55 protein-coding genes and 5 pseudogenes (2 of these 60 running past the window's edge) are annotated in these 57,671 nt (G+C 45.8%); 17 read left to right on the forward strand and 43 right to left on the reverse strand.

All coding sequences use genetic code 11. The features are described 5' to 3' along the window. Positions 1 to 349, reverse strand: partial view of an extracellular solute-binding protein gene (locus tag DQX05_RS07495; protein WP_119792296.1) — the start only. Its footprint begins 1,361 nt before the window's first position; only the first 349 of its 1,710 coding nucleotides appear in the window; the start codon lies at positions 347 to 349; the stop codon falls past the left edge of the window. A gap of 238 nt (positions 350 to 587) precedes the next feature. On the opposite strand from DQX05_RS07495, the gene DQX05_RS07500 reads away from it, so the two are divergent. Next, positions 588 to 2,120 carry a response regulator transcription factor gene (locus DQX05_RS07500; protein WP_182914660.1) on the forward strand — a complete coding sequence of 511 codons (1,533 nt, stop codon included), beginning with the start codon at positions 588 to 590 and terminating at the stop codon, positions 2,118 to 2,120. After that, on the forward strand, positions 2,117 to 3,814 hold the full coding sequence (locus tag DQX05_RS07505) for a sensor histidine kinase (protein ID WP_119792299.1): 1,698 nt from the start codon (positions 2,117 to 2,119) through the stop codon (positions 3,812 to 3,814). Before DQX05_RS07500 ends, DQX05_RS07505 begins: the two co-directional genes overlap by 4 nt. Positions 3,815 to 4,040: 226 nt before the next feature. On the opposite strand, the gene DQX05_RS07510 is transcribed toward DQX05_RS07505, so the two are convergent. The 12 genes and pseudogenes from DQX05_RS07510 to DQX05_RS07570 form a co-directional block, all read right to left on the reverse strand. After that, positions 4,041 to 5,480: a bifunctional 2-methylcitrate dehydratase/aconitate hydratase gene (locus DQX05_RS07510; protein WP_119792301.1), complete on the reverse strand. Its 1,440-nt coding sequence runs from the start codon at positions 5,478 to 5,480 to the stop codon at positions 4,041 to 4,043. A gap of 23 nt (positions 5,481 to 5,503) precedes the next feature. Next, entirely contained in the window at positions 5,504 to 6,628 is a 1,125-nt protein-coding gene (prpC, locus tag DQX05_RS07515; RefSeq protein WP_119792303.1) for a bifunctional 2-methylcitrate synthase/citrate synthase, read from the reverse strand. Beyond that, complete coding sequence (prpB, locus tag DQX05_RS07520) at positions 6,629 to 7,522, reverse strand: methylisocitrate lyase (protein WP_119792307.1); 894 nt, start codon at positions 7,520 to 7,522, stop codon at positions 6,629 to 6,631. 23 nt (positions 7,523 to 7,545) lie between these two features. After that, positions 7,546 to 7,815: a beta/alpha barrel domain-containing protein gene (locus DQX05_RS32815; protein ID WP_147385163.1), complete on the reverse strand. Its 270-nt coding sequence runs from the start codon at positions 7,813 to 7,815 to the stop codon at positions 7,546 to 7,548. Between the two features lie 138 nt (positions 7,816 to 7,953). Then, a pseudogene (locus DQX05_RS31835) lies at positions 7,954 to 8,360 on the reverse strand (cysteine synthase family protein); the annotation flags it as partial. Further along, positions 8,350 to 9,876 carry an argininosuccinate lyase gene (locus tag DQX05_RS07535; RefSeq protein WP_119792311.1) on the reverse strand — a complete coding sequence of 509 codons (1,527 nt, stop codon included), beginning with the start codon at positions 9,874 to 9,876 and terminating at the stop codon, positions 8,350 to 8,352. The pseudogene DQX05_RS31835 and the gene DQX05_RS07535, both read right to left, overlap by 11 nt. 803 nt (positions 9,877 to 10,679) lie before the next feature. Beyond that, positions 10,680 to 11,333, reverse strand: coding sequence for a hypothetical protein (locus DQX05_RS07545; protein ID WP_119792313.1), 654 nt, complete (start codon positions 11,331 to 11,333; stop codon positions 10,680 to 10,682). Positions 11,334 to 11,358: 25 nt separating this feature from the next. Continuing rightward, complete coding sequence (locus DQX05_RS07550; protein WP_119792425.1) at positions 11,359 to 11,985, reverse strand: aspartate/tyrosine/aromatic aminotransferase; 627 nt, start codon at positions 11,983 to 11,985, stop codon at positions 11,359 to 11,361. A gap of 5 nt (positions 11,986 to 11,990) precedes the next feature. Further along, positions 11,991 to 12,731, reverse strand: coding sequence for an ABC transporter ATP-binding protein (locus DQX05_RS07555; protein WP_119792314.1), 741 nt, complete (start codon positions 12,729 to 12,731; stop codon positions 11,991 to 11,993). 26 nt (positions 12,732 to 12,757) lie between these two features. Continuing rightward, positions 12,758 to 14,386: an ATP-binding cassette domain-containing protein gene (locus DQX05_RS07560; protein ID WP_119792316.1), complete on the reverse strand. Its 1,629-nt coding sequence runs from the start codon at positions 14,384 to 14,386 to the stop codon at positions 12,758 to 12,760. Then, a complete protein-coding gene (locus DQX05_RS07565; protein WP_119792318.1) occupies positions 14,386 to 15,375 on the reverse strand; it encodes an ABC transporter permease in 990 nt (329 codons plus the stop codon). Before DQX05_RS07565 ends, DQX05_RS07560 begins: the two co-directional genes overlap by 1 nt. Then, positions 15,359 to 16,975 carry an ABC transporter substrate-binding protein gene (locus DQX05_RS07570; protein ID WP_119792320.1) on the reverse strand — a complete coding sequence of 539 codons (1,617 nt, stop codon included), beginning with the start codon at positions 16,973 to 16,975 and terminating at the stop codon, positions 15,359 to 15,361. The genes DQX05_RS07565 and DQX05_RS07570 overlap by 17 nt, the downstream gene beginning before the upstream one ends. A gap of 260 nt (positions 16,976 to 17,235) precedes the next feature. Between DQX05_RS07570 and DQX05_RS07575 the strand changes: the two genes are divergently transcribed. Both DQX05_RS07575 and DQX05_RS07580 read left to right on the forward strand, forming a co-directional pair. Continuing rightward, positions 17,236 to 18,141, forward strand: coding sequence for a LysR family transcriptional regulator (locus DQX05_RS07575; RefSeq protein WP_119792321.1), 906 nt, complete (start codon positions 17,236 to 17,238; stop codon positions 18,139 to 18,141). Positions 18,142 to 18,187: 46 nt separating this feature from the next. Further along, on the forward strand, positions 18,188 to 18,712 hold the full coding sequence (locus DQX05_RS07580) for a hypothetical protein (RefSeq protein ID WP_119792323.1): 525 nt from the start codon (positions 18,188 to 18,190) through the stop codon (positions 18,710 to 18,712). Between the two features lie 358 nt (positions 18,713 to 19,070). Here the strand turns inward: DQX05_RS07580 and DQX05_RS07585 are convergent, their stop codons facing one another. The 7 genes and pseudogenes from DQX05_RS07585 to DQX05_RS07610 all read right to left on the reverse strand — a co-directional run bounded on the left by DQX05_RS07585 (position 19,071) and on the right by DQX05_RS07610 (position 22,936). Beyond that, entirely contained in the window at positions 19,071 to 19,370 is a 300-nt protein-coding gene (locus DQX05_RS07585) for a YciI family protein (protein WP_259391846.1), read from the reverse strand. Positions 19,371 to 19,568: 198 nt separating this feature from the next. Then, a complete protein-coding gene (locus tag DQX05_RS31840; protein WP_259391847.1) occupies positions 19,569 to 20,138 on the reverse strand; it encodes an alpha/beta hydrolase in 570 nt (189 codons plus the stop codon). Then, positions 20,135 to 20,773, reverse strand: coding sequence for an alpha/beta hydrolase (locus tag DQX05_RS31845; RefSeq protein WP_259391848.1), 639 nt, complete (start codon positions 20,771 to 20,773; stop codon positions 20,135 to 20,137). Before DQX05_RS31845 ends, DQX05_RS31840 begins: the two co-directional genes overlap by 4 nt. 234 nt (positions 20,774 to 21,007) lie before the next feature. Further along, a complete protein-coding gene (locus DQX05_RS07595; protein ID WP_119792327.1) occupies positions 21,008 to 21,463 on the reverse strand; it encodes a DUF3021 family protein in 456 nt (151 codons plus the stop codon). A gap of 12 nt (positions 21,464 to 21,475) precedes the next feature. After that, complete coding sequence (locus tag DQX05_RS07600) at positions 21,476 to 21,913, reverse strand: LytTR family DNA-binding domain-containing protein (RefSeq protein ID WP_119792329.1); 438 nt, start codon at positions 21,911 to 21,913, stop codon at positions 21,476 to 21,478. 178 nt (positions 21,914 to 22,091) lie between these two features. Beyond that, positions 22,092 to 22,369: pseudogene (locus tag DQX05_RS31850) on the reverse strand (ABC transporter permease); the annotation flags it as partial. Between the two features lie 6 nt (positions 22,370 to 22,375). After that, the gene (locus tag DQX05_RS07610; RefSeq protein WP_119792331.1) at positions 22,376 to 22,936 is read right to left on the reverse strand and encodes a DJ-1/PfpI family protein; all 561 of its coding nucleotides are present in this window, start codon (positions 22,934 to 22,936) and stop codon (positions 22,376 to 22,378) included. A gap of 155 nt (positions 22,937 to 23,091) precedes the next feature. Between DQX05_RS07610 and DQX05_RS07615 the strand changes: the two genes are divergently transcribed. Beyond that, a complete protein-coding gene (locus tag DQX05_RS07615; protein ID WP_119792333.1) occupies positions 23,092 to 23,502 on the forward strand; it encodes a winged helix-turn-helix transcriptional regulator in 411 nt (136 codons plus the stop codon). Between the two features lie 218 nt (positions 23,503 to 23,720). Here DQX05_RS07615 and DQX05_RS07625 read toward each other — a convergent pair whose 3' ends face one another. From DQX05_RS07625 to DQX05_RS07645, 5 genes are read right to left on the reverse strand one after another with little or no spacing between them, the layout of a single operon-like run. Beyond that, on the reverse strand, positions 23,721 to 24,893 hold the full coding sequence (locus DQX05_RS07625) for a cysteine desulfurase family protein (RefSeq protein WP_119792334.1): 1,173 nt from the start codon (positions 24,891 to 24,893) through the stop codon (positions 23,721 to 23,723). Positions 24,894 to 24,946: 53 nt separating this feature from the next. Further along, positions 24,947 to 26,764, reverse strand: a complete 1,818-nt coding sequence (locus tag DQX05_RS07630) for an ABC transporter ATP-binding protein (protein ID WP_119792336.1) — start codon at positions 26,762 to 26,764, stop codon at positions 24,947 to 24,949. 44 nt (positions 26,765 to 26,808) lie between these two features. Continuing rightward, a complete protein-coding gene (locus DQX05_RS07635; RefSeq protein ID WP_119792338.1) occupies positions 26,809 to 27,213 on the reverse strand; it encodes a hypothetical protein in 405 nt (134 codons plus the stop codon). Beyond that, entirely contained in the window at positions 27,210 to 27,689 is a 480-nt protein-coding gene (locus tag DQX05_RS07640; protein ID WP_119792340.1) for a TlpA family protein disulfide reductase, read from the reverse strand. Before DQX05_RS07640 ends, DQX05_RS07635 begins: the two co-directional genes overlap by 4 nt. Positions 27,690 to 27,722: 33 nt before the next feature. After that, positions 27,723 to 28,175 (reverse strand): TlpA family protein disulfide reductase, encoded by a 453-nt coding sequence (locus tag DQX05_RS07645; protein WP_147385164.1) that lies wholly within the window; start codon positions 28,173 to 28,175, stop codon positions 27,723 to 27,725. Positions 28,176 to 28,813: 638 nt separating this feature from the next. On the opposite strand from DQX05_RS07645, the gene DQX05_RS07650 reads away from it, so the two are divergent. Together DQX05_RS07650 and DQX05_RS07655 are read left to right on the forward strand one after the other, a co-directional pair. Beyond that, positions 28,814 to 29,566, forward strand: a complete 753-nt coding sequence (locus DQX05_RS07650; RefSeq protein ID WP_182914661.1) for a LytR/AlgR family response regulator transcription factor — start codon at positions 28,814 to 28,816, stop codon at positions 29,564 to 29,566. Further along, positions 29,502 to 30,836, forward strand: a complete 1,335-nt coding sequence (locus DQX05_RS07655; RefSeq protein WP_182914662.1) for a sensor histidine kinase — start codon at positions 29,502 to 29,504, stop codon at positions 30,834 to 30,836. Before DQX05_RS07650 ends, DQX05_RS07655 begins: the two co-directional genes overlap by 65 nt. Positions 30,837 to 31,412: 576 nt before the next feature. On the opposite strand, the gene DQX05_RS07665 is transcribed toward DQX05_RS07655, so the two are convergent. The 5 genes from DQX05_RS07665 to DQX05_RS07690 form a co-directional block, all read right to left on the reverse strand. After that, the gene (locus DQX05_RS07665) at positions 31,413 to 31,919 is read right to left on the reverse strand and encodes a DinB family protein (protein ID WP_119792347.1); all 507 of its coding nucleotides are present in this window, start codon (positions 31,917 to 31,919) and stop codon (positions 31,413 to 31,415) included. A 660-nt stretch (positions 31,920 to 32,579) separates the two neighbouring features. Further along, positions 32,580 to 33,311, reverse strand: coding sequence for a DUF695 domain-containing protein (locus DQX05_RS07670; protein WP_119792349.1), 732 nt, complete (start codon positions 33,309 to 33,311; stop codon positions 32,580 to 32,582). Positions 33,312 to 33,431: 120 nt separating this feature from the next. Then, the gene (locus DQX05_RS07675; RefSeq protein WP_119792351.1) at positions 33,432 to 33,806 is read right to left on the reverse strand and encodes a hypothetical protein; all 375 of its coding nucleotides are present in this window, start codon (positions 33,804 to 33,806) and stop codon (positions 33,432 to 33,434) included. Positions 33,807 to 34,004: 198 nt separating this feature from the next. After that, positions 34,005 to 34,871, reverse strand: a complete 867-nt coding sequence (locus DQX05_RS07680; RefSeq protein ID WP_119792352.1) for an alpha/beta hydrolase — start codon at positions 34,869 to 34,871, stop codon at positions 34,005 to 34,007. A gap of 349 nt (positions 34,872 to 35,220) precedes the next feature. After that, on the reverse strand, positions 35,221 to 35,535 hold the full coding sequence (locus DQX05_RS07690) for a GNAT family N-acetyltransferase (protein ID WP_310735650.1): 315 nt from the start codon (positions 35,533 to 35,535) through the stop codon (positions 35,221 to 35,223). 467 nt (positions 35,536 to 36,002) lie between these two features. Between DQX05_RS07690 and DQX05_RS07700 the strand changes: the two genes are divergently transcribed. Then, complete coding sequence (locus DQX05_RS07700; protein ID WP_182914663.1) at positions 36,003 to 36,713, forward strand: CAP domain-containing protein; 711 nt, start codon at positions 36,003 to 36,005, stop codon at positions 36,711 to 36,713. A 60-nt stretch (positions 36,714 to 36,773) separates the two neighbouring features. Here the strand turns inward: DQX05_RS07700 and DQX05_RS07705 are convergent. The 3 genes and pseudogenes from DQX05_RS07705 to DQX05_RS07715 form a co-directional block, all read right to left on the reverse strand. Next, a pseudogene (locus DQX05_RS07705) lies at positions 36,774 to 37,862 on the reverse strand (ABC transporter permease); the annotation flags it as partial. Beyond that, positions 37,855 to 38,208 (reverse strand): annotated as a pseudogene (locus DQX05_RS07710) (ABC transporter ATP-binding protein); the annotation flags it as partial. The pseudogenes DQX05_RS07710 and DQX05_RS07705, both read right to left, overlap by 8 nt. 212 nt (positions 38,209 to 38,420) lie before the next feature. Beyond that, positions 38,421 to 38,969 carry a histidine phosphatase family protein gene (locus tag DQX05_RS07715; protein WP_119792356.1) on the reverse strand — a complete coding sequence of 183 codons (549 nt, stop codon included), beginning with the start codon at positions 38,967 to 38,969 and terminating at the stop codon, positions 38,421 to 38,423. A gap of 188 nt (positions 38,970 to 39,157) precedes the next feature. Between DQX05_RS07715 and DQX05_RS07720 the strand changes: the two genes are divergently transcribed. The 6 genes from DQX05_RS07720 to DQX05_RS07745 all read left to right on the forward strand — a co-directional run bounded on the left by DQX05_RS07720 (position 39,158) and on the right by DQX05_RS07745 (position 42,772). Then, on the forward strand, positions 39,158 to 39,874 hold the full coding sequence (locus DQX05_RS07720) for a MerR family transcriptional regulator (protein WP_259391849.1): 717 nt from the start codon (positions 39,158 to 39,160) through the stop codon (positions 39,872 to 39,874). Positions 39,875 to 39,976: 102 nt separating this feature from the next. Next, positions 39,977 to 40,711 carry an ABC transporter ATP-binding protein gene (locus tag DQX05_RS07725; protein ID WP_119792358.1) on the forward strand — a complete coding sequence of 245 codons (735 nt, stop codon included), beginning with the start codon at positions 39,977 to 39,979 and terminating at the stop codon, positions 40,709 to 40,711. Continuing rightward, entirely contained in the window at positions 40,698 to 41,441 is a 744-nt protein-coding gene (locus DQX05_RS07730; protein WP_119792360.1) for an ABC transporter permease, read from the forward strand. Before DQX05_RS07725 ends, DQX05_RS07730 begins: the two co-directional genes overlap by 14 nt. Positions 41,442 to 42,026: 585 nt before the next feature. Then, complete coding sequence (locus DQX05_RS07735) at positions 42,027 to 42,419, forward strand: S-layer homology domain-containing protein (RefSeq protein WP_119792361.1); 393 nt, start codon at positions 42,027 to 42,029, stop codon at positions 42,417 to 42,419. Further along, on the forward strand, positions 42,394 to 42,522 hold the full coding sequence (locus DQX05_RS33055; protein ID WP_182914664.1) for an S-layer homology domain-containing protein: 129 nt from the start codon (positions 42,394 to 42,396) through the stop codon (positions 42,520 to 42,522). The genes DQX05_RS07735 and DQX05_RS33055 overlap by 26 nt, the downstream gene beginning before the upstream one ends. Before the next feature lie 10 nt (positions 42,523 to 42,532). Then, entirely contained in the window at positions 42,533 to 42,772 is a 240-nt protein-coding gene (locus DQX05_RS07745; protein WP_119792365.1) for a hypothetical protein, read from the forward strand. Between the two features lie 447 nt (positions 42,773 to 43,219). On the opposite strand, the gene DQX05_RS07755 is transcribed toward DQX05_RS07745, so the two are convergent. The 3 genes from DQX05_RS07755 to DQX05_RS07765 form a co-directional block, all read right to left on the reverse strand. Next, complete coding sequence (locus DQX05_RS07755; protein ID WP_119792369.1) at positions 43,220 to 43,864, reverse strand: hypothetical protein; 645 nt, start codon at positions 43,862 to 43,864, stop codon at positions 43,220 to 43,222. A 202-nt stretch (positions 43,865 to 44,066) separates the two neighbouring features. Beyond that, positions 44,067 to 44,300, reverse strand: a complete 234-nt coding sequence (locus tag DQX05_RS07760) for an aspartyl-phosphate phosphatase Spo0E family protein (RefSeq protein WP_119792370.1) — start codon at positions 44,298 to 44,300, stop codon at positions 44,067 to 44,069. Between the two features lie 301 nt (positions 44,301 to 44,601). Beyond that, positions 44,602 to 45,879, reverse strand: coding sequence for a helix-turn-helix domain-containing protein (locus DQX05_RS07765; RefSeq protein WP_119792372.1), 1,278 nt, complete (start codon positions 45,877 to 45,879; stop codon positions 44,602 to 44,604). Positions 45,880 to 46,753: 874 nt separating this feature from the next. Here DQX05_RS07765 and DQX05_RS07770 point away from each other — a divergent pair. Next, positions 46,754 to 46,978: a hypothetical protein gene (locus DQX05_RS07770; RefSeq protein WP_119792373.1), complete on the forward strand. Its 225-nt coding sequence runs from the start codon at positions 46,754 to 46,756 to the stop codon at positions 46,976 to 46,978. Between the two features lie 921 nt (positions 46,979 to 47,899). On the opposite strand, the gene DQX05_RS30250 is transcribed toward DQX05_RS07770, so the two are convergent. The 3 genes from DQX05_RS30250 to DQX05_RS07785 all read right to left on the reverse strand — a co-directional run bounded on the left by DQX05_RS30250 (position 47,900) and on the right by DQX05_RS07785 (position 50,059). Next, on the reverse strand, positions 47,900 to 48,493 hold the full coding sequence (locus DQX05_RS30250) for a hypothetical protein (protein ID WP_147385165.1): 594 nt from the start codon (positions 48,491 to 48,493) through the stop codon (positions 47,900 to 47,902). A 21-nt stretch (positions 48,494 to 48,514) separates the two neighbouring features. Further along, a complete protein-coding gene (locus DQX05_RS07780) occupies positions 48,515 to 49,216 on the reverse strand; it encodes an HAD family hydrolase (protein ID WP_119792377.1) in 702 nt (233 codons plus the stop codon). 630 nt (positions 49,217 to 49,846) lie between these two features. Then, on the reverse strand, positions 49,847 to 50,059 hold the full coding sequence (locus tag DQX05_RS07785) for a helix-turn-helix domain-containing protein (protein WP_119792379.1): 213 nt from the start codon (positions 50,057 to 50,059) through the stop codon (positions 49,847 to 49,849). A 171-nt stretch (positions 50,060 to 50,230) separates the two neighbouring features. Between DQX05_RS07785 and DQX05_RS31855 the strand changes: the two are divergent. Further along, positions 50,231 to 50,453 (forward strand): annotated as a pseudogene (locus DQX05_RS31855) (hypothetical protein). Between the two features lie 252 nt (positions 50,454 to 50,705). On the opposite strand, the gene DQX05_RS07795 reads toward DQX05_RS31855, so the two are convergent. From DQX05_RS07795 to DQX05_RS07805, 4 genes are all read right to left on the reverse strand, one after another. Beyond that, on the reverse strand, positions 50,706 to 51,305 hold the full coding sequence (locus DQX05_RS07795) for a hypothetical protein (RefSeq protein ID WP_119792380.1): 600 nt from the start codon (positions 51,303 to 51,305) through the stop codon (positions 50,706 to 50,708). 438 nt (positions 51,306 to 51,743) lie between these two features. After that, on the reverse strand, positions 51,744 to 52,718 hold the full coding sequence (locus DQX05_RS30255; protein WP_147385166.1) for an HNH endonuclease: 975 nt from the start codon (positions 52,716 to 52,718) through the stop codon (positions 51,744 to 51,746). 961 nt (positions 52,719 to 53,679) lie between these two features. Further along, positions 53,680 to 55,440: a dihydroxyacetone kinase subunit DhaK gene (gene dhaK / locus DQX05_RS07800; protein WP_119792382.1), complete on the reverse strand. Its 1,761-nt coding sequence runs from the start codon at positions 55,438 to 55,440 to the stop codon at positions 53,680 to 53,682. 2 nt (positions 55,441 to 55,442) lie between these two features. Beyond that, positions 55,443 to 56,573 (reverse strand): glycerol dehydrogenase, encoded by a 1,131-nt coding sequence (locus DQX05_RS07805; RefSeq protein ID WP_119792384.1) that lies wholly within the window; start codon positions 56,571 to 56,573, stop codon positions 55,443 to 55,445. A gap of 208 nt (positions 56,574 to 56,781) precedes the next feature. On the opposite strand from DQX05_RS07805, the gene DQX05_RS07810 reads away from it, so the two are divergent. Next, on the forward strand, positions 56,782 to 57,671 hold the 5' portion of the coding sequence (locus DQX05_RS07810; RefSeq protein WP_119792386.1) for a PocR ligand-binding domain-containing protein. It continues 127 nt past the right edge of the window; the window shows 890 of its 1,017 coding nt (coding positions 1-890); the start codon lies at positions 56,782 to 56,784; the stop codon falls past the right edge of the window.

Raw genomic sequence — 57,671 nt, forward strand, 5'->3', positions numbered from 1 at the left:
TCGATACTTTTTGCTGATAGTCTGTCCCGTCATTGGCCTCGAACGCAATCTCATTTTGGACATTCAGCTTGTTCTTGATATATCTTGTCCATACATTGTCGGTCGCATTGTCCTTCTCATAGGGCGTGCCTTTCAGCGAAGAGTAATTCCCTGCTACCTGACCCACCGTGTAGGTAACGGTTTCAGGATAAGGCGCAAAAGATGTCGTCTTGGCTTCCTTCCACGCCGGGTCATTCATATCTATAGCGGATTCCTCAGCAGGCTTGTCCGCTTTTTGACATCCAGCCATGGCAATAACCAATAGCAATGCTATCGCAAAGAAAAAACCGTGTCTCCGTTTTGTGATCATGACATAAGCTCCTTTACAGTGGTGTGAACGATTTCAAAACGCCGGCTTGCTTCAACATGGATATCCAACATGTCTTGCACGTCTCTAATTCTAATGCGTTTCCTTCGCGGCCGTATATATGAATTAATTGTGCTTTACGCGAATTTTTTACGAAGTTTCCTAATGAGCGCTCCGTCTATTTCATTCGTTTTGAAAAGGCTTATAATAAATGATGATAACGCTTGAAAAGAGGATGCACATGCTAACCATTTTAATCGCAGATGATCAACAGGAAGAACGAGAAGGCATCGCTTTTCTGATCGAAGAGCTTCAATTTCCTCTTAAAGTGGAGTTTGCGGAAAACGGCAAAAAGGCGCTCGAATTTCTGCGCCGCCAGTCTGCCGATATTTTGTTCACCGATGTGAAGATGCCGCTTAAGGATGGGCTGCAGCTTACCAGGCAGGCACTCCAGCTTCAACCGCAATTGAAGGTGATCATATTCAGCGGATTCGCGGAATTTGAATATGCGAAGACGGCCATCTCCCTTGGAGTGTCCGACTACCTTCTCAAGCCAATCCATGTGGATGCCTTTCAAGATACGATGCACAAAGTCATCCAAGACATAACCCAACAAAAGCAAGAAGACGAGGCATCGAAGATGAGAAGAGCCTATGTCAAAAAACATGTGCTGTTCACCCTCGTCAACGGTGTGGGCGCCCCTCCTTCATTGAAGGGAGCTTCATTGGAATTGCCGGCTGCTTACCACAGAATACTGCTGCTGGAGTGTGAAAAAAACTTCTTCGAGCATGTTGGAGCGGAGTTCGAAAGCTATGTCCTGTCCCTGTTGGACACGCCGGCGGATTATATCAATTTGAATGGCTATCAGAGCTTGCTGCTCTTTCCCGAGGCGGAGTGTTCCTCCGGCTTATCCTATCGTGACCTGGCACAGCGTATTCACGAGAGCATTTTAACGAGATTTAATTCGATCTGCTATGTAGCCATGAACGAGGGACCGGCGGCGATTGAAGATCTAGCTGCAGGGCTTAACCAATTAGAGCAGCTGATGGAGTACCGATTTTTCTCTCCGGACCGTTTTATTTTTGAAGAAACGGATGATATCGTTTGTGCTTCCGATGACACGGATCAATGTGATAGCGCTATCTTGGAAAAGATTCGGAACAATATTAAGAACCGGGATATATTCGGCCTGAAGGGCAACACCGAAATCCTGTATCAAAAATATGAAAAGCAGGTTCAGTTCTCGCAACTGTATGTAAAATATATGTTTTCGAGTCTGTATCAAGAAATCGTTACCCATCTCATGGATGTGTCAGAACTGGAGCTCAATCACGGGATTGAAAAAATATACAGAGCCGAAGTTATACGGGATATAAAAAAAATCATCAATGAGTACGTCTTGCGGCTGGAGGAGAAATATACAGATTCCGAAGCCTCATGCAACCGGGATATTGCCTGCATCACCAAGTATATCGAAGAACACTATGCTGACGATCTGAGTCTGGATTCTCTCGCTGCCAAAGTCTATTTATCGCCCCATTACCTGAGTTCGATGTTCAAGAAGAGTATGGGCTGCGGCTTGAACAAATACATCAAAAACGTGCGCATGCAGAAGGCACAGGAATTGTTAACGAGCACTCATCTCAAAGTGTCCGATATATCGAGCGCCGTGGGATATCGGGATGTCTCGTATTTTTGCCAGAACTATCGAGACTTTTATGGGCGCACTCCCGAAAAATACCGGCAATTCGTGGCTGCAGGAGACAGAGAATGAGAGGATGGCAAGCGCATAAGCAATTCATTCGCGACATGAAATTCCAGACCAAAATCAAACTTGCCTTTCTCTTCATCAGCTTAATCCCCGTTATTGTGTTGGGCGGATTTTGTTTTTTTGAGACTAGGCAGCTTTTGTTGGCTCAGTCTGAAGCGGATCTGAATGCGAATCTGGAGCAAAGTGTGCAAGCGGTGAACAATCAGTTGAATACGTACAATAAAATCATTACCTTTTTGAGCTTCAATCAAGCGATTCTTAATGCCGCCAATCATACGTATGATAGTGCTTATTCGATGTATGATCAGCTCAAAAACGTCATTGACCAAAATTTTTATACCGCCCAATATTTGAATCTGGATATCAAGCGAATCACGCTGTATACGGGAACGAACCTGCCGAAGCATGGGAGCACCGTCATCCCTATCGAGGAGATAACCCATGCCGATTGGTACCCGCAAGTGATGACAACGACGGAAAACCTTTGGTTTTTTGATGGAAATACGATGTTCAGCGTCGGGCGCATTTTTAATACGAAACTAAGAAATCCGAAAGATAATATTTTGTATACCGAAGTAGAGCATGCTTCCCTGTTCCAATCCTTCGAGTCTTTGCAGGCCAATGGAGCCGAGATTCTCGTCACGGACGCAGACGGACATGCAGTCTATTCATCGGAAAAGCTAAAGGGAAAATCCGAGATTCCCATTCAAGCAGGTCATAAGCTGCGCTGGAATGAGCAGGATTACACCGTATTGCATTCCATGATCCCGATCTCGGGGTGGAATGTGTTTTTATATAAGCCGACGAATCTGATCACGGCCTCCGCGTGGCTCATTATTTTGACCATCGTGCTGATCATGATCGCCTGCATAATTGCCGTCGCTGTGACCGGCACCTTTTTTGCCAGAAGGATGATGTCCCGTATCGATCATTTGCATCAAAATATGAATCTGGTCGGAAAGGGCGTGCTCGAGGTTACGGTCACCAGCGACTCGAAAGATGAAATCGGGGACTTGATCAGAGGGTTCGGCAATATGGTAGAAGAGACCAAGACGCTTATTAAGAAAGTGTATGTGGAGGAAATTGCGCGCAAAGAGTATGAAATGAAGGCGCTCCAGGCGCAGATCAATCCCCACTTTCTGTACAATTCCCTCTCTCTTATCAACTGGAGGGCGATTCGGCTTCGGGCCCCGGAAATTAGCGAGATGGCTCAGCTATTGTCCACCTTTTATCGGACGACCCTGAATAAGGGCGACAACATGATCCTGGTCTCGGATGAAATTCTGAATATCCAATCCTACATGCGGATTCAGCTTATCATGCACAGCAACAGCTTCGAAGTAGAATATCAGATCGAGGATGAGATTCTGTCCTGCCGCATGCCGAACTTAATGCTGCAGCCTCTTATCGAAAACGCCATACTGCATGGCATTGAGAACAGAGAAGAAGGCGGCGGGAACATCCGTGTATCGGGAAAACGGGAACAGGACTGCATCGTGCTTCAAGTGCAGGACAATGGCGTGGGCATTCCGCCGGAGCGGCTTCCTCTGCTGCTGCATACGCAGTCCAAAGGCTATGGGCTCAAAAACGTCAACGACCGCGCGAAGCTTATGTACGGGCCAAAGTATGGCTTGAGCATAGACAGTGCCGTCCAGGTTGGAACACAGGTCACGCTGACCATTCCTGCGGATCAGTAGTTTGTCCTCGGGGTTGCCGGCAGGCAGCCCCGGGGTTTGCTCATTTGCAGGCCAAATTGCACGCTAGTGATGTTCACTTCTTTTTCCTATTGTGTTATCATACCATTAAAGGAGCCGAGTGCGGCAAACACTCGGCTAACAATTGGCTTGGATGGGCCTATCCCTTCTAAGTTGCACAGAAATAAGAACCCACCTGGGCGCTAACCTTAGGGTGGGTTCTTACTTTTCAGATAAAAAACTTGTCCACGAAAACTTGTACAGCTGTAGCTTCCAAGCGCTCTTGATTTTCGCAAAGCTCCAGAATGTCCGCCACTTGCTTTGCGGGGAAACGCGTCGCCAAATTGTTCTTAAATTTCTTTTCCAGCACCGGGATGCCTTCCGCTCTTCTGCGGCGATGGCCGATCGGATATTCAACGGCCACGTTGTCCGTCTTGGAGCCGTCCTTGAACATCACTTGAATGGCATTGGCAATGGAGCGCTTATCCGGATCGAGATAATCCTTGGAATATTGCGGATTTTCCACTACCGTCATCTTCTCCCGCAGGGCATCGACACGCGGATCTTCTGCTGTGGAATCTTCATAATGATCCGCTGTCAGCTCACCGAAAATAAGTCCGATTGCCGTCATGTACTGCAGGCAATGATCGCGGTCCGCCGGGTTGTACAGCGGTCCTTGTTTATCGATGATACGGATCGCCGATTCGTGTGTGGTGATCACAATATGGTCGATGTCGTCCAGCCGCTCCTTGACGTCCGGATGCAGCTGAATCGCGCACTCCACGGCCGTTTGCGCATGGAATTCCGCGGGGAACGAAAGCTTGAACAGCACGTTCTCCATGACATATGATCCGTAAGGACGCTGGAACTTGAACTCGTTGCCTTTAAAGAGAACATCGTAGAAGCCCCAGTTTTTCGCCGTCAATGCGGAGGGATAGCCCATTTCGCCCTTCATAGACATCATGGCCAGGCGCACTGCACGACTTGTCGCATCGCCTGCGGCCCACGATTTGCGAGAGCCCGTATTAGGCGCATGACGGTACGTACGAAGGGATTGTCCGTCGATCCATGCGTTGGACACCGCATTAATGATCTGCTCCTCGGTTCCGCCGAGCAGCTTCGTAACAACGGCGGTCGAAGCCACTTTGACGAGCAGGACATGGTCCAGTCCTACGCGGTTGAAGCTGTTTTCCAGTGCGATCACGCCTTGTATTTCATGGGCTTGAATCATGCCCGTCAATACGTCCCGCATTAATAGCGGAGCTTTTCCTTCCGCAACGTTCCTCCGGCTTACATAATCGGCAATGGCCAGAATGCCGCCTAGATTGTCCGAAGGGTGGCCCCATTCCGCAGCCAGCCACGTATCGTTGTAATCCAGCCAGCGGCTCATGGCGCCGATGTTAAATGCAGCTGTAACGGGATCCAACTGGTAGGAAGTACCCGGCACCTTGGCACCGTTCGGCACGACCGTTCCCGGCACAATCGGTCCGAGCAGCTTCGTGCACTCCGGGTAACGCAGCGCCAGCATGCCACAGCCGAGCGTATCGATTAAGCAGTATCGGGCGGTTCGGTACGCTTCCTCGCTATCAATCGTCTGGCCTACATAAGCGGCGATATCCTTAATCACTTGATCCGGCTCAGGTCTTACATTGCTGATATGTGATGACACAATGCATTCCTCCTCACGAGTAGTTATGCTCTCAATTCCATCGGCAGCCATGGCTGAGGTTCTGGACCAATATATTCCGCGTTGGGGCGAATCAACTTGTTGCTCGCTCTTTGCTCGATTATGTGAGCAGACCACCCGCTCGTGCGGGATATCACGAACAGGGGCGTGAACATCGCCGTCGGGATGCCCATCAGATGGTAAGCCGAAGCGCTGTAGAAGTCCAGATTCGGAAACAGCTTCTTCTCTCCCCACATCATCGATTCAATGCGTTCGGAAATATGATAAAGATTCATGTTCCCTGCATGCTCCGACAGTTTGCGCGACCAGATCTTAATGACATCGGAGCGCGGATCGGAGACGGAATAGACCCGGTGCCCGAAGCCCATGATCAATTTTTTCTCCTGCAGCATCCGGCGCAGGCCCGCTTCCGCCTCGTCCGGCGTGTGGAACTGTTGGATCAGTTCCATAGCCGCCTCGTTGGCGCCGCCGTGCAGCGGACCGCGCAGCGTGCCGATGCCTGAAGTAATCGCCGAATACATGTCCGACAAAGTAGAAGCGGCGGTCCGGGAGGCAAAGGTCGAAGCGTTGTATTCATGCTCCGCATACAGAATCAAAGAAACGTCCATCGCCCGCTCATGCAGCGGTTCCGGCTTCTTGCCGTGCAGCAAATGCAGAAAATGTCCGGCGATGCTGCTGTCGTCCGTGTCCGTCTCAATTCTGGTGCCGGTCTGGGCATAATGATGCCAATACAGCAGCATCGAGCCGAAGCTGGCCATCAAGCGGTCGGCAATATCGCTTTGGCTGCGTCCGGTACCCTCAGGTTCCATGGTGCCGAGAACCGAACACCCCGTGCGCAGTACGTCCATCGGGTGTGATCCGGCCGGCAGCTGTTCCAGCACCTTCTTCAGACCAGCCGGGAGTCCGCGCAGGCGCAGCAGCTTCGAGCGATAAGCGGCCAATTCACTGGAAGAAGGCAATGTTCCGTAAATGAGCAGATAGGCCGTTTCCTCGAAGGTCGCATGCTCGGCCAGATCGTAGATGGAATACCCCCGATAATTCAGGCCCTTACCCTCTTTCCCTACGGTAGCAATCGCCGTTTGGCCGGCGATGATTCCGGCTAATCCGCCTTGTTTTTTCGCCGTTGTCATTTATTGTCCCTCCTTGTCGGCAGCGAACAATTCATCCAGCTTTTTTTCGTAATCGTGATACTTCAAAAATTCATACAACTCGTTGCGTGTTTGCATCATATCGATGACGCTTTTCTGCGTTCCTTCGCGGCGGATCGTCTCATACACCTGTAAAGCCGCGGCATTCATAGCGCGGAAAGCGGACAAAGGATAGAGCACGAGGCTGACGCCGGCGGCTCCAAGCTCTTCAACGGACAGCATCGGCGTCTGTCCGAACTCCGTAATATTCGCAAGAATCGGCACATTCACGGCTTCGGCGAATTTCCGGTATTGCCACACTTCGGTAACCGCCTCGGCAAAAATCATGTCCGCCCCGGCTTCCACATAAGCGGCCGCCCGCTCGAGCGCAGCATCGAGCCCTTCGGAAGCCAGAGCGTCCGTGCGCGCCATAATGACGAAGGAACCATCCGTCTTGGCATCGACTGCCGTCTTAATCCGATCGGCCATTTCTTCCTTGCTCACAATCGCTTTGTTCGGCCGGTGCCCGCATCGTTTGGCCATCACTTGATCCTCGATATGCACGCCCGCCGCCCCGGCTCTGGTCATTTCCCGAATGGTTCTGGCGATATTGAAGGCGCTTCCGAATCCCGTGTCGGCATCTACCAGAAGCGGCAGGTCGACGGCCGAAGTGATGCGGCGGACATCCTCCGTCACATCGTTCAGTGTCGTAATGCCCAGATCCGGCAAGCCGAATGAAGCGTTGGCCACACCGGCCCCGGACAAATAAATCGCGCGGAAGCCTACGGACTTGGCCAGCATAGCGGCATAGGCGTTAATCGTGCCAGCCACCTGCAGCGGCCGCTCTTCCTCAGCAGCTTGACGCAAACGTAAGCCTGGAGAATCTAAACGGGTCATTCTTGCCACATCCTTTTCATTTTCTATCTTCTTTCGTCTTCAACCAAGCTTGGACTGCCCTTTCGGCGCAAAATGCAGAGCGGAGCATTCATGTGCCCGCTTGCGTTAGGAGCATAGGGACAGCCTCCGAGTCCTGCCGTGGAGCTGTCGAAATCGCGGATGTCTTCCTTATTGCCGACAAACGCCTTCCCTCTAGTGTTATGCAAATGCAGAGAAAAAAAGAAATCAGGCAACGCATCCTGCAAGGAACCCTGCGCTACCGGATTGCCCATGCCGGTCGTATCCGTGCTCACTTCCATGCTCTCCTAGAAAAAAAGGACCCCATGCCGTTAACCTCCTTCAACGGAAATTAGCGGCACAAGTCCATAAACGCTTGACAGCATGTTGAACAACCTGTTGATCTCCTACACTGCAGGGTCTTTCAGCAGCTCGCGTACAAGGTCCCGTAGCAGCTCGGAAGCCAACTCTTCATAGGCCCGAGATTTTTCCAGATTATCGTATTGTCGGGGCCAGAACGCGCCAGGGTATTCCTTCATTAAATTCATGCAGACGTTCCAGTCTCGCGCTTTGCCAGCCTTGCTTGCCCAGATGTGGACGTCATGGCCCAACTGGCGCCCAACAAGCGCGCAAGCCAGTGTGCCTGACGAGCTTATCGGCATGCCCTTCTTCAGTTCTCCCGACCGTATCGCTGCCAGAATCGTTTGGCCACAGGATCCTTCATGCCGAACGGATTCATCTACTCGAGCTTCGCGTAGACGGAGCCAATCGACCGTTCGTCCACTCGCAGCTTAACTAACGGGGTCTCTCCAATTGCATCCGCCCATTGTTCATACCGCACCTATTCCTACACCCTTCCCTTTCTTGTTAAAGAGCAATCCTTTCAATAGCCTCTCTCGCCTGGCTTCTACCGCCAACAATTGAGCCTCTCGCTCTTGCCGCTCAAGCTCCAGCCTCTCCGCCTGCTCCATCTGGGCCGCGAGCATCTGCTGTACCTCCTCAGGATGAGTCGAGCCCGAAGACTTCTTGGCATACAGACTCGCCAGCACATCGAAGGAAGAGGCAAGGAGACGGGCGGTATCCGGCACATACACGCCTGCTTCCGAACAGGCTTCCTGCAGCAGGCGTGCATCGCCCGGATTCGGGGACACCCCGTGTTCAAGGGCAGCAGCGATGTATCGGCCTGCGATCACCTGCGCTGTGCGGTACGGAATTCCCTGCTCCAAGGTCAGCTGATTCGCCAGCGTGAATCCTCCGAAAAAGTCCCGTTTGCATATGCTGAGCATGCGCTCCTCGTCAAATTGCAAATGATCGGTAACTGATTTCAGCAGGCGAAGCAAGGTTCTCGTCTGTTGGAACAACGTCAGCAGATGGGTGCCGGCCTCATTCGATGTTTCTACTAAATTCGTGAAGGCTGTATTCCGCTGTCCAAGGACCATGTCCATATAAAATGCGGACAGATGGGCGCTCTTCCCTCGAATCCGTTCCAGAATCGGGAAATTCCTCTTCTGCGGCATGGCGGAAGAAATACCCGATAAGTCATCCGGCAATTGAAGGAAATTCATTTCACTGCTACCCCATTGAATCAAATCCGTCGTAAATCGGGAGACCAGTACGGAGAAAGTGGACAGCTCGCCAGCGATCCTTAATACCCATTCTCGAGACGCGACTGCCGCCAACGCGCTCGTCCGCGGCTGTCGAAACCCGAGCAGCTTGGACAACCGTTGACGATTCCACGGCAGTTCCAGTCCGGCCATGGCCCCCGCTCCTAGCGGGCACTGATTCATGTCGTCATAGATGTGCATCCAGCGAGTCATCGCTTGCACGAATTCACCGTTAATGGAGGAAAGATAGAACCCGGGAGTAATGATTTGCGCAGGTTGGTAGTGGGTATATCCCGGCATGGGGATCGATCGGTAGCGGACGGCCAACCTATGTATCGATTGAATAAGCTGCCCCAATTCGTCTGCCGTCTCCAGCCATTGCGAACGGCCGAACATGACTTGGGCGCAGGCTTGCACATCATTGCGGCTGCGATCGATGTGCCAGCAAGGTACCGGCCGGGACAGCAAACCTTCAACATGGCGTTCAAGGGCAAAGGAGATATCGGACATATTGCGCCCGGGGTCCGGTGCAACTGTGCCGCGTTCAGCGGCCTGAAGCGCTCTTGCAATCTCTAAAGCGTCCTGTCGCGTGATCAAGCCCATTCTGACATATTCCAAAAGCATGGCTAACTCAATCTGAATGTACGCAGGCAGCAAATATTCAACCTCGTACCGGAATTGCGGCTCCAACACTTCATCATGCAGGAGGCGGGCTGGTGTCGAAGCAATCCGTCCCGTTAATTGTCCGCTCATGCAGAAATACACCTCGCTTCCGACTGAATAAGGATATGGCAAGGAACTAACCACGAGATTGTCTGTTGCGATTGTCTGTTGTGTGACATCGTTATCGGGACTTGCTGCACATGTTGAGAGAACAGAAGTTATGAGCGAGTAAAGTTCTAAGCGGTCTATGCCAAATGACTTGCCGAGAGATTTCGTGAAGTAGACTGTCAGAAGAAGCAAGGTAAGTAATCCATATTTCTACAAAATTATTATTAATTTCAATATATATGAGTTGAATTTTCGTGTCAAGGATTTAAGAGACACATGTGTAATCAAATGCCCGCCCTATTTCGTTATATGGGACTAAAGAGAGATACCTTTTGATTTCTGATCCGCCGATGGTGAGACTCTTCGCTCCTTTTTCTTAAGTGAGGATTCATTAGCAAGAAAGCAACAACGAGAAGTCCGGCCCCGCCAATGATTCCGAAAAATAGAAACCATACCGCTAATCAGGCCTACTAAAAAGGTGGAGACCGGCATGGCGCACAGCACCATGACGCTAATCAAGCTCGATGCTCTTCCTGATACCTCTTCTAATTCGCCCCTCACCCCTTTATAAAGTCGAGTCGTTGAATGGCAAATACGTCCCTAGTATTTACGAACCTTAAAGGCTTGAGTTACCCGGGAACGCTACTTCCAGGTTGAACACAATGTCGTATGATATACCCGTGCATAAGTTAAAAGGAGAGAGTTTCCTCTCTCCCCAATAAATACGACCACGTTTAGGTTCTGAAATCATACAGATGTATATATCATACAGTATTTCTTGCTTTTTATGAATTGTTTAGTTGTAATGACGTTTCGGAACTTCTCTTCATCATATCCTCTTCGATCCAAGCAAGGTAACCATCCAGGAAGGTTTCCACTTTAGGTATAAACCCTTGTCCGAAATGATAGTCCGGATCCAACGTTGTCATATACATATTTCCTGTGTGTGATTGCCGATCGACGCAAATAACTGCTTCGCCCAGTTCATTCACGAGAACAGGCTCCGCTCCTGCCCCCGCTTCCAACCGGAACACGCCATGATAATGCCACTTCGCGTCGTCGACCGTAATCTTTTGAAATAATGGATGTTGGGCATCAGCCGGATACAATGGCAAATCCGCGCCCGGATTCACCCACCAGTAAAAATTGGTCGGGTAATACTTCCATCTGACCGGAGTGAGCCACGGCTTCTCGATCTCCCCAAAGCTGATGATGTGTCCTCCCTGATCCAAGTATTGACGGAACTGCTCCGCATGCTCGCACAGCAGATCTTGATTCAAGCGAGTCGGTACAATAACGTAATCGTACGGCCCCAAATCGGTTCGATGCAAATCCAATAAGTAGATTCTATCCGTAAACCGCTGTCCGTACTTTCCGTCCTTTCTCGTAAAAAAATAATGCTGGTAGCTGATGCCGCTGTATAAGATAGCTGTCTTCATCGCCTTAACTCCTCTTATAGATAGTTCAAAAAGTCCGCTTATCCTCAAACTCTCCATCGATCCAAGCCAGCAGCTGCGGCCCTAATCTTCGTGCGGTTGTCGTGTCGGACAAGCCATAGCCCAACAGATCGGTGCCGGCTCCTGCCATAATCGTGCCTCGGGTCGTGTGACGATCAATATACACAACGGTCTGCCCGGCATTATCCCTCAGGGCGATCTCCGCATTGGCAGGAGCTTCGAAATAGCCCCGCGAGAAAAAGCCTTTGACCCCGCGCCGATAATTCAAGTCATATTCCGTGACACCGTGAAAAAGCGGATGCTCGTCATGGGCAAGGATCGTCCGTTCGTTGATGTCCAGCGGACTCCGATTCCACAGGCCATTGCCCGGCAGCCACGACAAAAAGATTTGGGCAAAGGACACGACAATTCGTCCCTGTTCCAGATACTTCGCTATCCAATCACAATGCTGATATAAAAATTCCTCGTCTATATTATTTGGCACGATCAGCGCGCCGTATGGCGCCAGTCTATCTATCGTCATATCGTATAAGAACATGCGCTCTAACCGATGTTCATACAAGTCATGCCGATACACCCGCGAGGGACTGTCCGAATAGGAATCCAAATAAGCGATTTTGATAGGTTCCATCATCTTAATCATAACCTCCCTATGTAATTGTCATCATAACAAGCTGCTATGAGTGATTGGGTATAGGCGTTAACGGGATGCAGCATGATATCCGCCGCCGCTCCGCTCTCAAGCAGCATGCCGTTTTTCATCACAGCGACAGCATCGGCGAAGCCGTGAATCGTTTCCAGCCGATGCGTAATATATAAGATGGACATGTTATGATCCTGCTTCAGCTCCGACAACAAGCTTAAAATGTCCCGCTCCGTCATCGGATCAAGGGCCGATGTAATCTCATCGGCGATGAGCAATTCAGGCTCCAGCGCTAAAGCGCGCGCGATGGCAATCCGCTGCTTTTGTCCGCCTGAGCATTCGACGGGCCGCCGATCTAATAGCTCATGAGGCAGGCGAACTTGTTCCATCAGTTCCTCGGCCTTCCGCTGCGACGCCAAGCGCGTCCATTGGTTCAACCGAAGCGGCTCGGCAATGATATCTTTGATCTTCCAATACGGGTTAAGTGATCGATCCGGGTTCTGAAATACGAGTTGCACGCTCGCTTGCGGCGTAATGGGAGTCCCCTTCCACAATACCCTCCCTTCCGTCGGCTGCAGCAACCCGGCAATGAGCTGAGCCAGCGTTGATTTTCCCGATCCGCTTTCACCTACTAGCGCAAATATTTCATGATCGGAGATGGAGAAAGATATGTTCTGGACCGCAAAGGGCAACAACGGATCGAAACGCTTTGAAATATGCTGTAGCTCTAGCAGCACCACATGCACTCCTTACTTTTTAGATCTCACCTCATCGATGGTATAAATGTCTGCAGCTCGCGGCTATAGCTCGTGGCAGGCTCATGCATCCACTTCTCCACAGACGCATGCTCCAGCAGTTGGCCTTCCTTGATAATCATCACATCATCCGCTGCACAAAGTGCTGCCGGCACATCATGGGTGATGAGCAGCAGGGTCATCCCATGCGCTCTCACTTTTTCGATGAGCAAGCGGAAGATTTCCCGCTTGACGAGCGGGTCAAGCGCGCTTGTCGGCTCATCCGCAATCAGCAGGGCTGGCTTATTGATAAGCGCCAGCGCGATCAGGGCGCGCCCCAGCATGCCTCCGCTTAATTCATGCGGATAGCTGTCCAGCAGCCGCTCCGGAAGCTGCACTTCCCGCAACGCCTGCTCCGCGGCCAGCCGCTTCCCGGCAACATCAGCCTTGGATATGCCCCTCCCCTTCATGGCCTCCATGAATTGCTGCCCAACGGTCAACAGCGGATGAAAGCTAAGTCGCGGATCCTGCGCAATGAATGCGGCGTCGACCCAACGATTCATCCCCTGCTCAGCCTCTCCGCCGCTGCGAATATATACCGATCCGCTCATTGCCTCATCCGGCAGCAAGCCGTATATCGCCCGCGCCAGCGTCGTTTTGCCTGAGCCTGATTCGCCAATAATAGCCGTAATGCTTCCCGCTGCAACGGCAAAAGACATCGGCTGCAATATCGTGCGCCCCTGATGCACTACGCTTAGATCGTGAACCTCAACTGCGGGTTCATCTGGTTCAGCAGCACGTGAAGGCCGCTGCTCGGCACGCCGAGGCTTCACCTTGCTGCTGGGGCGGAAGGAACGACGCCAGCTGCTTCCCTGTTGATGTTCACCTTCACTAACCAAGGCCAGCCCGATCGTAACCAGCAGGAGCGCCAGCATGGGCGGTACAATCGTCCACTGCCAGGCCGCCGTCATCCAGGTCTCGTTGTGATGGAACGCTTGCTCCAGCATTTTCCCCCATGTCGGTTGGTTCGGATCGCCAAGACCAAGGAAAGACAAGCTCGCCTCCATCGTTACGGCCTGACGGAACGACAGAATGAACTTCGTTCGCAACAATGGAACGATAAAGGGCATCAGGTGCTTTCGTAATATATAGAACGGTGTTCCATGGAACACCTGGGACGCTTTCACAAATTCACGCTCACGCAGCGACAACACGGAGGCTCGGATAAGCCGCATATATCCAGGCCAAGTAAGCAGGCCTAGCGTAATAATCAGCTGCCAGACACCACCTGCCGTAAAGGCGGCTGCCAGAAGCACCAGCAGCAAAGAAGGCAGCACGAGCAGAACGTTCGCCAATCCATTGATCAGCGGATCAAGTCTTCTGACATACCCTGCCACAAGTCCAAGCACGCCGCTGAGTGCGGTGCTCAGCAGGGCAACACCCAGCCCGATGAGAAGGGTCGCACGCGCCCCGTAGCTTAACTGGCTGAAGACATCCTGCCCCAGCGCATTCGTGCCGAGCCAATTCGCGCTTGATGGAGCGAGCAGTCGATCATGATCAAAGGCAAAGGGGTCTGCATTTGTAAGCAGTGGCCCGGCAAGAGCCAGTACGACAAAACAGGCGATAATCACGCTGCCTGCCATTTTGGTTGGATTCATCATGCTCCCCCTTTTCCGAGTTGGATGCGAGGGTCTAGCCGTGGATATACCCGATCTGCAATCATGTTCAGCAGCAATACAAATACCGTCATCAACACGAAAAGTCCGTGCAGCAGCGGGTAATCCCGCGCCAGGATCGCTTCCTGCAGCAACTTGCCGATGCCTGGGTATGAAAATACCGTCTCAACGAGTACCGATCCCGCCAGCAGCCCGCCAAGGCGGACCACAATTAGTGTTAGAACCGGAAGAATGGCGCTGCGCAGGACATGTCTAACCAACATCGTCCCCCTGGCCACACCTTTGGCCAAGGCGAATTCAATAAACGGCTCGCGCAGCACCCGAATCGCTTCATTGCGCATAAGTAAATAAATGCTGGCCATATTCGCCACCGTTAAAGTCACGATCGGCAGAACCGCATGCCAAGACACGTCAAGCACATAATCCCACCAGCCGTTAGCCGCATAAAACGGCGTCTCCGCGCCGCCAAGAGGGAACCAATCCCACTTTACGGAAAGCCCGAGCACCAGCAGCATCCCTGTCAAAAATTCCGGGATCGTGCTGACACTGATCATGGCAATGAACCAGCCGCGGTCCTGATTTCCCGTATGCCGCCATGCCGATACCAATCCGGCCGCGATGCCGATGATAATGGATAGTACGGTGGCAGCGCCGACGATAAACAGCGTCCATGGAAGCCGGATCATAATCACTTCATAGACCGGCATTTTATAGGTGAATGACTGCCCGAAATCGAAGGTGATGATCCCCTTGACATAGTTCACAAGCTGCATCCATGCCGGTTCATCAAGACGATAATAGTCCATCATTGCTGCCTTTTGCGCATCCGAAATAAAAACGGGGCCGTCTTCCCCACCCTCTAAAAAATCAACTGGCCCCCCCGGCAGCAACCGGGGGAGGACAAAATTTAAGAGCAGTACAAATAACAGCACAACCAAATAGGTGACCGTGTTCTTACTTCTTCTTCGCATCGATAAATGCCGCCTTGTTGTCCCATAGCGGTATTCCGTCGGCTATACCGCCATACGTGTTGAACCAACGGTCGAACTCGGCTTCCTTATACAAGAAATAAAATGGACGATGATATAAGACTAGCGTCGGCAATTCCTCTGACAAAATCAGTTGCATCTCGCCTACAATCTGCTTGCGTGCTGCCGAATCCAGCTCTTGCAGCTGCTCTTCGGCTAACTGCTGGAATTGCGGATGGTCAAATGTGCTGCCTCTCGCCGCAAACGCATTGCTTGCTTTCCCCAAAAACCACAGCCGCAGGAAATCAGGATCTCCGCTTAATCCGATATGCCCCGTCAAGGCCATATCGTACTTGTTCTCCCCCATGGCGGAGGTGAACGTCGCTCCATCCACCTGTTGAATGTTCAATTCAATGCCAACCTTTTTCAGCATCTCCTTCATCATTTGCGCTTCTTTGGATGTCGAGGAGACGATCACGCTTAGCTTCAGATCTTGCCGTACGCCGGTGCCGTCTTTGCGGTAACCAAGCTCGTCCAGCATTTGTTCCGCTTTGGCCGTGTTGTACTCATAGGTCTTCACCTTATCGTTATACCAAGGGGAATCCGGCGGTATAATTCCGCCGCTGCCCGGAATCGGCGTCCCGCCCGCTATTTTGCTGGCCATTTCCGCACGATCAAGCGCATAGGCCAATGCTTGGCGCAATCGTTTATCTTTTAATTGCGGATGATCAAGGTTGAATACAATGCGTACCGCGCTGCCAGTCGGTTCGCTCTTCATCATCTGGAAGCCTTCCTTCTGAAGCTGCTCCGCTTCCTGATAGCTTAACGTCGATGCCGCATTGATTTCATTTTTTTGCAGGGACAGCACTTTATTCTTCACATCTATGTAAGCAACATCCTTGACATTAACGCTTCCCTTGAAATAGCTCTCATTGGCGGTGAACCAATATTGCCCCGACTTCTCATCATACTGCTTCAGCGTGAACGGACCTGTGCCGACCAAGGCTGACGGATCGCGATAAGCAAGCGGATCGCTTACTTTTTCCCATACATGCTTCGGAATAATCGGCACGATCCCTACCAGATCCGTTAGAAACGGAGCATACTTGTTGTTCAATTGAAACTCAACCGTTCCGTCCCCCGGGCTGGTCACGGATTTGATCTGGCTTAGGTCGCCTGTCCAGGGAAACGGGTGTGTCTTGAAGTATTCAAATGTGAACACGACATCCTTGGCGGACAAGGCCGTTCCGTCATGCCATTTCACATCCCGCTCCAGCGTGAACGTATAACGCAATCCATCTTCAGACACCTTCCACGAAGCAGCGAGCCATGGAATGATCCCCGTATCGTCTTTCCAGGTTAACGTGTCGAACAGGAAGCTGTTCCGCAAATACCCGCCCGGGCCTGACGGCTTGAAGGCAAACGGCGATGGATAGCCGCTGTCCTGCCATCCGATGCGAATGGAAGGCTGCTGCGCTGCCGAAGAGATCGGTGATGTCTCTGCAGCTTCTGTCGCTGAAGATGTATTCTCTGAACGACATCCCGCGAGCAACAGGAACGCCGTTACCAAAATGATGAAATATGATGCTGTGCGAAAACGCATGAAACTAACACTCCTTTTCTCGATTCTAGCTGTAACGTACAAAATTTAAGATAAATTAATTGAGAATGAAAATCAATATCATAAAAAGAGGGTGTCATATGAAATCATCCCGATTTTACCTGGTTGGTCTCACTTTCATACTATTATTTAATCGATGTATTAAAAAACACGATAGGCATCATAATTCAATTGATATTGATTCTCAATCTCATTTATAGTATACTCACTACGATTCCCATCCCCCTTAGGAGGCTCCGCTCGTGAAGGTTCTAGATAAAATGGAAACGTTTCTCGCGTTGGCTGAATGCGGGTCTTTTTCCGAAACGGCAAAGCGGCTCTTCTGCTCTCAACCGACGGTGACGAATCACATTCAACAGCTGGAAGAGAAATTCGAGGCGACCCTGTTCATCCGTTCGGGGAAATCGGTTCGGCTGACGGCTCAGGGGGAAATTTTGCATCAATACGCGAAGAAAATGATCGCTCTGTTCGAGGAGGCTTCGCTGAACATCAAAAACGCGGGGCTAGCGAATCCGGTCCTCTCGTTGTATGCAAGCAACTACTTGGGGGTATACATACTGCCGGATATGTTAGCACAGTTTTACCATCGCTTTCCGCAGCAGCGCTTTGAGCTCCATACCCATTGTTATAGAGATCTGATCGGCCTTCTTATGGAGGAAAAAATCAATATGACCTTCCTGCCTATTTATGAGGAAGACAAGTATGTTCAGGATCAATTTGACTCCTTTACACTGTTCAAGGATGAGTTTGTGCTCGTGCTTCCGCCGGATCACGCTTGGGCGGAGCGCAAAATTCTCTACGCTCGCGATATCGCTCGTATACCGCTGCTGCTTCCGCAAAATAGCTATTTGCAGGACTGCATATTATCTCCGATCCGTTCGTTGGGGATAGAACCTGACACGATTCACATGAGCAGCTTTGAAGTAATCAAGAAGTCGATTAAGGCTGGACTGGGCGCTGCCTTTATCCCCTACTATGCCGTGCGTGGATTGCTGGGTACAGGTGAACTCGTAACGAAGCCCGTGTTCGGTTTGCGAATCGAGCGAAATAACGGATTTGTGCGGCGGAAGAACACTCCGCTTACACACATCGAAAATGATTTTTGCGAGTATGTTCAGGGCGTATTCCGTTCTGCCAGCAACGTGTAATCAATTACTGCGCCCCTGCGGGAGGGTGCATCCGGGAGGTTAACTTATGTCTGTTATTCATATTAGGGACAACAAGGAAATCATCGAAGTCCGCTTTGAAGATATTAAGAAATATCATGGAGCACTGGCTCTTATGGCTATCGCTGTCGCTTTTCGCGTTCAGCAGGCTGCCATCCATGAACTATTCGGCACAGAGCCGCCGCAGCGGGGCTCGCTCCGCATTCTCTCCGGGCATGCGGGCCCTGGCTTCCGCGATGCATTCGAATTCGTGACTCGCGCCGTTACGCGCGGGGCGTACACGGTGGATGTCCAATACCCGGTCGCGCAATACGACCCGCATCGCGATCAATCCTACGCCTTTGTCATCTCGACGATAGATGGGGCAGCCGTTGAAGTGGCGTTGAAGGAGGACTTCCTTCCGCTTGAATTCTACGACTTCTTGGCCAAAGGCCGCAATCAAGCAATGACGGTTAAGGATATCGCACGCTTTGACAAGCTGAAGCTGGAGCTCTCGAAGCAGGCGTTGGCTATGCCACAGGATGAGCTGCTCAATGTGAAGCGGATCTCGTAATTGCGGCGGACCTATTGGCACGGGAACCCGCCTGCGTTGGGAATTGGAGGGCAAGGGGGAACGATACGTTCGCTCCCCCTTCCATACCGTATCGATCACCCAGTAAAACAAATGATCGGGAAATGAGAATCATGAAATTCACAAATCATTGCATCGACTTCATGTTTAGAAAAGTGCTTACTTGAGCTTTCACCATTGCTTATTCCATGATGGACAACGTGATAGTAGCGAAAGTTTAAATGCTCCCTAAATTTCTCTATTACGTTACCCCTTAAAAAAATAGGACCTATCACCGCGAGTGCTCCTCTTATTTTATTTCATACTAGAAATACTAGAAAAACCTCTATAAGATTATCATTTATTCATTCCAATCATATATTCCTAATTCCTTTTGTTTTTCATGCTTATAGTCGATATAGCCTTGATCATAATTAGATTTATTTCCTTCATATTTACTGAAAACAGTACTCCATTCCTTTACCTGATAAGTAAACACTCCACTTTTCACGGCGGGATCATTTGCGGCTAATTCAATTGCTCTTTCTTCACTTTCTACATCCAAGACGACTGCCCCTCCTGCACCATCAGCAAATGGACCGCCAAGCAACACATTCCCTTGATCGGAGATCTTCTGTACATAGACGGCATGTTCAGGCACAGATGGTTGATCATGCAATGAAACCCAGTCTAGCCACTTTGGTCCCCTTGAGATAAAGGACAATAAAATTCCAACAAGGGCAAACCTGCCTATTATGCGTGGTGGGAAAGTTTACCCACCCTCGTGTAAATGATAAAAATGCTTTACTACGTCCTTCCATAGATGACGCCAGGCATTGCTTGTAACCTCACTTTGCCGTCAATAGGTCCCCGCAGAAGTGAAGCGGCCTTTCCCCTTGAGATAGCAATCGAAAAACTCCAGTATGATTCGGTTCATCGTGTCAATAGCGTAGTAGGAATCAATCTCTGCCCTGCCGCCCTGCAGCATATTGGCAAGCATCGGTGAAAAGAGTGCCAGATCGGTAAGACTCATATGCTTGGCACCTTGAAAATAAACGGTATAAACTACTGTGCCATGTTCATCAATTGCTTTGTTCTCCGCATACGTCGAATTGCTATTGAGCTGCACCCAGACACTATCAGAATACATATTAAGCAGCGGTGTCGTGTAAGGTTGGCCGCTAGCCGCAAAATCGTCGGTCTCCCGATTGTAGACAAGCTCGCTGAACAGCGGGGCATCAATATTTACAACGGCGCCTATATCCTCCCGCTCCCTGCCGAGCCACACACTCGCTGCACCGCCCATGGAGTGGCCGAATACACCTATTTTTTCGGTATTCACCAATTGATACACGTTGCCACTGCCGGTTTTGGCTTTTTCCAGAACCGTATCGATTACAAAGTTCATATCATCCGTGCGCAGCTTCATCCATTTTTGAATAAGCCCGTAGGTTTCCTCAACCGTGACACGCCCTTGTTCGAATTGTTGACTTCCTGCATATATTCCGAATTGACGAGAGCAACGGTTCCGTCGACGGATGCCGTATAAAAGGAATGATAAGGATGATCAATCGAACACACCACATAGCCGTGGCTTGCAAGCTCCGTATAGGTAGAGGCGTTGCTTCCATTGATGCCGTAGGCTCCATGCGAGAATACCACAAGCGGGTAGGTTCCGTCTGCATTGTCGGGATACCAAAACCCAACATTGACGACTCGGTTTTCTCCCGTGCCGGTAAACTGTTCAATGCGGTTTTTGTCCATATAGGTGTAAGATACGCTTGCGACTTGATACTCCCCCGTAACTTGCGGCAATGCATACTGCGGGAATACGAGGGCGGGACTTGCAGCCATTGCGATGAGCACAAGCATAGCGAAAGCATTTTTGACCATGCGGCCGCATCTGTATTGTTGCCGCTCCTCCTTGCTTCGCATCAGCGCCCGCACGCCAAGCACCGCCCAGACAAGCAGCAGCAGGCCAATCCCCATCCAGCGGAAGCTCCACTCAATGACCGAAGCCAGCGTGAACATAACGAATACGGCAAACGCCCCGATTCTCATCATGCCTCTGACTTTATTCTGATTCGACTTTGTGCCAATGCAATATAGAGCAAATGCTGCCTCAAAAACGGCTGCAATAACCAATAGAAGGATCCCCATAATCCAAGCCCCTTAGCTTATCTAGTGCAGCATCAGCATACACAACCCTGTGCACAGCGTAAATATGCATTGCGGTATGCTGCATGATGAGCCGGGTAAGCGGTAAAAAAGACGAGGTAAGCTGCTTGCCTCCCCGTCTTATGGTTCATGTTCTTTTCTAAGTTGCTGCAGTTGTTCATTGATTTCCTTTGCGACTCGTCGGTCATTGTTCCATCCAAGGACACGAACCAGCAGGTATATGATGGCAACTTGTAATGCAAGTATAGTGGCTCCGGCTGCTCCCGTAACCCAGCCCATTCTATTCGTGAAAATAAGCAGCACGGCTTCTACGATAACAAAATGGATAAGGATTCGCACACGCATTCCCTTTTCACTTATTGTGGAGGGAAAATAGAAGATAAGACTTGGCAAAACGCCAGCCAATGCACACATCATGATTGCGTATATATGACGGAGACCGAGCGAGAACTCCGAAGCATCCAGGTCGTTCATCACGGCATATTGCTGATTAAGCAGGGAGACACAAATAACAATGCCTGCAAAAATGAGCAAGTAATCTCTTGCAAGTCTTTTTACCATCTCTGAAAAATTCATTTTCTCCCCTCCCTATATTCCTAGCATCGTTTTAAGAATCGGTACATATTGACGCGACACCATAACCGTTTCCCCATTATCCATTCTTGCCTCGAACCTCCCGCTAAGTGACGGTTTGATGTACGAAATTTTGGCGATATTGATAATGCTAGATTTGGAGGCGCGGAAAAATTTCTTTCCCTCACATAATTGTTCGAGCTCGTATAGCTTCTGTTTCGCTTCAAAGACCTTATCCCGGCAATACATAAACACCTTGTTATCCACCGCTTCAAAATAGTACACATCGCTAAGCTTGATTTGGTGAATCGCATCTTCATGAAAGCCCATTAGCACCTTATTTTTCGCTTTAATCCGGCGCACAAGGCCCAAAATTTCCTCATTGACCTCATGACATCGAATGATGATTTCTTCTGCCTCTTGGGTATTGATTTCTTCGATTGATATCTTCATCGCTTCTTATACCACCGCCTGCTTATATACTCCGACTATCCATTCATATCCCTCTCTATTAGGTTATGTCAAGCGCTAATCGCAACAAAAACGGCCCTGACTTCAACGTCAGGGCCCGTTTATACCAACCTATATACTCTCCTGCTTTATTGCATCAATAATGTTCTCCTTTTTTACCGCTGTATTCCTGTACATCATCAAGGGATGCAATGGATTGAAGCAACCGATCGTCTATTCTTTTTTCATTGCCGTACGACATTTGAAGATCATAATTGACACCATCCTGTGAGAGTTTCAAGATTCTTTCAAGCTGGCGGTGAAAAAGGAGACGACAAGAAACAGAACGATACTAATAGCGAGTGAAAATACAATCGCGTTGTATCTTCGTTTGTTTCTTTTTATGTTTTTCAATCCTATCTCCGCTTCGCTTCCGAAGAGCTGGCGAATGAACTTTGATTAGATTTAGGCCAAAGCATTGACCTGCTTCACGAATTCTCTCATCAGCTGCGGCAAGTCGTTCCATGCATGGCCGGAAATCAGGTTGCGCTCCACATGGAACCGGGTCTCTACGTACTTCGCCCCCGCCGCTTCCACTTCCGGACGGCAAGCGAAGTAGGCCGTCATCTCCCGCCCTTTGATCTCTTCGGCGATCACGGTCAGCGCCACGCTGGCATGGCATAGGATCATGACGGGTTTGTCCTTCTGGAAGAAATGGCGGACAATCCGCGGGAAATCTTTATGCAGGCGAATATGCTCCGGTGCCCGTCCGCCCGGGATAATCAGGGCATCATACTGCTCGGGATCGATCTGCTCAAATGAAGCATGGGCTTCCAACTGGTAGCCCTGCTTTTCCGTAAACGTCTGCCAGTCTTCAAAATCGTGGACGACGGTATGCAGCACTTTCGTATCCGTCGGCGAAGCGATGGTGGCTTCGAATCCTTCCTCCAAGCAACGATAATAGGGATAGTATGCTTCCAATGCTTCGACCGCATCACCGGTCAGAATCAGTACTTTTTTAGACATTGTCGTGTCACTCCTTTACAATATAAGAAGAAAGATGTTCGATCAACGCCATTATAGCCCGTATCGCGAGAAGCGGGAAGAATGCACTTTTTTGTACGGTGGTTACGAAAAGGGTACTATTGGCTAAGAACAACGAAGAGGTGAACATTTACCCGATGTCCGACATACGAAAAGAAATCAAGGAAAAGCTCAAAAACGGTGATTTTACCTGTTCCAAGGAACTGACCCTCTCCATGTTCAGCGGCAAGTGGAAGGTGGTCATCCTGTGGCATCTCGGGGTGGAAGGACCGCATCGCTTCAGCGAGCTGCAGCGCCTGTTCCCCAAAATTACGCACAAAATGCTGACGAGCCAACTGAAAGAACTGATGGAGGACGGTATTGTCCACCGAGAAGTGTACCCGGAGGTGCCGCCCCGCGTGGAGTACTCGATGACCGAGCTGGGGATGACCCTGCTGCCGATCATTCAGATGATGTACGATTGGGGCGAAAAGCGGATCTCCCAACTGAAATTGGAAATGGGAGAAGCCGGCTCGGAGGAATGCTCTACCACGTGCGACAAAGGATAGCGCCATGAGGCCCTGAGCGAAGCCGTCCGGGACAACCCGGTCTGCAGCGAACCCGAACCGTTCGAAAAAACCGCGGCTGTATTGCGTCGTCTCAATCCTCACAAGGGAGTATTGGTAAACAACATCCCCGCTATGGAAGATTTCAGTGTCTCCGATTCGTATTAAAGAGGAACCCCAGGCGCATATTGATTATACCGAGTTCGAACCCCACTTCTCCCCTATAGCAAGGTGAGCATTTTTCCCTTTGACGCTGTAAAATCGCTCATTTTTACAATTGAACTTATTAGATATTCCATCTCGGGACGTGTAACCTCTTCATGGATACTAATCCTTACGCTGCTTGATGCAATGTCAGAATCATTAGTTGCAGCCATTAATACACGGCTTATCTTGTCGCCCTTAGATGCACAAGCGGATTGCGAGGATGCAATAATACCTTGCTTCCCGAGAATACTTATGGTTACAGCCGATGGTATTCCAGGAAATGAGAAGTTCAAAATATGAGGCGCGCACTTAGAAGCTTGAGGACTATTAATAAAGATATTAGGAATCGTTAAAAGCTTTGATCGCAATAAGAAGTGAAGACTGTTCAACTGTCTTTTTCTCTCCTCTATCTCCAAAACCGCGATTTTAATTGCTTCAGCCAAAGCGGCTATACTAGGTACATTAAGCGTGCCTGACCGTAATCCAAACTCCTGATTTCCGCCATAAAATAGAGGCACTATATCTACCTTATTTTTGATGATTAAAGCGCCGACTCCCTTTGGACCTCCAATTTTATGACCTGATAATGTATATAAGTCTATATGGTCTAAATGTAAGTCTGCCTTCCCCAACCCTTGCACACCATCAACATGAAAATAAATATCTTCACGCTTATTTTTTAACATCGTTCCGATTTCATGAACGGGTTGTATTGCTCCGGTTTCATTATTAATATGCATAATGCTAATGAGTGCAGTATTGTCTTTGATTGCTCTCTCGATATCCGACACATCGACGATCCCATTGGAGTCAACCGGAATATAGGTGACCTCGATGCCTTCTTGTTCTAACTGTTGGCAGCAGTTGTAAACGGACGGGTGTTCGATGTGAGATGTAATGACGTGAACAGGCTTCGATGTCTTTTTTTGCATGGCCCGGCAAACTCCAAATAGCGCCAGATTGTTGCTTTCTGTAGCTCCTGATGTAAAAATAACCTCCTCCATATTCACGTTTAATAAATCCGCTATTTTTTGCCTGCAATCTTCGACAAGTTGACTTGCTTCCAGTCCCGTCTCATGAACGGAGGATGGATTAGCAAATACATTCCTGGAAGTCTCCACTAGCACTTGACTCACTCCGGGATGGAGCGGAGCAGACGCGCAATAATCAAAATATATTTTTTCCATACTTCTACCTCCATCTTCGTAGTCATCATCGCATAGCGGAAGAACGCGCACAGTCAAATTGCGGTTGCTGCGGTACGATAACCGGATGACTGTTTTTCGAACATCTCCGCGTAGCATCCTCCCTCGATCATTAATTCCTGATGAGTCCCGGACTCTACGATCATACCGTTTTCCAGTACAAAGATACGATCTGCCAAACGGCAACCGCTAAGTCGGTGAGAAATAAAAATGGCGATTTTATCTTCTGTAATGGTCATCATTTTCTCAAAGATATGAGATTCGGCTATAGGGTCTAACGCAGAAGTCGGTTCATCCAAGATGACGATCTGCGACTCTCTCAAAAATGCGCGGCTAATCGCGATTCGTTGCCATTGTCCGCCAGATATATCTTGCCCTCCTGCAAATACGGACCCTAATTCGGTGTCATACTTATGAGGGAGTTGATCGATGAAGAAGTCAATATCCGCTTTGGAAGCAGCTTCTTCCAGCACGGCGTCATCATTCATTTTACTCAGGTTGCCGAAACCTACATTTTCTCTGACGGTTAAGTTGTAGCGAACAAAATCTTGGAAAACGGCCGTCATATTTTCGTATAATAAGGTTCTATCCAAGTCGTTAATATCAATGCCATCAAAAAAGATAGTACCGTCGGGAACGGGGTATAAGCCGAGTAAACACTTGATCAAGGTGCTTTTTCCAGCTCCATTGTATCCAACGATGGCAACCTTTTCATTAGGCCGTATGGTACAACTAATATTGTTCAATGTCGGGTGGTTATGCCCCGGATAAGAAAATGATAAATTTCTTATCTCAATTCCAATCGACAATTTTTCCGGGAATTTTTGTCCTCTATTGATTCCTTCTTCTTCGGGCAGATCAAGAAATGTATACAGTCTTTTGGCAATAAGGGAATCCTCATACATTCTAGAAAAACGAGCTGCTATCGTTTTGATCATTCCATATGAAGTTGAGATCGCTATAGTTAATGCAACATATTCCCCCATGCTCAATTTTCCTGTGGAAGAGATATGAATCAGTAGGGCGGATGCGATGAATACGGACAGCACTCCTATGCTATCAAAGCTGAAACCCATGATCCCCGCCTTTTTCTCTAAATTGTATTTTTCATTCGCATTCTTCCAGTAGATGGATACCCACTTCTCTATAAGATATTTGTTTGTTTGATATAGTTTCATTTCTTTTATCGAATCTTTTGCTTTGAATAGATGTGTGATATAAAATGCTTTACGGGAGTTGGGGGATTGTAATAGCATTTGTCCATACCTTTGTTCGCTGACTCTAAGATTTAAAATAATATTGGGAACAGCAAGGACAATGACGGATAGAGATAAAATCCAGCTATACTGAAACAAAGTTATCATGTAGCCTATAATTGTAATCGAATACATACAGATCGTACCGAATGAGATCATTATTTGAAGTCCCCTATCTCCAGCGCCATTCGTTTGCGCCAGAAGATCATAGGAATGAGGGTTCTCGTAATGTATGAGGGACAGCTTCTCCGTCTTCTCCAGCACTAATTTTTCGAAAAAGAAACTGATTTTAAAATTCATTTTTTTTTGCAGCAACTGTTCGAACAAGAGCATGGTAGCTGCCACAATCCTAGTTCCCCCCTCGATGGCTAGCCAGGCAATCACGATCCATAACGCCGTGTTCCCTTCAAGCAACTGCTGGATGTTATTGATTGATTTCGCAGTTACAAAAACTTGCAAAAGCGGAATTGCAGACTGAATGAGCAATACAAAGACAAGCATTGCCATTAAACCCGGAAATACCTTTATCGTGACAGGTATGATTCGGCGAAGTATAAAAAGAACAGTATCTGCTTTTTTTTCTTTTTGTCTTCTCATTGGACATGTTTCCTCTGCAACTGTTATTTTCAAAAGGCGAATTACTATTCCAGACGGTTTCTTACAGCTATATATAAAGGGTATGTGAAAATCTCTTTGTTTTCCGAGGATAACTTTATTTTGTAGTTACCCTCCATATTTACCAGAAAGCGAATACCCATCGAAAAATCGATTCCAGGCGTCATCAGGTCATCACGCATATTTGGCATAAGGTTTTTCTCCGTCATTAACATCACTTCATCTGCTGGATTCATTACGATAATCCATATGATTGCCTCGTCCATACCGAAGAACAATAACTTCCCCCATATATCAACAAGCGCAATCGACGGCAAAGCGTCTACATGTAATGAAGTCAGGACATTATCAATGCCATGAGTTTTACGTTCGTAATCAAAATGAACCTTCTGAGCTGCCAAAATGATTCCCTCTACATCAGGCTGTCTCATGACGAACCACCAGCTTCAGCCGTCGTAAGCGGCTTCAATAAACTCAAGCTTTTGAGCAATCGCATAAGCTCGGCTTCATTTTGAACATTATGCGCTGCTATAACGACAGAATTCGAATCCAAAACATAAATAAAAGGCGTTAAATAGACGCGGTATTTCATCGCTAATTCTTCTTTTGTACAGGAAATAAGCGTAAACTTATACCCAAAGTGATCCGCGATTTCCATATTTTCTTCATGACTTGCGTCTGTAAATAGAATAAACTCCCCTGAAAAGAGCTCACTCATTTTGTTCAAGTGCGGCAATAAATCGACGCAATCCAAACAATACAGAGAAATGAAACAAAACAAAAAGCGTTCCTCCCCCTCCAAAACAATAGGTTCAGACGGAAAAAGATCGCCAACGGAATAGTTCTGTAGGAGTTCATCCCTGTCTCCCGCTTTTGCTCTGAAAATTCTATCCAGTTTGCTGTGCATACGATATCCTCCCTCCAACTCATAATATTTACTTTATTTTATAATTAAGCTCTTTACAGGATAAATTATTTTCTCAAACCACTCCAGATTGTCAAATGCATAAGAGCCCACAATTTGACCGTAAGCATTCAAACTTAGCCCCCAAGGCACACCCTGGAAATAAGATCGAATGAGCTTATCGGACACGAGGAATACATTCAGTTTGTCCTCAAAAAGCTCTTTTACTTCCAGAAAACTTTCAGTATCCGTATTGATCAACATAACGATATTCGCGTTCGGTGTCTTATTCACGAACTCATATACAACCTCCAAAGCTTTCCGGCAAGGAGGGCAAGTGGTAGAAAGAACGACAACGATAAGATAATTCGTAATATAGTCGTAGATATTTGTCTTTTCGTCCACGGAGAACGAAGGCAAATAATCACCAAGATCCGGTACATTGCGATGCTCTCTCTTCATGAATTTATGATGAGTTTGCGTTTTCATGATTTCCCTCATATTATCCCCCATGAATTAGACGGGTATAATAGCCGAGCCACGACGGCTCTGGCTATTATACCCATAATTTGTTTACCTAACATAGCGGCCGATTAACAACAGTCAAGAAACTTCGTATGGGAATAATAATCAGTATAAACTCCAGAACTGTTTTGACAGCGAAGGTAAATGTGTTTTATTAAACTGTGCTCACCTTTACTGCGATCGCCAGTTTGACACGCTGAGCCAGTACAGTGTGTTGCACTTTCTTCATTCCCGATAGGCCAGTAACCTGAAGGACATTGAGCCATTTTTTTCACCTCCTTCCCTTATTGTGAGATATCTATTCAATTCTTGACCATTCATATATTGAATGCCAAGAAGAGAATATAAGGTTCTTGGAGTAGGTGTATGTTGCTAGACCCAATATAACATATTCAGATCCAATGTTGAATAATATTGGACTAATTGTATATTTAAGGGCGTGAATTGCAACTTCGTGTAAGGTTTTACACCGTTTTTAATGTTTTTTCGCCATGGAAGACTATTTTTCTATAATTGATATAAGGACAAGTTGTCGAATAGAAATATATTGGTATAATGTAATTATAAGGGTGTTTAATAAAAATAAGGAGGAGAAATTCGCCTTGTTCAAAGTAGCAGTCTGTGATGATTCAATAAAAGAGCATCAGCAATTACAAACGTTTTTTTCTCAGCTTTCTGTTGGTACATCCTACAAGTTCGAAATAAATTACTTTTCCTCAGGAGAAGCATTATTACAGCATTATAAAGAGCATGGCCGATATACATTTCATGTTTTGCTGCTGGATGTGGAGATGGAAGGAATAGATGGAATCGAGACAGCGAGGAAAATCCGTTCATTGCCGGATCGAGAGGTGCAAATCATTTATACGACTCATTATCCGCAGTATATGATCGACAGCTTTCATGTACAACCCTTCCACTACATGATCAAACCTGTTGAATATGAGCAATTTCAAGTGATAATGGGTAGATTATGTGACTATATTAATGCCGCCATTCTTCAATATGTAATTGTCAAGACGGATGCGGGTGAAATCGTATTGCGAGCCTCTGAAATCATTGCGATTGAAAAGATTGATAAAAGACACGTGGAAGTGATCACAATGGAACGACGCTTCACCACGGTGTGCACATTGGCTGAGTTTGCGAGCAAACTAAATGCTTTTTTTTATCAAATTTATCGTTCGATCATTATTAATCTAGAGTATGTACACAAATTCACTTCCGATACCGTGTTCATGTGCAATAAGGAGTCATTTCCGCTGGGGCGTTCCTATAAGAAAGGGATTCATGAAGCATATACCCGGTACAGAGTTACCCAATTTAACGGTCGAGGGCAACTTTATGCCTTTTGAACTTTTCCTAGCAATAACTTTTTTGGAACTATATTCGCTTTACCGATACTTTACAATTCTGTTTTACGCCCCAGATAGAAAAAACTGGATCACCGGACTTGCTTATACAGTAGCTGGAGGGATTATATTCTTTTCATCTGTGTCATTTTTGCCGGTTCTCATCACAGGATTATTATTATTTTCAATTTTTCTCCTTATCTCCCTCCTCTACTCAGCGCCAATGAAGTACCGAGTTTTGTTCTCTTTCTTATATCTTCTCCTGGGATTTATCGCGGAATGGCTGTCGTATCAGCTTATCTTGTTTTTTCAAGGACTGGAAAACACGATCGACTTAACTATATCAGAAACCCGGTTTTTACTCTTGGCTGCTTCTTCCTTAATGATGTTGTATTTCATCATCATACTGCAGTTGATCAAGTGTAGAAGATACGCTTGTCAGTTGGAAAAGGCCAGTTATTTTGCCGTCCTATGCGTAATTTTGTTCAACTTTATCATACTAAAGACAACTTTTTTCTATGCTCATCGTAATTGGCTATACCCATTTTCCGTTATAGGCATTATCGGAATTAATTTTCTTATCGTCTTTCTATTTAATCGTCTGATGGAAAAAAAACGGTTGGGAGATGAAAGCCGGCGACTGCTAAAGCAAATAGAGTATCATCGCAGTAACGGTGAAAAAACGGCTCATTCCTTCAAAAGCATGAAACGCATCCTACATGATACCAAAAAACATGTAGTATTCATCCGTGCTTGCATTCAGGAGCAGCGGGACGAGGAAGCCATCGCTCATCTCAATCAGATGTTGGAACACATGAATTCCGCCTATTTACGTGTTACAACAGGTAACCTTGTTATAGACGCTCTAGTCAGCCATTCGCTTCAAATCGCATATGATAGCAGTATAACGATGAAATACGACATACGAATTGACGCATCAGATATTTTTCTGGACCGGTATGATTTATGTATCGTACTAGGGAATGTGCTGGACAATGCAATTGAAGCCGCCCAGCTTGTTTCTCAAAAGGAAGACAGGTTTATCCACTTGAATATATCCTCGAACTCGCAAGCCTTATTCATACAAGTCATAAATGCACGACGAGGGCAAAACCGCTTTTTGGAACGCACATGTAAAGACAATCCTCACTTGCATGGAATCGGGTTGAGCAACATCCAGCGAGTAGCCAAAAAATACGGCGGATATCTCCAAACGAGGCCAGGAAATAGACGATTTGATACTATCGTCGTACTTCCATTTATAAAAGATTAGTCCTAGTAACCCAAAACATCCCCCTTTATGTTGCCATGCGGGGTACAAGTCTGGCAATGTTCAGCATAAAGGCGGGATGTTGCGGTCGCTCCCGCCCGATGAATTGGTGTTAACCCATCACCTAATCCCAATCCATGAAAGGCTCAATCTCCAGCTTCTCTTTACGGCACTCCGGACAAGCAAAACCGTTGCTTCCGGGTACAGTTCTTCCAATGGATCAGACGTCAGCGGCTCCGCGCACCGGGGGCAGACATGAGGCAGTTCAAACTGATCGGTATCCGAGTGAATCTTCAAGTACCCGATACCTAAAAAACATATTACTGTGATACGCGCAATGCCCGCATGTTAACTTATAAGCTATTCCCATATGGTTTCCCGCTTTCACCGCCAGCTTGAGCGATTGATTCAGTTGACGAATGACCTCAAATGCAGGCTCTAACGTGTCCTCGATTCCATCGATAAATAGATCGATGTGGAACTTCAACGACGTCCTTTCGAACCGAGGGCGAAGCCCACGGCGTAGATACGCAGTGCTACCGGATGTATCCGCCTTCATCGAGTATTCAATTGCCTTACTTAAATTCCATCTTTAATTTCAATAATTTGTTTAATATGTCTTTGTTCATGCAAGTATAGTGATTTAACCCATTCAATTAATGACATCTCTTTAAAAACCGGGTGTACAAAATGTCTTCTGCTTAGCAGTGATGGGTCTTCTACCGTGTTTAATACTTCGTTTAACTTCTCTCTTGAATGATTTAGTTTTTCAATTATTTCTTTGACTTCTAATATTTCATCGTCCGGTTTAGCAATGTCAGGAGCCTCTATCTTATTGCTTCTATCTATTAAAAATTCCAATTGTGGTTTATTCTCGATAAACGAATCTTCTGTACTCTTTAATCCTTTCTTTATTGCCATGACATATAATTCTTCTGTCTTGATTAAGTGTTGACATACCTGGCTTATAGTCCAACTGTTTGGTTCTTTACGCTTGCTTAATTGATCTCCATTCAATGCATTAACAATTCCAAGTAATTCATCTCTTGTTTCTTTTAATTTTTGATTGATTTCTTTAAGCCCCATTCATGGACATCTCCCTTTCTTTTATTTTTTGCGGATATTTTCGATAACGTTTCTTTGGTTCACGACGCCTCTCCTCATCATCACGTATGACTATCATTCTGAAAACATTGAATGGGTCCCCGCCATCGGTCTTCTTCTACATGCTTTTTTCTATGTACTTCCCCTTCGTTATTCATCACTTACTCTCTTCCAAAACTGATGGGCTTGTATATTTGTTTCTGTTTGTCTAATCTCCCATGCACCAGGAAATCTGTCAAAAAGGTAGACCGCTGCCTGCTTACCATAATTCCTTCTTTTGAACTTCCGCATAATAAAGGAAATCACTAATGACATTTGTCTTATTGGCTGTACTCAATTTAACATATTCTTTGGGAACACCTGTTAGTACAAAGATGAAACCTTCTATTTACGATTCATCGTTAGCTTCAAGTTCGTACTGAAGTTTTTTCTGAACATCCATGGAGTATCCCGCCTATTCATTTTTTTCGGGTATTACATACAATGTTTTGTATTCACGACGCGACCCGGCCTTAGATAGCTCCTATCTTAAGCCGGATCGTGTGTTGTCTGACCTTCTTCCATGCTTATACATCTGACCACCTTGGGGCGAAAGCCCCGCAGTTGAAAACGGTGTTAGGCAAAGCGGCCTCTTCCTCCAATCTACTTTACTACCATGGTTTCCCATCCATCATATTCACCATTACATTCTTCTGCTAAATCAACAAGGATATCCGTAACTTCATTTATCGAATGGAAGTCGACGTAATCAGAACGATAGATTTGAGAATACATTCTTTCGTCATGAGAAGGATCTGATTCGATATTGAATCCCAAAAGTATAACCTTAGCATCAAAATTCTCTTTATCTTTAATAGATTGAAAATAGATCCAGTGTTCTACCTTTCTCGGATTTTCTAACGTATCCCCTGACTCTCGTAACTGATCGAGAACTGTTCTATTCCCCATATGTTGAATTTGATATTTGTTGGGGTAAAGGAACGCAAAATAAAAATCCCAAGGATTTTCTTCTTCGATATTATGAACCTCAATCTCATATCCATGTTCAAAGAAATACTTTTCTGCTACTTTTTCTAGCTCGTACGGTTTAGAAAAATAATAAAATACATCCCGTAACCCATCAGTAGTTATCCTGCCAACATTAAATCCAAAACCTAACATCTCATTATTGATTTTGTTTTCTAGGTCGTTGATTAAATCAGCCTCTTCATTAATAGGAGTACCGCTTTCTCCAGGGTTCTTAATTGGTATTCTTAAAGCCATTGGATGAGGATACTCAGATTTCTCAATCTCCTTCCAGATATCCATATCCAATACAATTGATGAAAACTTACCTTCAATCTCACAAAAATAAATGTCCCAATGATCAGACATATCGATCTATACCTCCTCAGGAAATTCGCCTAATGTTCTTGTATCTACAAACCCGAGAGGCTTAAGGCGCTCCGCGCCTGGTCCGACGGCCTTAGCCTGGCAGGGTTGTGAGCAGCCGATTCAGCTTCTCTGCCTACCCCATCTTGCGAACCAAGGGCGTAGATACTGTGTTATATGAAGTTCTGGGCTTCTCTGAATCAGCCTTCTAATTTGTTGCCTACTGCTCTTCTTTCTGTAACTACTTTCATCGTATAGATTATCGAACATCTGTAAACTTACATCTAACTCAACCATATTAAAGTAATAAACATTCTTGAAGAGCAATTCGTATCCAATAAACTCATCATCATCTGATTCTGTGCATAATAGTCCATTTATCTCACCAATTAATTTAACTTCATTCTTTTGATAATTGAATTGAATATCATCAAGGAAGATCGCGTCTCTTCCATGAATTTCACCTAATTTGGTTTTTATAGCTTTGATTTTTTCCATCTCTTTAATACCTCTCAGATTTATGATATCAGAATTTTGTATCTGCGAACCCGAGAGGCTAAGTCGCTCCGCGCCGGGTCCGACGGCCTTGGACTTGCAGGGTTGTGAGCTGACTACTCCGTTGCGAACCAAGGGTCGAATGCCCACAGCGCAGATATCGTGTTATGTGTGTTCACTGACGTGCGGTAGTTCTTCGACTCATTTGCACAAATAAGTTTTTAGGAACTCCAAGACGTCATGAAAGGCTCTTTGCACAGCTGGATCTTTAAAATTACGATCGAAAACGTGATCCGCACCTTCCATTGTAATGAGTTTAGAGTAAACTCCCTTTCCCTTGAGCTTCTCATGCATAATGACAGATTGCTCATAGGGAACATCCGTATCTTGATCTCCATGAAGAAATAATGTGGGTGGATAGTCTACCGAAACATTATTTATTGGATTGAATTGGGTTAGTTTATCTACATCATTCATACGATCCATTCCTGTTACTTCTTGAATCCAGACTCCTTGTTGGCGGCAATAAAGATAAAACTCAAATCTATTCCACTTACCAGCGGTTACTTCTTCATCACCTATTTGCTTTATTGCTGATGCTCTAGTAATCATCGGTTTCTTGCAGTAAAACTCACTAGGCTGAGCATACCACTCACCTAGAATATCTCCATATCCATAGAATGAGACAATGGCTTTAGGTTTTATATCCATTGTTCCCGTTAATAAACTCAGGTAGCCGCCTGCGGAACTACCCATTACCGCCATATTATCGATGTCAAAATCATACCATTCTGTTGCTTTTGTTCTAACCCAATCTATTGCATCTCTAATATCTTCTATAATACATTCAAACTCTGTTTCTGGTGCCAGCCGGTAATCAATATTAACCACACTAAACCCAGACCGCTTAAAAAACTCGATTTGTTCTGAGGAAAGCATTTCTCTGCTGCCGAAAATCAATGCTCCTCCATGAATGTACAAAATGACCGGCGAATTCGCGCCTTGGTAATATATATCTGCATATATTGAACAGTTATTAACTTGTTTATATATTCTTGTTTCTTTCATTGCTTTATCTCCTTTGCGCTTTAACGTATTTCTTCCTTGATTATACATCTGACAACCAATGGGCGGTAGCCAAGACTGCCATCAAGTCGAAAACGGGCTTATCGTTTCAAAATCTTTAAACTCACATCGCCAATCCGTCACAAACGCCGGATAATATCCTACCCGGTAAGCCACTCTTTGTGAGGCAATATTACTAGAGATAACATCAGCCGTGGCCGATACCACAATTGATTTGCCCATGGACAAAATTTCAAAATAACGCTCTTTTCTCGGATACGGTCTGCGTCCGTGATTTTCTTTTGCATCTACAAAAATTGCGTTAACGAAATGATACCGCCGGCATCGAGTATTATGCTAGAAAAAGTTTATAAATGACTTCACCATCTTGATTATTCTCCTGTTGGTTCACAAAGCCGATGCTTTCATAAAGCCGTTGAGCTGCCTTGTTGTCCTGCTCGACCGTTAAGGAGATCAGCCTGCATAGGGGATGATTCTCGCGAATGAAATCAATGATCCTTCTCAATGCCAGCTTGCCGTAGCCTTTTCCTTGGTATGATTTATCGATTTGGAACCCAAGGCGATAAAGTCGCCATACTTGGAAATGGAGGGTTCTCGTATGATACCTGGATTGAAGGGCTCCTTGCCATCCGGCACGTATAATGATTCATAAACAGGTATCCATAGAAACGGTATGTCTTGTTCTGTTATCGTTCTTTTGCCCGTGTCGAACCCCATAGATATGCTCCCGCCTCCTTCATGCATAACCATTCGACAACACGGTTTGTTTTCCTTTAGACGCAAAAAAAGACAGCGGCAAGTCTATTGTTTGCGTGAGGGGAGGATCGCATTTCCTGTTGGGAAAGCCTTCCCCATCCACCAAGTTGACTACTCACTTCGGTAGAATTACATCACCTCGGGCTCCTTGAGCCTCGATGTGTCAAGCCGTGTTCCACTTACAGCGGATAGCCTATATGGAATGTCAGTGTCGCCACATATGGTCTCCATAAGGCGTTTCCGATCATAAAAAGGTACTGGATAAGGAGAAAAGCATAATGAGGAATAAGTAAAGGGCATGCAGGAAATCCTAAATCCGGTAACTTCATTAATTAATGGACCTAGGAGGGGTTGCAAATGGTAAGGTTTTTCGTAATAGCAGTATTAATATTGGTCACAGGCTGTACGACCCAGAACAATATGATGCAAAAGCAAGTGACTCCTAAGCAAACGGGAATGTCAACTCATACTGCTACGCCAAACACTGTCCTAACACAGGCATCATCAACAGCTACGCCTGGGACAGGGAGATCATCTATTACAACAAAAGAAGCACAAAATGGAATTGGATTGGATTTGTTGGATCTGATTCAAACACCGGCTGGAAATCCAGCAAACCAGGCACCTACAGGAAATCCGGAAAGAAATGAGCCGACAGGTTCAACAGGGCAAGTACAGGAAGGTACTAGGGATAATAATTCATCTGCATTCGAGCAGCAGGTTCTGGATCTAGTAAATCAAGAAAGGTCCAAAACAGGATTAAGTTCCTTGAGTATGAGTGAAGAATTGTCAAATATGGCTATGGTCAAGGCACAGGACATGTACAACAACAATTACTTTGATCATACTTCTCCAACACATGGATCCCCCTTCGATATGATGAAGGAATTCGGGATCACATACAATTCCGCTGGGGAAAACATCGCAAAAGGGCAAACCACCCCAACCCAGGTTATGAATGATTGGATGAATAGCCCAGGCCACAAAGCAAATATATTGAATAATAGTTATACCCATATCGGTATTGCTTATTATAACAATACATGGGTCCAGGAATTTAAGGGATAACGCCTTTCATCTCCCAACAATAAAGTATCAAAAACCCCCAATTTATGCGGGTTTTTGATACTTATCTGGGATTTGTTGATGGGTACTAGACAGAGCCTCCTTTACAATAATTGTATAAACATAGCCGCTAATCGGTAAAGCTACAATTACTGCAAATGTGGTTAGGATGATGTTTTCAAAAAAAATCAGTCCGTTTATTTTATTTTTTTGATAGCTTAATACCTTAAGTGTTGCAAGCTCACGATTCCTTTCATAAATGTTGATGGAGATATCGTATAGATGGCGCCAAAGGAGAGGATGACGGCACTAGTGATAAACATGATAAATACAAAACTGTTTTGTTTCAACATATATTGAGCTGATTTCTTGAGATCATTCTTATCTGCAATGGCATCTACATAATGATTTTGTTCAAAGAAGTTACGAACGCTTATCAGATCTGTAGAGCTATTTGCTTCAACTACAAGCTAGGTTGGACTCTAGTCTATGCCAAAGCTCTTTACATAGTCTGGTGTGCTATAAAACGACGGATTCGAATACTGTGTAGATATATGTAACACCTTCATATCTACAGATTTATTTTTAAGCCCTGGTGCTGTGAACTTTTATTTGGATGACATCCCCTTCTACAATATGATATTTGTCAGCGTAAGATTTGGGTACCAGCACACCATGATTTTCTAAAGATATGCTATTGTCATTTTCGTCAAAGAAATGAATGAGATTATTTTCTTTTTTAGTAACAACTAAAGTGGCATTTTCTTTTTCATCATTGATTAGCTACTTTGAGCAAGGCCGTTTGAATGCCAAAAGCAGTAATCAATAAAACCGTGCTTACAACAACAGCAACTGAGCTCGCTATAGCTTTGGCTTTATTTAAAAATATATTTCTCAAAATGAGTTTGTAGCTATAGGAAATATGACACCAGATGCCCGGAACTCTTTCAATGAATAGCTTTTTCATTTTCTTTGGCGGTTTCGGACGCATCGCCTGAGCTGCACGTTCTTTTAATATGGTTCGGCCACTTAAATAACATGACAGGATTCCAAAAGCACTAGAGAAAATGAGGGGAGAATGATTGAAAATAATGAAAGTGAGAATGTAATGTCAGGCAGGGAGTAGGCCCCTGCAATCGACGCCGTTACTAATGATGCTTCTTTGTAAAATATCTTTCGCATCCAGATGGTTCTTACATACTTCGGTGGCAAATTCAACATTTTCTAGCGCGTTTAGATTCGGAATTAAGTTGTAGAATTGAAATACAAAGCCAACTTTCTCACCGCGATATGCTGTTAATTTTTTTTCGCTCAATCTTGTTATTTCTTGATCACCGACAAACACTTGACCGGAGGTAGCCGTATCCATCCCGCCAAGTATATTCAAAATCGTACTTTTACCAGCACCGCTTGCTCCCAAAATAACGACGAATTCTCCCTCTGATATGGAAAAATCAACACCATCAAGAGCCTTGATTGGATTACATCTCCTCGCTATGTCATACGATACAGAAAGTGGTTCCGACGGGCTCCCAGGTCTGAGTTTAGCTAGTAATCGACCCCTCGCGCCTAATCTCCACAATATACCAAACGGAAAAAGCTGCATCCTGCAGCCGATGTATTTTGGCATCGGTCTCCAGAAGGAGTTCGATCTGCCGCCAATGAAAAAACCAAGTGCCGCAACACTTGGTCCATACTCTACACGTTTCTTTATAAGTGGACATTACGATTGAATTGGAATGGGTATGCCTTATACTCGCCATTGCCTGAAGAGTATATCGAAATATTCCAATCGTCAGGAATTCCATTGAAATAGGCACCAATGCATCCCGTGATGCATTTATGACCCGATATGAGGATATTCGCTTCCTGTAAACGGTCCTTCGCCATAAGCTCGTTCATAAATGCAAATACTCTCTGAGCATAGCTGCGGGGATCTTCTACCCCTTTATAGACAGAAGGATCCGGAATGCCCCCTAACATTTTCACTTCGCCCTTCGGCAACCCATCCGCCTCCCCCAAATCATACACATTCAGCCTGGGATCGACAGCAGCCTGCATCCCCGTCGCAATCTCGGCGGTCTGCACAGCTCTTGCTTGTGGTGAAGAAAATACGTAGTCAAACCTGATATGTTGAAGCGACTCTCGGAGATCCTCCGCTTGCTTGATCCCATTTTCATTTAAGGGCAGCCCGTTTCTCCCTTGGATCCTACCTTCTTTATTCACATCGGTTTGCCCGTGTCGAACCACATAGATCATGTTCCAGCCTCCTTTATGCATAACCATTCGACAACACGCTTTGTTTTCCTTTAGACACAAAAAAAGACAGCAGCAAGTTTATTGTTTCCGTGAGGGAAAGATCGCATTCGTGTTGGGGAAGCCTCCACTATAACACCAGACTTCTATCGGATGCTATAATTGTTAAACAATCGGAGGTGGCTGATGAAATGATTACCTATAAAACAGCAGAAATAGCACGTTGCAACGGCATCCACCCCAATACGGTGCGTCTATATGAAGAACTTGCGTTAATCCCTAAACCAGAGCGCAAACCTAACGGCTACCGCATTTTCACAGATTTTCACATGGAGCAAATCAAGCTGGTAAGAACCGCTTTACAGGTAGAAGTTCTGCAAAACGGACTGCGCAAAATGGCAATTGAGACGATTAAGACATCGGCTACCGGAAATTTTGACAAGGCCATCCAACTTGCGAAAAACTATTTGGAGAAAATTAAAAAAGAACAAAGAAATGCCGAAGAAGCTATCGCTATTGCCAAGCAGTTACTATCGGGCAATGAACAAGAAATGGACCGCGTTGTTCTTACCAGACAGGAAACAGCCAACCACCTGCAAATTTCAATGGATACGCTAAGAAATTGGGAATCTAATGGGTTACTGACTGTGAAACGAAAGCAAAATGGCTATCGGGTGTATACCGATGAAGACCTTCAGCGGCTGAAAATCATACGTTCTCTGCGATGCGCGAATTATTCTCTTGCAGCGATTTTGCGGATGCTCTGCGCTCTATCCAGCAATCCCCAAGCAGATATCCGTAAATTGATACCCCGAAAGAAGATGAGGACATCATTTCCGTGTGCGACAAGCTGCTTACTTCCCTGCAATATGCTGAAAAGAACGCATACGATATGCTTGCCCGTCTGAAAAAAATGAAAAAGCGATTCAACACAAACCCTACACTTTAACACCAGACTTAAGCCTGGTGTTATTCTTTTCTCATAGTAAAAAAAGGAGGGTTTTTGCAGCGTGAAAACAACAATCCAGGTAAATCAATTGAGTAAGTCTTATGCCGCTCTCAATGCAGTAGAAAATGTCGATTTTTCCGTTGGCCAAGGGGAAGTATTCGGGTTGCTCGGAGCTAACGGTGCGGGAAAAAGCACCACCATTGAGTGCATGCTTGGCACAAAAAAACATGACCGCGGGACGATATCTATTTTGGGGATGGATCCGCAAAAAGACCGCAAAAAGCTGTTTGAGAGAGTCGGCGTTCAATTTCAAGAGGCTCATTATCAAGACAAAATAACGGTAGCCGAGCTTTGTGAGGTTAAGCAGTCCCTTTACAAGACTTCTTTAGATTATACGGATTTAATAAAGCAGTTCGGACTTTCAGAAAAATTAAAAAGCCAGGTAAGCGAACTTTCGGGGGGGCAAAAGCAGCGCTTGTTCATTGTCCTTGCGTTGATTCCAAATCCCGAGGTTGTGTTTTTGGACGAACTGACAACCGGACTGGATACAAGAGCGAGGCGTGATGTTTGGAGATCTCTTTCTGATTTAAAGGCGAAAGGACTGACCATCCTGTTGACCTCTCATTTTATGGACGAGGTAGAAGCTCTGTGTGACAAAATCATGATTTTAAAAAACGGGAAAAGCATCTTTTATGGAACTGTGCAGGAAGCCGTTTCAGCCAGCCCTTATGAAAAATTGGAGGATGCCTATCTCTGGCATACGGACGGGGAGGAAGAAGAGAATGAAAGCATTTAGCACTCTGCTCAAAACGGAGCTCAAGTTATCCCTGCGTGGGATGGACATGTTCATTTTTTCCATTTGCATGCCTGTTGTAGTCGTGATAATTCTTGGTGCTGTTTTTGGAAATAAACCAGCCTTCGATAGTGCGAACTATACCTTTCTGGAGCAATCCTTTGGAGCAGTGGCGGCGATTGCCATCTGTGCTGGTGGAGTAATGGGACTTCCTTTAGTCATATCCGACTACCGCCATAAGAAAATCTTGAAGCGGTTCAAGGTAACGCCAACCAGTCCTTCCCTTATTTTAGCGGTACAGGTTGTAATCTACGCGCTTTATTCCATCATTTCTCTCATCCTTGTTTATGCTACGGCAACGATTTTCTTGGGGTACCAATTGAACGGGGCGTGGTCCCACTTTATAGGTTCATACCTATTGGTGATGCTATCTATGTTCAGCATAGGACTGCTGGTAGGTGGAGTAGCGCCAAACAGTAAAATAGCAGGTATCTTAGCCAGTGTGTTATATTTTCCAATGCTCATCTTTTCAGGTGCTACCTTACCTTATGAGGTTATGCCCAAGGCACTTCAAAAAGCAGCCGATATACTACCGCTGACACAGGGCATTAAGCTGATGAAAGCTGCTTCGCTTGGCTTGCCTATCCATAGTGTTCTACTTCCGGTTCTCGTGATGATTATACTTGTGATAATCTGCACTAGCGTTTCAATTCGATTTTTCAAATGGGAATAACAGCCGAAGGATATTTCACGGAAAACGAAACGACGCCCCACCACTTTAAGTCCACGAATTGACTGGCCGTGACGCGGTTTGGTGGTGGGGGTGTCTCTGCCGATTCCGCTCCATCGTCAGGAACCCTATTGAAATATGCACCTAAGCACCAATGATTCCCGTGATGACCCGCGCGCAGATACGGTGTTAGTTGAAGTTTCCTCTTCAATGAAATACTTAAAACTTATTTTTTAATCTTCTTACCAGGCCATTGGCAAAGCTTTCTGTGGAGCTTTGCACGTTTCCGTTATAAACAATTTCACTGCAAATTTCGTACATCTCATCTTCTAGGACTTCATTTAATCTATTTCTATCAATTGAAATATCCTCACCCCAAAATATTGTTTTACAGTTTTAAGATCAGACAATGCAATAAACTCCCAAACATCTTTACACTTCTGTTCTGCTCTTTCTATCAATATTCTTAAAGCATCTTCTGCTAAATTAACTCCCTCTCTGGCTTCATCAAGTGTATGTACGAATGAAGTCGTTCTATGCTAATATGTGGGAACAACCACCACTAAACAGAAAAGGAAGGTAAACAGTATGAAGAAAATTGCGTTTGTTTTAACAATCGCAGCATCCTTAGTACTTGGCTCTTCTGCCGTGAACGCGCAGACCTCTACGTTCAAAGACGTGAGTGATACCAAACACCCTTGGGCAATCAAAGCTATTGACTTCATGAATAAAAATGGGGTCATTACAGGATATGATGATGGGACATTTAAGCCTGATAAGGGGGTTACTAAAGCAGAGTTCGTAAGCATGTTTTCACGATTATTCGATAAGTACGTCACAAACGAGGACTCCCCCACTCGCCAGTTCAAAGACGTTCCATCGAGTAACTGGGCTTACGATGCTGTGTCCAAAGTCCGTAGGAACCAAGCTTGCAAGCCTACAAAAGCTAGGGCTAATGACTGCCTACGAGGGGAATTTTAACCCAAACAAGACACTGACAAGAGCTGAAGCGGCGACCACGCTGTACCGTCTGTATACCCAGCTAAGGGATAACAGTACATTGTCGAATTATTCGAGCAAGTAGGAGCGTAACCATGACAATCGTAATTGGAATCATTATTTTCATTTTAATGGCGGCATTTACACACTCACGCCCAGCCCTAAGCTTCATGGTATCCATCCTGTCGTGTGTTGCGCTAGCGTACTTTGGAGCAATGGAATATCTAATAGATGAGGAAAACGGGAAGACGGGTTGGCTTGTGGCTGCATTCTTGGGATGGGGTCTAGGTGTGATAAGTAGACTATTTGTAAAGGACGAGCCACAAAACGGGTGACTGGTCTTAGGTAAGCGCCCCTTGACAGAACAAAACAGTAGTTACAAAGCAATTAAAAGGAACACAAAAGGTGTTCCTTTTTTATGTCTGCCGAACCCAAGTTGTTGTAAAAAGTACCCACAGCCTAAACACTTTTTTCAAAGTGCAGTCTATGGGTACCAGTTTACTGTTTAGGGTTTCTTTTTTGTTCGTGAAATAACTATAATCATGGCAAGAATAATCATTGAATATAAAACCAAATTGTGCCGGCCTTGAACTCCATCTCCATATAGCAGGGAATGCACAATACCACAGATTGCTAAAGTTATTCCAAGGTAAGCCAATTTGATTACAGTGTGAGTTTTTTTAAAAAAGAATTTTGAAAGGAATAGGACGATAAACGTTAAAGCAGTGATGGCAGTCATTATAATCAGAAAGGGTATTAACATTTATTCGCCCCCAATTCGTTTAAGAATTTGAAGTCACATTAACCCATGGCACAGGGAGCCAGTGAATATTTATCGTGCACCCATTTCCCTTATTATTATAATCTAATGCGGTAGCAAGCGCACTTATTCCAATAGCTTCAAGTGCAGTAAGAACAGCCGCAGCCTGACCTCCAGGCACCGTGCCTGCAATGACAGCCAAAGCTGCTGCTGCATTTGATGTCTGTGTTAATGCGTATACTTGGTGCTTAGTCTCCTCATCATCAAAAGTAATAGCTACTCCCCACCAGTAGGTATTAGCAAACCAGAGCGGTTGGATCGTTTGGATTGGCGACGCAGTGATTTGACCGTTACGGATGATTAAACTACCATCCCGCAACGCACCATTAATATTATCTACGCCCTTTTGATAATGATTGTAGACATCAATATCGACAACATCTTTTGCAGCAGGGTCAATTTCCATCTTGTCTTCCCCAAGTTTGATGTACTGATCCATCGTAGGTAACGAACGTAAAAGCTTTTTACTGAATTCATCTTTCCCAATTTCAATTATGTGCCCTTCCTTTTGTGTTAGTTCTGGCTTAGGTGCAGCAAAAGCCATTGGCGTGAATGCTGCAAACGCCATACTTAAACTTACTAATGATGCGATCAACCTTTTCTTCAAACAAATCTCCTCCTTTTGTTTAGGTAAAGATATCTCTTCAAAATTGAAAGCAGACTGTGCATCATGTTTTATGCGGAGGAAAAACATTATATGTAATGAGCACTTTCTATTTCTATTGATGGAATGAAGAGTATCTTTCCTAGTAATACTCTACCATATCTGGTGAATTATAACAAGATCAAATATTCATAATCTTTTACTCTTATTTTGTTGAATCACCTCTTACAAAGGTTTTCGGCTTCCTTTTATTCGAACTCCTTTTATATTTCCTTTTTATGTAATTTCTTTGAATCTCAAGTATATACATATCTAGCTGTTGACTAACTCGGACTACTTCGTCATCTGTAAATTTACCTTTTTCATGTACGATCTCGATTAACGCTTGTTTCAGTCCATTAACTTTATTTAGTGTATCGTCATGTACAATTGTTATCACCTCATATCACAGTTCTTGATAATGGTATGCCTTACTTATAATAAGTATAAAACAGGTCGCAGTAGATACCATTAAATAGAATTGAAGGAAACTGAGGGGAATAACCAAAAAAAAGAGTACCTAATCGGTACTCTTACCATGTTAATGAAATATTCTGCTCGTAGGTTACCAAGATTAGCAATTGACGAAATAGAGCGTCACCATAAAACGGTTCCTTCATTATTACCCAACAAAGATATCGCAGCTTCCCCGATAACAACAGCGCTCAGAAGAGCAATATATGCTTTTGCCGCGAAACGCTTCACCGCAATCCCTCCCAATCGGTTCGTTTGTAGTACTCTGCCAGTTTTTCCATGGTCGGCAAGTTCATCGGTATATTTTGCGTCAAATGACTTTGTATGATTTGCTGAATACACTGTTTTTCTTGACGTGCATCATCCACTCTAGAAAAGTGAAACGCGCCTTCGAGAAACTCGATTATGCTCCTCTCAAACTCACCAACAGCAATGAAATATTCGGCTCGATGATAATAATATTCAGCTAGTTGTGAAATCGTGATGGGATTGTTAGCATCGATCTGTTCAGGATGGATCGGATAAGAAAGTAATTTTTCGGCTTCGGACAATCGGTGTTCCTGTAAATAAATAATCATTAAATGATTCAAAGCTGACAGAGCTAGACCCCGATCGCACGTTTCTAATAGTGAGTTCAACTGGGATATCGCTACATCCAACTTCCCCTTCTTGGAATTTAGTATGGCGTTCATTAGCAGCGTATTTTCTTGAATGCAAGGGCCGTCAAACTGTGAGTATAGACGAGTGTAATATTCAGACTTATCGTAATCTCCGATCTGATAATATGCCCCTCGCAATATGAAGAGCGCGTGAACGTAGTACATATTGTCAGGTTCAGCTTCCTGAATCACTTGAAGGGCAAGCTCAATGCTCTCCGGGTACATAAATAAATTATAAGCGTGAACACCCAGCTTGTAGTGGAACGTGATGCGGTCTTCCGCGCTCAGAAAATGTGCATACATCACGATATGCTTGCCATTGTCGTATACCTTTCGCAACCGAGTAAAGTCATCCCGTTCGATTAAGTATACCTGGAACAGCCCTCTTGCCAAATAAGTCATTATTCCATGGTCGCGCGAATAGTCAACGATGACTTGATATAGGGCTAATTTTATCTCCTTATTTTCCACGTGGCCCGTGAAGTCATAAAGCCGTTCCACCAATGCTTCACTATCGTCACTGGGGGATTCTAGAAACTTTCTGCCTACTTTAGTTACTAGTTCGGCAGTGCCCGAGTGCCGAATTACGTCCTGCAACACAAAAAGTAGGCTGTCTGCTCTCTTTTCCACGGTGATGTGCAGTTCTACCAAAGTCTCCAATGGTATCTGTAATGCATCTACAAGCGGTCTGATGGTCTTATATTCCGGTTTTTTAATGTCCCCGTTTTCGACCTTTGATATCGTCCCTTTATGCAAGCCTGTCAATTCAGCTAATTGCGGTAATGTCATGTCCCTATTGTGTCTGTAGCTTTGTATTAATTCCCCAATGGACAATACTTTTGCCACCCTATACGCACCTTCTCCCATTTTCCATTAATTTACTACCCATATTTTACCACACCCTTTGCAAGATGTAAACATTCCATAACAAAACAACCATTTTACGTAAAATGGTCAACCCCCCATTTCCAACTTATCAATAACTCCCACAAGAACCTGCCCGCCATGCCCCGAGACATTGTTCCCGAGACTTTCTCTCGCACAACCCCAAGGTATATAGCATCTATCTCAAACGCATCAAAGTTCACGAAAAATTTGCCGTGGGTGTCATGGCACTCCTGCGCTGATTAAGAGATTTCAAATAAACCCGCGACACTGGGGGGAGTACGAATTTAGGGGCTGAACAAATAAAAAAATTAAATAAAATCCCTCGTCAAAAGGCTTGTAAACAGTTTGTGCTTGTGAGACATTGTGAGCGTCCCAAGTGAGTGCCGCACCGCTCGGGACGAGTCAACAGAAGACTCAAGCACGACGCGGCAAAGGCGCGAGATGCGCTAGGCACCTTGAAAACCAAATACACCAAACATGCACGACATAAGCAATATATTCGTCTGTGCATGGGATGTTGTAACTTCTCTTGCCGTACTTATGTACGAGACTTTGCGGATTGAACTATGGCAACAGCCTACGCTTTACGGTTCATGCCCAACAAGGCGAGAATGTCACGGGTTAGCTACCGTTACCAAGCTCCCGAACTCTAGTACCGTCATTGCATGACAAGTCTGATATTTAGATGGTAATCATGTTTGGGAAAGATAACTATAATCGCACTCGGAGTCCATCAGGGATGTGTGCGTAAGTAGGGAATAAGTCTGCTCTCTCATGGGCTAATCAGGGCTACCAAAGGTAGTCAAACCACACCAAAGGAGCCTTATTAACCATGATTAACAAAGAAATTACTATGCCTAAATTCGAGCGTGAAGCAAAGAAGCGCGCAGACCCTAAGAAGGCACCTGAGAACATCAAAATGAGCGTGAACGACAAGAACAAGCTTTGTATCGAAATTGACTTGAATGTCATCGACAAAGAACAGCTTATCATAGGCGAGAAGTCCGTCCGGGTAGCATCTACACTAGGCGGCATCCGCTGGGCTTTCAGAATGTAGTACTAAACCTGAACGCTTATATTCCAGTGGATGAACATGTACTAATTGAAACACATTATATTTCTTATCGAAAAAGACTTTTACTAAAATCATTGCTTCGCGAAACGATATACCTCACTTTCGTTGATAACAACACCATCGTTATGTAGGATATCAGTCAGACTTAATATCATTAATCTTGGGGTGTTTCTATTCTTCCATGAGAACCTCTTTCTGATGGGTCTGCCCCACTTCTTCGAGTTCACCCAGGAAGTCGAGCCACATCTTTAATTCCTCCTTTATATTGTCATTTTTTATTAAGTTCCATAAATTCCCTTAAAATCCCCATATAGTAAAAGGAATCTTCTAATGTGGTTACGGAGGCTCCCCCCTTGCATCGGCGACGACCAAGAGACTATGGATTTTTGCCAGCATTACCAACCGATACAGTTCATCCGCCCACGTCACGATAACCGTAATATAGTAGAGCCTCGTTAAGACATGACGCAAGGATTCTTCCCTATTTTGTCCCGGAACACGCCGACATAGATGGGCCCCAAATATACTTTTGAAATTGTATCAGGTGCCAGAACAGAAGTCACACATCAATTTAAAACATGATAAGGATCCTCATGCAAATCATAGGTTCGATAAAGCCAGTCATCCATTAGATCCGTCTAGATCCGCCGCTTTGTCCGCAATGCGAGTCCGGATCGATTCGGGCAGCAGATCATATGAAAACATAGCTTCCCCTTCCATAAACGCGAAAACGCGACTTCAACTTCAACTAAGGCGAGCCGCCATTCGACCTATCTTCCATCCGGAGCTTAACTTCAACCAAGCCGAATCCTCCCATCCTGGCTCCGGCCTGGGCGCTGATGGACACGGCGTTGGAGATCATGTACCGCGAATTGGACCATTGATAGGGATTATATCGTTGAATCAACTCTGACGTACTGAACTTCCTGATCCGGACGGCCGGCGTCTCGTATACCCACAGCTCATCCCGCTCTTCATCAAGATGGATGCCGCACACAACATAGAGGCTGCCAGTGAACATCGGCTCCGCGCGTGTCTGGCCGCGCTTCCATACCGCAATGATGAAGGGCTCATAATGATGATATGAACGTTAGGCGGCATACACAAGCCGCTTACTGGCCTTGGTGAAGGCGAGTGTCTGCGCGTCATGCCCACATGCGAAGGCAGGCCAAGCCAGACAAAATCATCACGCTCCGCCACGACTTCCCGGCTGGCGATATCCCACACGGCCATCGTAGCGCCGAATAAGCCGACGGCTAGCAATCGCTCGTCCGGGCTGATTTGAATGGCGGCGATTTTACCGTCCTTATAGGTATGCTGAAGCACGACCTGACCGGTTCCGAACTCGATGCAGTAGAATGTCCGATAATATTCCGGGATCGGGTAGCCGTCATCGCCTTGCGGATCATAGCTGCATGCTCCACTTCTTTGATTCACTTCGGGAAGACCAAGAGGGCTTGCCCACCGCAGCGTGAATACGGTGTTATACGAAGTCACTTCGCATCCTTGAAATATCAATCAAAAGTTTTCAATTACTCTCTCCAATTCAAATAAGTCCTTGATACTTTTATAATCTCCATTAATAACTTCTTCACTGCCTCTTAAAAGCCATATAGTATGTATACCTAACTTCTTCGCGCCTTCCAAATTATGAATGTTGTCATCTACAAAAATAGCTTCATTGGGACTAACATTCAGTTCCTTCAAAGCAGTCATATACATAAGTTCATTAGGTTTCCTAACTCCTAATATTGACGACATAACAAAAGATAAAAAATAATTCCGTAAATTTAGATTAATAAAAACCCTTTCTAATGAAGGCCATGTATCCGAGACAACACCTAATTTATAGGCAGCACTTAATCTTGGGATAACATCAAACACATCATCATGGAATAAGAATTTCTCGTCATTATACACTGTATCGTTCGCGATACAGTTTATTTCTGTTTTTGTTAGTTGTAATTGTGGAAGTTGATCAGAAAATTCACTATAAAATTCTACAAACAATTCATATTCTTCTTGTTCAGTTAAAACATAATCTTGCTCATCTAATCTCTTTAAGCAAATTTGAAACACCTTCTGTAAAACATCAGTTCCTTGCTTTTCAAATACACGTTTATCAATATATTTATAAAAATTAGGTGGAATAAACCAATGTCCTGTCCTGGGGTGATTCAAAACTCGTCCTGAATCAAAGAGTATCGCTTTTATTTTCATGATGTTTTTCACTCTCTCTGTTTTTTATGGTTTTTGAAATAATCTCGTATAACGTTCAGATATCTACGAGCCCGAGAGGCTTAAAGGAACGTCAGCGACTAAGTTCGACGGACTTAGCGTCGCAGGGTTGTTCGTTGAAACATCTTCTTTTCCTTACCACTTCTTGTGAAACGAGGGCAAAGCCCACAGCGTAGATACAGTGTTATCTCTGCTTCTTCATTTAAGTAGTCTCTCTTTTTTATAATAGTTTCCTATTTATGCTCATGTTTAAATTTTTCTACTTAGTAGTTAACACTAATTCGTCTCCGAATAGTAAAAAAATTCAATTCGTCTCAATACCAAAAAAATATGTCATATAAAAAATAATTTTAGGATTAAATTTAAAATTGCATCTATATTTCTTTAAAATTTTTCATGTACTTCTCCTTAAAGGATTTTCGCCTAACGTTTTAACATCTACGACATGACCCTGCCTTAGATAACTCTATCTTAGGCAGGGTCATGTGTTGACTGAACATACTTTTGCGTTTACCCCTGACAACCAGGGGGGCAAATGCCCCGCAGCGTAGGTGCATTGTTATACGACGGGGCCCTTCTATGGAAATAACCCTCATCCTAATATTGCTTTTTTCATCCTTCATTATGTTCTGGAATATGTTCTAACAAATCACCAGGTTGACAATTTAACGCAGAACATATTTTATCAATTACTTCTAGAGAAACATATTCGTTAGTGTTCAATTTCGCCATTGTTGCTGATGATATTCCTGTCATTCTTAATAATTCCTGCTTCTTAATATCTCTGTCTATCAGTAATTTTTGTAGTGGTTTATAACTTATCATTATCCAATCCCTCTTAGTATAGTTGAATTTTTCTTTAATTATATTAAACAATCTTTATGTAATCAAAATTATATTTATATTCTCTTGACACAAAAATTCAATATGATAAAATATTATTTAGAAAACTAAATTTTATTTCGCAAATATAAAGTAAATTAGGAGGTGCCATAATTGATAAATTCATTAGAGATCATGATTGATCCACTTATTCGTAATCGATTAGAGTCCATGTATAGTAATCTAAAAAATACTGACTCTGATTTCATGCAACTTTCAAATGAATCTATACAGTACTTTAAAACAATCCGAGAATCCTGATAACCTCCAACATACCCTATTCCTCTATGAAGACGCTCAATTTTCATTACAAGCAATTCTGGAAAGTAATATATAACTTCAAGGGTTTAAAGATGCCTTACATCTTTATAATGAATTACATATTTCAAGGAATTAAGAGCCCTCAAGGCTCTTTTCTTAAATCTTCTGAGCCTGTCGTATACGTTTTTGTATCTATGAACCTGAGAGGCTAAGGGAGTTACAACGATCGGATCAGGCGGACTTGCCTCGCAGGGTTGTTCACTAACTTAGCTTCCCTGCTTACTGCTTCTAGTTAACCAAGTGCTAAGCCCGCAGAGTAGATCCGGTGTTAGACGACGTATTTATGCTTCATCTGAGTTAACTTTCGAGATAATTCTTCTATTAATTGTTCGGTATATTGTTTACGATCTACTTCAAAAAAATCAATATTTCCTGACTCATTTACCAAAAATCTCAATATCCCAACTACATCTAGCCCTAGTGATGGTAATCCTGAAATATTAAGCGACCACCCTTTGGGCATATAGTGAATAAAATTATTTCTTAATTCATTTAACTCATGAATTGAAGTAGAAATTTGTTCTGTTGAAGCAAAAATTTTGCTATCTGTATACTTCATCATTACATCTGATTGAATTTTTTCAAACAGATTTATAAAGTGATCCATTTTAACTTTGTGGTATCTGTTATTTGTTTCATATGAATTAAGCCATTTTCTTGCATGATGTGGTTTCATTACGGACAACGAACTACTTCCTTTCAACGCTAAAACCATAAATGCTTGGAGACAATTATGTAGCGAGATCAAAAACCATTTCCAATTGTAAGTTTCTTCATTTGTTTCATCTAAAAATTGTATTGTTTTTATTAAGGCGTTGTAAGCTTCTGATCTTTCATCTGTTCTTAAATAAATGTCTTCTTGTTTCATATGTCCTCCTGCCGATATGTCGTCTAACGTTCTTGCATTCTCGAACCATCACCAACTTAAGAACACAAGGCCGGGCGCGATGCGCTTAGTCGGTGCAGGGTTGTCTCTCTGAATCCACTTCCTACAAAATTTGCCTCGGGCAGACCAAGGTTGGCGCCGCTGGCCGAAGCGCGAATGTGGTGTTATCCGACTGAACCGACCTCATCAAATTCCTTTCAATAAATGTATTCTCCGAGTTACTTTCACATGTGTTATAACACTCTCGATGTATTCAATACGCCGTGAGACTTAAGATTTGACTGAACCTTAGTCTTAGGTTCAGTCAAGCCGGAGCTGTGAATTCGCAGAATTGGCCTGAATGACTCTCCTGCCTCGAACTCCTCGGGCGGACCGAGGAGCGTTAAATACGCCGAATATAATTTTAGACGGAGTTCTCTATTATTTACATGGTTTAAATCCAATTCTTGTCCAATGATATCTTAAAGAACTAGTACTAATTGGTATTCGGGATTTTTTAATAGGTTGACCATTATATTCAATTATCTGATTTATAGGACTATGATAATTAGATAAACGTTCAATATTTACAGACACAGATAAGTTATCATCTAAAGTAAATAAGCCAATTTCAAACGCTTTATCATGAAACAAACAAAGACATAATCCATTAGATGTCTCTCCTCTTAATTCTGGATTATCAGACCATCTAGCTATATGTGCTCCAACTAGAAAACTTCTATCACTAACTTCACAATTTGGAAAACAACAAATATGTTCAAAATTATCTCGAACATTTTTAGAGAAGTCACTTTGTCCTACTCTAATTGGCAAAGTTCTATGACTTTCGTATGTATTGGACTGACCATTTACATTTCTTTCTCTAACAGTAGAATTAATACTGTTGCCGAATAAAATGTTGTATAATTCTCTGTCTACTTCTGATAAATATGCTCCGTTTTGTCTACGTAACTTACCATTTTGAATTACAAAAAATAAAAGTTTCTTTTCATCTGAATTCTTAGCTTTATTTATATTGAAATAATACATCAATTGATTTTCTTTTTCGATAAGCAATGTACTTAACTCGATTGTCTGGTCAAATGGTTCGTAATTTTTCAAATTTACTCTATAAAAAGTATCTGCGTACTCCCAATTTGACCCAGGAGTAGGTGGTCTAAACGTAGTAATAAAACCATCAGAATCAGCAATTGAATGTCCCAGGAATTTGGAATTTGAGTCTCCTCTTAAATGTAAGATGATATCCCCTTCTCTTACACGCATTAAACTATCCCAATAAGCCCATAAACGTCTAGTACCATTTACTAATTTATATGCTGGTGACCAAAGACATTTTGTAAATCCCCACTCACCTCCCCCATGTGTTTCATCCTTTGACATTTCTACCCATATCATTGCCCTCGCTCCTTTTAAACATTTCTCCTAACGTTGTTACTCTCAAGAACCCTCGCTGACTTAAGGCCCGAGAATGGACGTAATGCGCTTAGTCGGTGCAGGATAGACTGGTCGGTTCCACTTCCCTTGGGGAGACCAAGGCTAGACCCCTACGGATCTCCGCGAGTTCCATCTTCCATTCTACTTTTTGCAAAAACGATATTGCACGAATTGCCTGATTAACATAGGAGTGTGAACAGGAACGGGAAAATAAATGCATATCATATAATCTCACCTGTCGGCGCTAGAAGCTCAGCATCATATTCGAATTATAACGCCAGTTCCATTTCACTCTACTTTCCCAAATTCATACTCACAACGCTTACCCTCCCCTAAGTATACCTACAGAGTGCAATATTGGAAATATGATCGTACATAGAAAAAGAGACACCTCCTCCACCTGCTGGCGGATCGAAGTGTCTCTACTGTTTTCAGAAAACGATGTACAAAACTATTTTTATTGATGATTTTCGTGCGTTTTGCTGGAAATCACTTAGAGTAACTCATCCCGCCATCTATAACATCCGTTTCGTTGCAGCACATTCAAAGAAATGAAAACGTAAATTTGTTTAAAAGACACTTGTTGATGCGACTTGCTCCCTCGAAAGTTCAGAAATTGCTGCACTGCTGCAGTATTCTCCGAGATAACTAGCTGCCCGATAGTCATTCCTGCAAATCTGCAGGAATTTTCCCTACTTTTGCTCCGAACGGGATAAAAAAGGTCAAAAAGCTGCGCTGGTGCAGCTTTTTGACCAAATCGGCCTCCCTAAGGAGTAAAATACTGTAGTTTTGCAGCATTGGTCACCTGGACGGGGCACTTCCCCCCGGAAGCCCGGCAGTCCATAAGCCCAGCAGCGCTCCCCCTGTGCACCTGAACCTGCCCCTGCAACTGCAACTGCAGAGCAGGGGCGGGGGTCAGGTGCTACTCCAGCACCCGCGCCAGCTCCGTGAAAATCACTCCGAGCGCATAAGCGCCGGCGTCCGGGTAGCCGAGGCTGCGCTCGCCAACCGTGCCCGCTCGGCCCATACGGGCGACGATCGTCTCCGTATGCTTCGCGCCTTGGACGGCAGCTTCCGCCGCTGCGGCAGCAGCCGTCTTCAGAGCGTCGCCTGCTGCGGCGCTCCGCTCCCAGGCGTCGGCGAACGGAGCCAGCGCGTCGATCAGCGTCTTGTCGCCGACAACCGCGCCGCGGCCGAAGGAGCGTTCGCCGGTGTCCTGAATTCCTTTGACCACCGCCTGCATCATCCCCGCGAATTCCGGTACCGTCAATTCGGTACGGTCGCCGGCATATTTTCCAGCCGCCCGGAACGCCGAGCCCCAGATCGGCCCGGAAGCGCCGCCGCAATGCTCCATAATGACCAAGGAGCAGGCATGGAAGAACTCGCCGATATTCCCGGCGTGATGCGCCATAATCTCATGCCATTCCCGCTTCAATTGCTTGAAGCCCTTGGCGACGCTCATGCCGAAGTCGCCGTCGCCGGCATGCGAATCGAGCTCGCAGAAGGGCACTTCATTCTCGATAATAATCTCGCTCATCTTGTCGGTGAGATAGATCAAGTTGTTCAGCGAGAACACATTCCCCTCAATCTTCGCATAGGCAGGATCCGTCTCGCAGCGGTAAGACACCGCTTGCTTCTCCACCGTCTCCGCTGCCTCCTCCTGGACATACAGCGGCGCGAACGGCCCGCTGACCTGCAGCGCAGGTGTATCGCAGTCCGCCTCCAAATACGGCTTCAACTGCTCATCGAGCCGCATCAAAGACACGGAAGCCCCGGCCATATCGATGCTCGTCATATAATTGCCGACGAAGACCTTGAAGATGGAAACTCCACGACTGCGGATTTCCCGCACGACCGCGTTAGCGAGCAGATACAACTCCTGCAGCGGCGAGCCGCCGAAGCCGTTCACTAGCACCGCAAGCTCCGCGGCCGAACCATCCTCCAGCTTCATGTCGCGGAACAGATCCGCCACCATTTTCTTCGCCAGCTCATCCGCCGATTGCATCTTCTCCCTGCGGATGCCGGGCTCGCCGTGAATGCCGACGCCGTACTCGATTTCATCCTCGCCCAGCTCGAAGGTCGGCGTCCCTTTGGCCGGGACGGTGCAAGAAGTGAGGGCGAAGCCGATGCTTCTCGTGCGGTCGATCGCGTGTTGGGCGACAGCCTTCACATCCGCCAATTCCAGGCCCGCTTCGGCGGCGGCGCCGGCGATTTTATGCACGAGCACCGTTCCGGCCACGCCTCGGCGGCCGACCGTGTACAGACTGTCCTCCACCGCGATGTCGTCGTCCACTTTCACATAATCGACCTTGATGCCGTCTTCCTCCGCGAGATGGGCCGCATTTTTGAAGTTCATAATGTCGCCGCTGTAATTTTTGATGATAAGCAGCGTGCCCTTCTTGCTGGCGGAAGCCTTGATCGCTTGATAGACCTGAATCTGGGACGGGGAGGCGAACACGTCGCCGCAGACCGCAACGTCGAGCATCCCCTGCCCGACGAAGCCGGCATGCGCCGGCTCATGACCGCTTCCTCCGCCGCTGATCAAGGTGACCTTGTCCCCGTTCAGCTCTCTCTTCTTCACGATCTTGTACTTGCTGATGAATTCCAGCTCCGGATGGGCAAGCACCAGTCCGCTGCACATTTCCCGGACAAGTGTCTCCGGCTTATTGATGATCTTCTTCACGATTATTCACCCTTTTGCTTAAATTGCTGGCCAATCTGATCCGCGACGCGAATCGCGGCCACCACCATCTCTCCATTAACCGGGAACGGCATCGAATGAATCGACTCTTCCGCGATGCAGGCTTTGGCCGCCACATTCCGCAGCTCTTCATCCGTCACGCTCGTCACGCCGATATCGGCCAGACAGACCGGCAGGCCTACGCTGACGCAGAATTGCAGCACCTCATTCAATTCCGCCGTGCTCGCATTTTCCAGAACCAATTGCACCAGCGTCGTAAAGGCCACTTTCTCCCCATGATAATAATGATGCGTTCCCTCGAGCGCCGTCAAGCCATTGTGGATCGCATGAGCCGCCGCCAGACCGCCGCTTTCGAAGCCCAGGCCGGACAACAGGATGTTCGTCTCCACAATATTTTCGAGCGCAGGCGTCACCAGATTGGCGTCGCAGGCCGCTTTGGCCTTGGCTCCATCCTCCAGCAAAGTCTCATAGCACAGCTTGGCCAGAGCCAGCGCGGCACGGGTGCCGACTGCCGGACCTACCCCCTCTTGCTCGCCGCATGGCAGCCCTGCATTGACTCGCGAATACGAATTCGACGTCGCTCTCGCTTCGAAATAGGTCGACAGCGCATCCCCCATCCCGGCGACCAGGAACCGCGTCGGCGCATTCGCGATCACCGTCGTATCGATCATGACGACCGTCGGGCTTTGCTTGAAATAAGCATAATCGTCGAACTCTCCCTCCGGCGTATACAGCACGGCGGAATGGCTTGTCGGCGCATCCGTCGCCGCAATCGTCGGAACGATAATGAGCGCTTCGCCTTCCGCGACGCATTTGGAGGTGTCGATCGCCTTGCCTCCACCCAGCCCGATCGTGCAGGAGCAATTATGCTCCGCCGCAAGCTGCTTCAACCGCTGCACTTCCTGACGGGAGCACTCCCCGTTGAAACCGCTCTCAACTAGCGTCACTCCATATGTCTTCATCGTATGTTCAAGCTTCGGCTTGACGCGCTCCACATCATCGGCATGGGCAATCAGCAGAGCCGATTTTCCGAAGGTTTTGATAAAATATCCGAGATTCAAGAGTTCATTTTCACCTTGTACATATTTAGCTGGACTGATAAACGCTTTTCTCATTTGCGTAATCCTCCTCTGTGTTGTGTGAACTTCCACTTCCATTATAGTTGCGGCCGGGTACAAGATCATGGAACTATCCCTGCAAAATAAAGCGCTTTCTCATCGTATTTTCTTATTCTCTTATTCAAAAATAGTATTATCTTGTCCTGTCATCCGATTATTATGTGCTATAATAGGCTCAGAGCGTACGGAAGGAGAATGAGTGAATATGACCTCGCGGTTTCATTTGGACAGCATCATTGATATGGAAAAATGGCAGACGCTGCAGGACTCGCTCTCTCTCGTTACGAAAATGGCCGTCATCACGACCGATTATAAAGGCGTGCCCGTCACGAAGCACAGCCACTGCCAGAGCTTCTGCCAGGCGATACGCCGGGACGAGACGCTGTCGCCCTACTGCCAAAAATGCGACGCTCGGGGCGGTCTGGAGGCGGTGCGGCTGAACAAGCCTTATATCTACCTTTGCCACTTCAATATTGTCGATATTGCGATCCCGATTATCGTGCACAATCAATATATGGGCGCCATCATGGCCGGTCAGGTCAAGCTGCGCGACAACCCGATGGATCTGGAGCAGATCGTGACGCGCCCCTCCAATGCCGTCGCCAACGCCAAGTTCCGCACCCTGCAGCAGGACTACGATTCGCTGCCGGTCCTGTCGTATGACGAAGTGGTGACGATCTCGGAGATGCTGTATCATCTGTGCAATTATATTGTAGAGGAAGCGATTCATAAAAACGCGACCATCGACATGTACCGGCAAGCGCTAACCGGCAATAACCCGGTCATCGATTCGTTGGCCGATCATGCGTTCCGCAATATTCAGACCATGAAAAGCGAACTGGAAAACACGCTGCTTAACAGTCACATCAACAGCATGACCCAGCAGAGAACGGAAGCGTCCAACCCGATTCTGCAGCCGGCATTCGATTATATTTATAGTCATAAAAGCGAAAATGTGAAGCTGACCGATATGGCGGTCCTCTGTCATGTCAGTCCGAGCTATTTCAGCCGCATCTTTACGAAGGAGACCGGAGAGAACTTCTCCGTGTTCATCCCCCGCCTGAAGATGGATTGGGCCAAGCAACTGCTGGAGAC

Source organism: Paenibacillus thiaminolyticus, assembly GCF_003591545.1.
Classification (GTDB): domain Bacteria; phylum Bacillota; class Bacilli; order Paenibacillales; family Paenibacillaceae; genus Paenibacillus_B; species Paenibacillus_B thiaminolyticus_A.

Excerpts from the sequence above, each read along its gene's own strand:
- DQX05_RS07500 (WP_182914660.1), top strand. The coding sequence starts at position 588 with ATGCTAACCATTTTAATCGCAGATGATCAACAGGAAGAACGAGAAGGC.
- DQX05_RS07505 (WP_119792299.1), top strand. The coding sequence starts at position 2,117 with ATGAGAGGATGGCAAGCGCATAAGCAATTCATTCGCGACATGAAATTC.
- prpC (WP_119792303.1), bottom strand. The coding sequence starts at position 6,628 with ATGACAACGGCGAAAAAACAAGGCGGATTAGCCGGAATCATCGCCGGC.
- prpB (WP_119792307.1), bottom strand. The coding sequence starts at position 7,522 with ATGACCCGTTTAGATTCTCCAGGCTTACGTTTGCGTCAAGCTGCTGAG.
- DQX05_RS07535 (WP_119792311.1), bottom strand. The coding sequence starts at position 9,876 with ATGAGCGGACAATTAACGGGACGGATTGCTTCGACACCAGCCCGCCTC.
- DQX05_RS07545 (WP_119792313.1), bottom strand. The coding sequence starts at position 11,333 with ATGAAGACAGCTATCTTATACAGCGGCATCAGCTACCAGCATTATTTT.
- DQX05_RS07550 (WP_119792425.1), bottom strand. The coding sequence starts at position 11,985 with ATGATGGAACCTATCAAAATCGCTTATTTGGATTCCTATTCGGACAGT.
- DQX05_RS07560 (WP_119792316.1), bottom strand. The coding sequence starts at position 14,386 with ATGAATCCAACCAAAATGGCAGGCAGCGTGATTATCGCCTGTTTTGTC.
- DQX05_RS07565 (WP_119792318.1), bottom strand. The coding sequence starts at position 15,375 with ATGCGAAGAAGAAGTAAGAACACGGTCACCTATTTGGTTGTGCTGTTA.
- DQX05_RS07570 (WP_119792320.1), bottom strand. The coding sequence starts at position 16,975 with ATGCGTTTTCGCACAGCATCATATTTCATCATTTTGGTAACGGCGTTC.
- DQX05_RS07580 (WP_119792323.1), top strand. The coding sequence starts at position 18,188 with ATGTCTGTTATTCATATTAGGGACAACAAGGAAATCATCGAAGTCCGC.
- DQX05_RS31840 (WP_259391847.1), bottom strand. The coding sequence starts at position 20,138 with ATGAAGCTGCGCACGGATGATATGAACTTTGTAATCGATACGGTTCTG.
- DQX05_RS31845 (WP_259391848.1), bottom strand. The coding sequence starts at position 20,773 with ATGATGAGAATCGGGGCGTTTGCCGTATTCGTTATGTTCACGCTGGCT.
- DQX05_RS07595 (WP_119792327.1), bottom strand. The coding sequence starts at position 21,463 with ATGAATTTTTCAGAGATGGTAAAAAGACTTGCAAGAGATTACTTGCTC.
- DQX05_RS07600 (WP_119792329.1), bottom strand. The coding sequence starts at position 21,913 with ATGAAGATATCAATCGAAGAAATCAATACCCAAGAGGCAGAAGAAATC.
- DQX05_RS07610 (WP_119792331.1), bottom strand. The coding sequence starts at position 22,936 with ATGTCTAAAAAAGTACTGATTCTGACCGGTGATGCGGTCGAAGCATTG.
- DQX05_RS07615 (WP_119792333.1), top strand. The coding sequence starts at position 23,092 with ATGTCCGACATACGAAAAGAAATCAAGGAAAAGCTCAAAAACGGTGAT.
- DQX05_RS07625 (WP_119792334.1), bottom strand. The coding sequence starts at position 24,893 with ATGGAAAAAATATATTTTGATTATTGCGCGTCTGCTCCGCTCCATCCC.
- DQX05_RS07630 (WP_119792336.1), bottom strand. The coding sequence starts at position 26,764 with ATGAGAAGACAAAAAGAAAAAAAAGCAGATACTGTTCTTTTTATACTT.
- DQX05_RS07635 (WP_119792338.1), bottom strand. The coding sequence starts at position 27,213 with ATGAGACAGCCTGATGTAGAGGGAATCATTTTGGCAGCTCAGAAGGTT.
- DQX05_RS07640 (WP_119792340.1), bottom strand. The coding sequence starts at position 27,689 with ATGCACAGCAAACTGGATAGAATTTTCAGAGCAAAAGCGGGAGACAGG.
- DQX05_RS07645 (WP_147385164.1), bottom strand. The coding sequence starts at position 28,175 with ATGAAAACGCAAACTCATCATAAATTCATGAAGAGAGAGCATCGCAAT.
- DQX05_RS07655 (WP_182914662.1), top strand. The coding sequence starts at position 29,502 with ATGAAGCATATACCCGGTACAGAGTTACCCAATTTAACGGTCGAGGGC.
- DQX05_RS07665 (WP_119792347.1), bottom strand. The coding sequence starts at position 31,919 with ATGGGGCTTAAAGAAATCAATCAAAAATTAAAAGAAACAAGAGATGAA.
- DQX05_RS07670 (WP_119792349.1), bottom strand. The coding sequence starts at position 33,311 with ATGTCTGATCATTGGGACATTTATTTTTGTGAGATTGAAGGTAAGTTT.
- DQX05_RS07675 (WP_119792351.1), bottom strand. The coding sequence starts at position 33,806 with ATGGAAAAAATCAAAGCTATAAAAACCAAATTAGGTGAAATTCATGGA.
- DQX05_RS07680 (WP_119792352.1), bottom strand. The coding sequence starts at position 34,871 with ATGAAAGAAACAAGAATATATAAACAAGTTAATAACTGTTCAATATAT.
- DQX05_RS07700 (WP_182914663.1), top strand. The coding sequence starts at position 36,003 with ATGGTAAGGTTTTTCGTAATAGCAGTATTAATATTGGTCACAGGCTGT.
- DQX05_RS07715 (WP_119792356.1), bottom strand. The coding sequence starts at position 38,969 with ATGATCTATGTGGTTCGACACGGGCAAACCGATGTGAATAAAGAAGGT.
- DQX05_RS07720 (WP_259391849.1), top strand. The coding sequence starts at position 39,158 with ATGATTACCTATAAAACAGCAGAAATAGCACGTTGCAACGGCATCCAC.
- DQX05_RS07730 (WP_119792360.1), top strand. The coding sequence starts at position 40,698 with ATGAAAGCATTTAGCACTCTGCTCAAAACGGAGCTCAAGTTATCCCTG.
- DQX05_RS07735 (WP_119792361.1), top strand. The coding sequence starts at position 42,027 with ATGAAGAAAATTGCGTTTGTTTTAACAATCGCAGCATCCTTAGTACTT.
- DQX05_RS33055 (WP_182914664.1), top strand. The coding sequence starts at position 42,394 with ATGACTGCCTACGAGGGGAATTTTAACCCAAACAAGACACTGACAAGA.
- DQX05_RS07745 (WP_119792365.1), top strand. The coding sequence starts at position 42,533 with ATGACAATCGTAATTGGAATCATTATTTTCATTTTAATGGCGGCATTT.
- DQX05_RS07770 (WP_119792373.1), top strand. The coding sequence starts at position 46,754 with ATGATTAACAAAGAAATTACTATGCCTAAATTCGAGCGTGAAGCAAAG.
- DQX05_RS07780 (WP_119792377.1), bottom strand. The coding sequence starts at position 49,216 with ATGAAAATAAAAGCGATACTCTTTGATTCAGGACGAGTTTTGAATCAC.
- DQX05_RS07785 (WP_119792379.1), bottom strand. The coding sequence starts at position 50,059 with ATGATAAGTTATAAACCACTACAAAAATTACTGATAGACAGAGATATT.
- DQX05_RS07795 (WP_119792380.1), bottom strand. The coding sequence starts at position 51,305 with ATGAAACAAGAAGACATTTATTTAAGAACAGATGAAAGATCAGAAGCT.
- DQX05_RS30255 (WP_147385166.1), bottom strand. The coding sequence starts at position 52,718 with ATGATATGGGTAGAAATGTCAAAGGATGAAACACATGGGGGAGGTGAG.
- DQX05_RS07805 (WP_119792384.1), bottom strand. The coding sequence starts at position 56,573 with ATGAGAAAAGCGTTTATCAGTCCAGCTAAATATGTACAAGGTGAAAAT.